Source organism: Streptomyces sp. NPDC001868, from assembly GCF_040297125.1.
In the GTDB taxonomy this organism is placed as follows: Bacteria; Actinomycetota; Actinomycetes; order Streptomycetales; family Streptomycetaceae; genus Streptomyces.
The window spans coordinates 389,195-446,865 of the sequence record NZ_JBEOYO010000001.1 but is presented as its reverse complement, the minus strand read 5'-3'; the positions used below and the strand labels follow the sequence as shown (position 1 = coordinate 446,865).

The window sequence follows — 57,671 nt, the reverse complement described above, 5'->3', positions numbered from 1 at the left end:
CACCACCGGGCCCTGTTCGCCCTGCTCTGCGCCCGGTTCGGACGTACCGCCGTCGTAGAGCGCTCCGGCTACTCGACCGGCTGGGCACCGAAGCTGAGGTCGGCCTTCCCGGACGCGAAGTTCGTGCACATGTTCCGCGACGGCCCGGACTGCGCCCTGTCCATGAGCCGTCACCCCGGATACCGCGCGATCTCCCTGCTCCGCGAGATCAAGACCCGCTCCGGTATCGACAGCTTCGCCGAGCTGACCCCCGAACACGTCCGCGCGCTGCCCCCGGACCTGGCACCCCTGCTCGACGACCGCTTCGACCCCGCCCTCGTACGTGACCGTCACATCCCCCTGCGGACCTTCGGCGCCCTGTGGTCCGAACTCGTCATCGAGGGAACGGAGTTCCTCGCCGGGCTCCCCGCCGACCGACGCGCCACCCTCGCCTACGAGGACCTCCTGGACCGCCCCGCCGAAGAGCTGACCCGCCTCGCGGAGTTCATCGGCGTGGCCCCCGAGCCGCGGTGGCTGCGTGCCGCGTCCGCCCTGCTCGACCACGGCCGGCGCGGCTCCGCCCGGAGTCTGCCCGCCGCCGAGCTCGCCGCACTGCGGGACGACTGCGCCCCGGGCACCCATGTCCTGGAGGCATAGCGTTCACTCTTGGTCGTTGCAACGCGACAGGTTGAACGTGTTGCGTTAATCGCGGCTCTGTTGCAACGAAATCCATGCGCTTACCTGCTGCTACTGCGCTCGCGTGCAATATTCATGTTGCCACTCATGTGAATGCAACGTAGCGTTTCCGTATCAAGAAACAACGCCTCGACGCCCTCGCGGGTCGAGAGGCGCGTGTTTCGCGGAGTGGGCGATCAAGGGGGTCAGGTCATGGAGTCAGTGCGCAGTCGGCAGCAGGTGGCACCCGGCGCCTTCACCGCCTTCGCCCGCTTCGTGCTCTGCGGCGGCGGTGTGGGCCTCGCCTCCAGCTTCGCCGTGGCGGCCCTCGCCTCCTGGATTCCCTGGACCTTGGCCAACGCCCTGATCACCGCGGCGTCCACGCTCCTCGCCACCGAGCTGCACGCCCGCTTCACCTTCGGCGCGGGCGGGCACGCCACCTGGCGCCAGCACGCGCAGTCGGCCGGCTCGGCGGCGGTCGCGTACCTGGTGACCTGCGCGGCGATGCTCGCCCTGCGCCACCTGGTGGCAACACCCGGCGCGACGCTCGAACAGATCGTCTATCTGTCCGCCTCCGGGCTCGCCGGTGTCGCCCGGTTCGCGGTGCTGCGCCTCGTCGTCTTCGCCCGGCAGCACACCCGGGCATCGGCCACCGCCCGCGCCACCCGTCCCGAGCACACGGCGGTCGCCCGCGCCACGGCACCCGCCGACCCGGCCGTGCTCTGCCGCGCCGCCTGACGTCGGACGACCGTCAGACGCGGGACAGCGCCGCACGGAGCTTGTTCCGTGAGTTGACGTCGAGCTTGGTGAACACCTTGTGCAGATGCCACTCGACCGTGCGCGGGCTGATGAACAGCTCGGCGCCGATCTCGGAGTTCGTCTTTCCGTCAGCGGCGAGCCGGGCGATCTGGGCCTCCTGCGCGGTGAGGGCCTCATGGGGCTCGACCGTGTGCGGCCGTACGGACTCGCCGGTGGCCAGCAGTTCGCGACGGGCGCGCTCGGCGAAGGCGGCCGCTCCGAAACCGCTGAGCATCTCGTGGGCGGTGCGCAGCTGTTCGCGTGCGTCGAGGCGCCGGCGCTCCCGACGGAGCCACTCGCCGTACACCAGATGCGTGCGGGCGAGATGGACGGCGATCCGGCTGCGCTCCAGACGTTCGATGGCCTCGCGGTACAGGTTCTCGGCGGCCGGGCCGTCGCTCAGCAGGGCTCTCGACCGGGCCAGCATGCCGAGGGCCCAGTCCGTGCCCGCGGCTTCGGCCCGTTCCTCCAGCCGGCGCAGGGCCGCCTCGGCGGCCTCGGGCGCGTCGCTGCGGGCGCCCGCCTCGACGAGCTCGACGAGGGAGAACCCGGCGCTCGCCAGATCCTCGTACTCCACGGCCCGTTCGGCGTCGGCCAGGGCCTCCTGGTAGCGGCCGAGGCCGTTGTGCAGCACCGCCAGCAGATAGTGGGCCAGACCGAGCGCCCGCCCTTCGCCCCAGGCGGCCGCGCCCCGAGCGGTGGCCTCGATCAGCTCCGCTCCCCGGGCTTCGTCGCCACGCCAGGCCACCAGCAGCAGCGAGGGGTACCCGATGGGGGAGTTGCCGGTCAGCTCCGTCATGTTGTCGGACTCGTTGATCAACGCCGAGGCGAGGTCGAACTCGCCGGCGTGCACATGGATGGCCGCGCGGTAACCGAGGGCCAGGGGAAGGAAGTTGAGCGCGCCGGTCTCCCGGGCCATCCGGACCGCCTGTGTGGTCAGGTCGTGCCATGCCCCGTCGTCCCACAGGTCGCCGGCGACCAGCCAGGTCAGCCAGAGCCAGCGCATGACGTCGTCCTCGTCGCGTTCGGCGGCCCGCCGGAACGCCCGCAGCGCGGGCTTCAACAGCGCCGCACCCTTGACATAGCCCTCGGTGAACCGCGTCGCCAGGCCGTCGAGAAGGATGTCCGCCGGCCGCGGCGGCCACTCTCCGGGCGGTGCGGCGAGAGCGGCCCCGGCCACTTCCCGCATGGCGATACGGCCATGGAAGCGACCGGCGAAGACCGCCGCACCGACCGCTTCGAGGTACGCCTCGCGCGCCTGCCCCGCGTCGACCCGTTCCAGCCGGCCGGCCGCGTCGAGCAGCAGGGGCAGCGCCTCGCCGCCGCGTCTGCGGGCGAAGACTATCTGGGCGCGGAGCCGGGCCAGCCGCGCCCGCTGGGCCTCGTCCAGCGGGCCCATCTCGGCGGCGGTGAGGAGTTCGAGCGCGGCGTCGGGCGCCCCGGCCTCGAAGGCGGCCCGCGCCGCGGCCGCCGCCCTCGTCCCGCGCCGGGCCGGGTCGGGCGTCAGTTCGGTCGCGCGTCTCAGGAACGCGGCCGCCGCCGCGATCCCGCCACGGGCCTGGGCCCGGCCGGCCGAGCGCTCCAGCTCGCCCGCCACGGCCTCGTCGGGTTCGAGCGCCGCGTGGGCGCGATGCCAGGCCCGGCGATCCGAGTCGAACACGGGATCGGTCGCCTCGGCCAGCGCACGATGCACGTCCCGGCGCTCTCCGGGGTCGGCCGCGCGATAGGCCGCCGACCGCACCAGGGGATGACGGAACCGCACCCGGGCACCGAACTCGATCAGCCCCGCCGCCTCGGCCGCCCCCGCGGCGTCCGCCCCGATGTCGAGCCGCTCGGCCACCCGCCGCAACAGCGGGATGTCGCCCACGGGCTCGGCCGCCGCCGCCAGCAGCAGCCGCTGCGTCGTGTCCGGAAGCGTCCCGATGCGCCGCAGGAAACTCTGCTCGATCTGGCTCGCCAGCGGTCGCGCGTCGGGACGCTCGAACCCGCCGGCCAGCTCCGCCGCCGACAGCCCCCGCGTCAACTCCAGCAGAGCCAGCGGGTTGCCCCGGGTCTCGGCGACGATCCGGTCCCGGACCCGCTTGTCCAGCCGTCCGGGGACCACCGAGTCCAGCAGCGCACGCGCGTCGTCGTCGCGCAGCCCCCGGACCACGAGCTCCCGCAGCCCCACCCACGGGTCGTCGGCCGCGGGGGGCGTCGACGTACGCACCGCGAACACCAGCGCCACCCGCTCCGCGAGCAGCCGGCGCGCGACGAAGGCCAGCGTCTGCGCGGAGACCCGGTCGAGCCACTGGGCGTCGTCCACCACACAGACGAGCGGCCGTTCCTCCGCCACCTCGGCCAGCAGGCTGAGCACCGCGAGCCCGACCATGAAACGGTCCGGCGCGCTCCCCGCCCGCATCCCGAACGCGATGCCGAGGGCGTCCCGCTGGGGTTCGGGCAGCCGGTCGAGCTGCCCCAGCATCGGCACGCACAGCTGATGCAGCCCGGCGAACGCCAGCTCCATCTCCGACTCGACGCCGGCGGCCCGCAGGATCCGGCAGCCCGCCGCGCTTTCCACCAGGTACTCCGCCAACGCGGACTTGCCGACCCCGGGCTCGCCGCGCAGCACCAGCACCTGGCTGCGGCCCGCCCTGACCTCGGTCACCACCTGATCGAGCGCCCCGCACTCGCCACGCCGGCCGCGCAGCCCGCGCCGAGGAGCGCTGCTCGACATCCACCACCACCGCGCCGTTCACAAGAGCCGGACCCTGATCAACTCGGGTCGTGCCCATCATGCACCCGGCCGCGCGGCCCGGACAAACAGTCGGCGGACCACCGCCACGGCCCCGCCCCGGCCGCGTGAACCGCGGGTGGCGGCACGGTGGCCGAGGGGGATCACCGGGGTCGCGGCCGGGTGTGCGGTGCCTGGAACAGGTCGATGAGGTGGGCCATGTCGCCGGCTCGCGCCGCGTCGAGGAAGGCTTCGAGCAGCCCGTCCCGCTCCGCCGGATCGACCGGGTTGTGCCCCGGCGCCGCGAGATGCCCGCGCGCCCGGTACGCGAGCTGCCGCGCGTTGCTCTCGCTCAGCCCGAGGATGTCGGCGATGTCGCGGAAGGGGTAGGCGAACGCCTCGCGGAGCACGTACACCGCGCGTTCGACGGGGGACAGCCGTTCCAGCAGGAGCCGTACCGCCAGCTCGATCGCCTCCCCGCGTTCGGCCTCCCGCGCCGGATCGACGGACGCGAGATCGTGCTCCGGGAGCCAGCCGCCGACACTGACCTCGCGACGGGCACGGGCCGAGGTCGCCTCGTTGAGCGCCACGCGGATCGTGACGGTCACGAGGAAGGCGACCCGGTCCCGTACCTGCGCCCGGTCCGTGCCCTGCCAGCGGACCCACACGTCCTGCACGACGTCCTCGGCGTCGGCGACCCGGCCCAGCATCTGGTAGGCGATCCCGAACAGCCGGGAACGGACACTCTCGAAGTCGGCCGTCTCCGGCCCGGAGCGAACGGTGGTCGTCGCGTTCCCGGTCGCCCGCGGGCCGGACGAGCCCGGCTCGGACACGACGTCGATGTTGCACAAGCGCATGACGATCTTCCCCGGTCCCGTGGTCTGGACCGCCGGGACCCGGCTCATCGTGCGCCAGGGCCCGGCTCAGTGACCAAGCCACCGTCGTCCGGAGCGGGCCCCGGGCGCACCCGTGGAAACCCTGGTGCACCCCCGGGGAAAGCGCGGCCACGCACCGTGGGCCACGTGGTGTGCGGTGCCACGTGAGACCGGCGGGGCCGCTCGCCGTGTCATGGGCGCATGCCCCCCCGGCCGGGCGGAGACACGTCCCACTCAGCGTTCTCGATCCGGTTCTCCCGACGAGGGGTCACCGCTCGAAGGTGTCCGCGAAGGTGTCCACTCCGCCCCGGTGCGCAGCCGGAAGGCGGCGACGGCGGCCTCCACGGTGGGGAAGAAGTGCCGGGGGTCGATGGTGCGGGTGAGCCCGTACCGTTCGATCTTGCGCCGGACGGGATCCTTGAGTTCGGCGAACACCAGATGGACGCCCTGGGCGTTGAGGGCCTCGTCGAGTTCCTCCAGGACGTCGGCGGCGGTGGTGTCCACGTCCGTCATGGGCTCCGCCGCGATCACGATCCAGCTCGGCCGCGGGTCGGCGTCCGCCAGCCGTCTGATCTCGTCGCGGAAGGCCTTGGCGTTGGCGAAGATGAGCGGGGCGTCGAACCGGTGGATCACCAGCCCCGGCAGGTGCGCGGCCTGCGGGTAGGAGCGCACGTCGTGGTAGCCCTCCAGGCCCTGGACCCGCCCCAGCACGGTGTTGTACGGCCACCACGCCCGCCGGAAGACATTGAGGACGGACAGGGCCACGGCGACGGCGATCCCGGGCAGCACCCCGAGCAGGGCCACGCCGGCGAACGCCGCCAGGCACAGCAGGAACTCCGTCCGGCGCTGCCGCCACAGCCGTACCGTCCCCGGGACGTCGGCCAGGGAGAGCGACGCGGTGATGACCACGGCGGCCAGGGCCGGCTGCGGGAGATCGCGGAACAGGCCCGGAGCGACCACGAGCATCAGGACGATCAGTGCCGCTCCGACGACCCCGGTGAGCTGACTTCTGGCCCCCGCGCGCTCCGCCACCGCCGTACGGGATCCGCTCGTGCTCACCGGGAAGCCCTGGAAGAGACCGGCCGCCACATTCGCGACCCCCACCCCGGCCATCTCCTGGTTGCCGCGGACCTCCTGCCCCGTACGGGCCGCGAAGGCCGACGCGTTGGAGATGGTGTCGGCCAGGGACACCAGGGCGATGCCCAGCGCGCCGCCGAACAGCGGGGCGAGGTCGGAGAGCTCGATGTCGGGGATCGTGAACGGCGGGAAACCCTCGGGCAGTTCGCCGACCAGCTTGACGCCGTGCGCGCCGAGATCGAACACGACGGCGGCGGCGATCGCCAGCACCACCATCACGAGCACGGCCGGGATCTTCGGCAGCAGGCGTTGCAGGACCAGGATCAGGACGATCCCGCCGACGCCGACCGCGGCGGCGGCCGGCACCGCCGCCCCGTCGGCCAGCCCCTCCACGAAGCCGACGCCCTCGCCGATCAGATTGTCCGCGTCGACCTTGAAGCCGAGCAGCTTGGGCAGCTGACCGATCAGAATGGTCAGGGCCAGCCCGTTGATATAGCCGATCATCGTCGGCTTGGAGATCAGATCGGCGATGAAGCCGAGCTTCGCCACCGAGGCCAGGATCATGATGGCCGCCACCATCAGCGCGAGCATCGACGCCAGCGCGACCGCCCGGTCGGGATCCCCGTCCGCCGCCACCAGCGGCAGCACCGTCGCGGCGATCATCGGCCCCAGCGAGGAATCCGGGCCCAGCACCAGGATCCGGGACGGCCCGCACACCGCGTACCCGAGGAGGCAGAGGATCGTCGTGTACAGACCGGTGATGGGCGGCAGACCGGCCAGTTCCGCGTACGCCATGCCCTGCGGCACCAGCAGCGTGGTGAGGACGACCCCCGCGACCAGGTCCTTGCCCAGCCACTCGCGCCGGTAGGACGACACCGCACGGACCCCGGGAACGGCCCGCAACCGGGCGACGAGCCCCCGGTTCTCGTGCTGGGTGGTCACCGACCGTCCTTCCGCCTTCCGTCCTCGCGCTCCAGCTCCTCCCTGGCGACGAGCAGCGCCTTGCGTGCCTCTTCGCCCACATCGGGATACTGCGGATCGATGTCCATCAGGGTGTGCGCGAGGATCGCCGCCGCGCAGACACGCGCGAACCACTTCCGGTCCGCCGGTACGACGTACCACGGCGCCCACCGTGTGCTCGTGGCCGACAGCATCTCGGAGAACGCGTGCTGGTACTCGTCCCAGTGGCGCCGCTCCCGGACGTCGGCCGCGGAGAACTTCCAGTTCTTCTCCGGCAGGTCGATCCGCTTCAGGAAGCGGGTGCGCTGCTCCTCCTTGGACAGGTTCAGGAAGATCTTCACCACCTTGAACCCGTTGTCCGTGAGATAGCGCTCCCAGTGGTTGATCTCCCGGTAGCGCCGCTCCCAGATGTCCGGCCCGCGCACGTCGTCCGGCAGCTTCCGCCGGACCAGGTTCTCGGGGTGGACCCGTACGACGAGGACCTCCTCGTAGTGCGAGCGGTTGAAGATGGCGATCTCGCCGCGCGCGGGCAGCCGCCGGGCGTAACGCCACAGGTAGTCGTGGTCGAGTTCCTCGTGGGAGGGCACCTTGAAGCTGCTGACCCGTACGCCCTGGGGATTGACGCCGCTCATCACATGGCGGACCGTCCCGTCCTTGCCACCGGCGTCGAGGGCCTGGAGGCAGAGCAGGACGCCGTACGTGTCCTGGGCGGCCAGCCGCTCCTGGTACTCGGCCAGCAGCGACACCCCGGTCCGCAGCAGCTCGCCCCCGTCGCGTTTCTTCAGGTTGCCCTTGTAGCGGGGGTCGAAGTCCCGGTCCAGGCGCACCTTCGACCCCGGTTCCACCCGGAGGGGCGCGATGAAATCGGCGATGAGTCCGGCTCGTTCGTCCGCCATCACGATCAGTCCTTCACCGGTCCGGGGTGGGCGGGTTGTGTCCCCGGGGCCGCACCGAGTGCCCTCCGGGACCGGCGTTCGACCAGGATCGGGACGTAGGTTCTGACCCGGGCCCGGTGGAACACGTCGTACGCGGCCCTGATCGTCGTCTCCACGGTGACCGGGTCGACCGAGGGATAGGCGGCACTCAGCCGCAGCGCCAAGTTCCGGAGGGCCACGAGTTCGTCCCGCGAGCCGTGTGAGGGGAGCCTTGGCACGGCCGCGGGTTCGGCGCGCTGTTCAGGTTCGGTGCGCTGTGCTGGTTCGGTGCACTGTTCTGGTGTGGTGCGCTGTGCTGGTTCGGTGGGCCGCTCCGGTCCGGTGCGTTCGTCCGGCTCGGGACGGCGCCGGGTGTCCTCGACGGGCGGGCGCGCGTCGATTCGCGGAGGCTGCTCTTCGACCCTCATGGCCGCACTGGTCCCATGTCGCACGACCTCCGGAGCGCCGAACCACGGATCCCGCCACCGCCGCGACGGACTCCCTCGCCGCCATTGTCCGCGCGCCGGGCCAAGATCGCCTCCCCCTGAGGCCACCGGCGGGAGGAAGGCCGTGGCGGGGGCGTCGGTGCCGTGGCCAGGGCCCGGGTCCGGGGTTTCGGCATTGCCCGGGTCACTTGGCCCGCCCGGGTCACCGCGTGCTCGGGCGGGCCGGTTCCACCGCGGTCCCGGACTCGTGGCCGCCGCGGGCGCCGAGGGCGAACTCGCGGGCGTAGGCGCCCGCGTCGGTGGTGGCGCGCACCCGGGCGGCGATGCGTTCCACATCGCTCCGCTCCGCGGGCGGGTGCGGGGCCCCGGCCCGCTCCCTGGTCGCCGCCGCCGTCCCGAGCAGGCGCGCGGCCCGTTCCGGGTCCCCGGCCAGGGCGTACGCGCCCGCCAGGCCTTCGAGTGCCAGGGCGGTCGCGCGGGGATCCTTGGTCGTCGCGGCAGCCGCGAGGCCGTCCTCGTGGTACGCGAGAGCGCGGTCCGCGTCGCCACGTCGTTCGGCGATGAAGCCCAGCTCGGCCAGGACCAGTGCGAGGCCCGGCGCGTCGTCGCGCCGGCGGTTCCAGGCGAGCCAGGGCCGCAGCCACTCCTCGGCGGCGTCGAGCCGGCCCTGTCGCCGGGCGCTCAGCGCGAGGCCCAGCGCGGCATACTGCTCGACCGGCTGATTGCCCTGTTCCACCGCGAGCCGCAGGGCACGCGTATGCAGATCGTCGGCCTCCTCGTAGCGCTGTCCGAGCAGGGCGATCCTGCCGAGGCCGGACAGCTTCGCCGACACCTCGGGCCACATCTCCAGGGTCTGGGCCATCCGCAGGCTCTCGCGGTGGAGCCGGGCCGCCAGGTCGTAGTCACCGTTGATCTCGGCCAGCCTGCCGAGCACATCGGTCGTCTTCAACCTGCCCCAGAGATCCCCCAGTTCGGCGAACCGGGCGCGGGCGTCCTCGGCGTCGCCGCGCAGCGCCTCCAGCTCGCCGCGTGCCAGGGCGAAGCCGGCGCGGGTGGTGAGCGCGGCGGCGGTGCCCCACGCATCGCGCAGCGCACGGAAGCGGACCAGGACGCGCTCGACCCGCCGCTCGCCGTCGACCAGCGCACCCACCGCCCACTGCGCGTGCGCCAGGAACCACTCGGCCCTGGCCGACTCCACCGTGGACCCGGCCGCGTACGTGCCCAGGACCTCGCACTCCCTGTCGTGCTCGCCCAGCAGCAGACGGATGCCCGCGTGCCACAGCGCCGCCTCCAGACGCTCCTCGGGCCCGGCCGGGCCGGGCGTGTCCATGGCCGTCGCCAGCGCCCTGCGGGCCTCGCCCAGCCGGCCGCGTACGAACCAGTACCAGGTCAGGGAGTTGACCAGGCGCAGCGCGTCCCGCGCGGCCCCCGCCCGGTCGGCCTCGCGCAAGGCGCGCTGCACATTGGTCGCCTCCAGGTCCAGGTACTGGAACCAGCGGGACTGCTCGCGCCGGTGCAGCTGCGGCCGGGCCCGCTCGGCGAGCCGGACGTAGTGGCGCAGATGCCGGGTCGCGGTCCGCGGACCCTCGGCGGACTCGGCGAGCCTGGCACGCGCGTAGACCGCGACGGACTCCAGCAGCCGGTAGCGCGGACCGCTCGGGGTTTCCGTCCGCACCGCGAAGGAGCGCTCCACGAGCACGCTCAGCGCGTCGAGGACGTCGGCGCGGGACACACCGTCACCGGAGCACACGTCCTCGGCGGCCTCCAGTCCGCAGCCCTCGCCGAAGACCGATAGTCGCCGCAGGACCGTCTGTTCCCTGGGGTCGAGCAGGCCCCAGCTCCAGTCGAGCGTGGCCTGGAGCGTCCGGTGCCGCGAAGGGGCGTCCCGGTAGCCGCTGTTGAGGAGCTTGAAGCGGTCGTCGAGCCGGTCGTGCAGTTCCCTGATGCCCAGGGACCTGACCCGGGTGGCGGCCAGCTCCAGGGCCAGCGGGATGCCGTCGAGACGCCGGCACACGTCCGCGACGAGCGGGGCGGTGGTCGCGTCGAGCACGAACCCTGGGTCCGTGGCGACGGTCCGCTCCACGAAGAGACGTACGGCGCCCGCGCCGGCCAGCGCGTCGAGTCCCGGCCGGTCCACCGGGGGCAGGGACAGCGGGGCCACCGGGTACAGCGTCTCGTCCCTGGTCCGCAGCGGCTCCTGGCTGGTCGCCAGGATGTGCAACCGCGGTGCTCTGCTCAGCAGTTGGCTGGTCAGCCGCGCGACGGCCTCCACGACGTGCTCGCAGTTGTCCAGCACGAGGAGCAGCCGCCGGGCGGCCAGCGCGGCGGCGAGGCGGTCCGTGGGGCCCTTGCGGTCGTCGTCCGAGGCGTTCTCCCGGATCGCGAGCGCCGCCATGATCTTCTCGGCCAGCGACTGCACGCTCGCGAACCGCTCCAGCCCCCCGATGTCCGCGAGTTCCACCAGCCGGACGCCGTCGGCGAACGCGCCGGCCAGATCCTCGGCCGTGGCCTGGGCGAGACGGGTCTTGCCGACGCCTCCGGGGCCGGTGAGCGTCACCAGACGGCGCCGCAGCAGCAGCGTCCGGATCGATCGCACCTCCTGGTCACGGCCCACCAGGGGCGAGGCCGACACCGTCGGTGCCGGCCGGACCGGCGGGCTCACGGCCGACGCGACGGGCGGGTCGGGCCTGGCCAGTTCCGGGTCGTGCCGCAGCACCGCGCGCTGGAGGGCCCGCAGGGCCGGGCCGGGCGTCAGCCCCAGCTCCTCGTCGAGGCGGCGGCGCAGATCGGTGAAGCAGTCGAGCGCGTCGGACGAGCGCCCCGCCTGGTACAGCGCCCGCATCAGCGCGCCCCGCAGCCCCTCACGCAACGGGTACTTCTCCACCAGCCCGGTCAGCTCACCGATCAGCGGGCTGTGCTCGCCCAACTCCAGCCGGGCCTCGGCGTGTTCCTCCACCGCCGTCAGCCGCTCCTCCTCCAGGCTCGCCGCCGACGGCCGTACACACGGCTGGTCCGCGAACTCGCCGAAGGCGGGACCACGCCACAGCGCCAACGCCTCGGTGTACATCGCCGCCCGCGCCCGGGGCTCCTCGGCGGCACGGGCCTCGGCGACCAGGGCGCGAAACCGCCCGGCGTCCAGCGCGGCGGCCGGGACGTCCAGGACATAGCCCGGCGCCCGGTGCGCCACCAGCTCACGGCCGCCCCGCTCCGCGTCCTCCAGGGCACGCCGCAGCTGGGACACCTTGGCCTGCAGCGACGCCGTGGGCCGGGCGGTGAACGTCGAGCCGCCCCACAGGTCGTCGATGAGCCGGTCCACCGGCACGAGCCGCCCGCGATGGGCGAGCAGATCGGCGAGGAGCATACGAACCTTGACTTCGGGGACCCGCACCACGCGCCCCTCGTCCGTGCACACCTCCAGTGGCCCCAGCACCCCGAACTTCATGATCTCAGCGTAACTGGCCGCCGCGCGGAGTGATCGGCGACGAAGGGGCCTGGCCAACCGGTCCGACGCCTGTCCGACGCCCGTCCGAAGCGGACCCGAAGCGGACCCGAAGCGGACCCGAAGCAGCTCCGAAGAGGCACGCGACAGGCTTCCCGAGCAACGCGGTTCGGCGCGGCGTGGCGCGGAAGCCGGCGGCGCGGCGCCGCTACCCGTACCGCTACGCGCACCGCTTGTCCCACCGCTTCGTACTGGAGGAATTGATTCATGCGTGACAACCACACATCGGTGTCGGTGTCGGTGTCGGTGATCGGCCTGGGCCTCATGGGGCAGGCACTGGCCAAGGCCTTCCTGACGGCGGGTCACACCACCACCGTGTGGAACCGCTCGGCGGACAAGGCCGACCGGCTGGTCGCCGACGGCGCCGCCCTGGCCGCCACCCCGGCCGACGCCGTGGCCGCGAGCGACCTCGTGGTCGTCTGTGTGTCGACGTACGACGTGGTGCACGACGTGATCGGCTCGCTCGGTGACGCACTGCGCGGCAAGACCGTCGTCAACCTGACCTCGGGCTCCTCCGAGCAGGCCCGGCGGACCGCCGCGTGGGCGGAGAAGCACGGCGTGCGGTACCTCGACGGAGCCATCATGATCACCCCGCCCGGAATCGGCGCCGACACCTCCGTCCTCTTCTACGCCGGCGACCGGACGGTCTTCGACACCTACGAGCCCGTGCTGAAGCCGCTCGGCGGCGGCACCACCTACCTCGGCACCGACCACGGCAAGCCCGCCCTGTTCGACGTGTCGCTGCTCGGCCTGATGTGGGGCGCCCTGAACAGCTTCCTGCACGGTGTCGCCGTCGTGGAGACCGGCGGTGTCAAGGCGGGGGACTTCCTGCCCTGGGCGCACATGTGGCTCGACGCCATCAAGATGTTCACGGCCGACTACGCCGCGCAGATCGACGCGGGCGACGAGAGGTTCCCCGCCGACGACGCCACCCTGGAGACGCACCTCGGCGCGCTCAGGCACCTCGTCGAGGAGAGCGAGGCGCTCGGCGTCGACACCGAACTGCCCAGGTACTCCGAGGCGTTGATGGAGAGCGTCATCGCCCGGGGCTACGGCGGGAACAGCTACGCGAGCGTCGTCAAGGCATTCCGCCGCCCGGCCCGGTGACCGGGTTCGGATGACCCTCTGACACAGGGCCGGTTCCGACGCTCCCGTCGGAACCGGCCCTTCGAGTTCCGTCGGTCCGGGTTCCGTCGGTTCGGGTTCCGTCAGTCCGAGTCGAGTGCCGCCGACGCCGTCGCCCGTGCGTCGGCGGCCCGTTGGTCCGCGACGATGCCCGGCAGTTGCTCGTGGATCGCGTCGATCAGATCGCAGACTGGACGCTGGTATATCCGGTGCTGCTCACCGCCAAGCCCGCCTCGGGCACCGCCCGAGCCGTGGACCTGGCCGCGCTCGACCGGCTGCCGGGCCCGCCCAGGATCTCCCGGGCCGATGTCGCCGCGTTCCTGCTCGAAGCGGCCGTGAACGGCTCCTGGTCCCGGCGCACGGCGGTCCTCACCGCCGGCTGACCGGCCCATTCCCCCTCACCGTCCCTCGCGCTGTCCCTCGCTGTCCCTCGTGGAGGTCATCGCCGTCACCGGCCCCGAGGCCCTGGCGGGTTACCTGAGGGCACGCGCCATCTCTGACACGCACACACGCACACCCGTACCCCCGTCCACGGCACGCGGGTGCACAGCGCGCACGTACAAGTGAGGAAGCACATGAGGAACCACCGGACGAACCGCCGCCGGACCACGATCGTGGCCGCCGCCACCGCCACGGCCGCCGCCACCGTCGCCCTGGGAACGCCCGCCGTCGCGACGACGGCCTGGCCGACGAACTCACGACCGTGGTCACGCTCGTCAACAACGCGCGCGCCAGGGCCGGTTGCGGCGCTGTGACGGTGAACGAGAAGCTCACCAAGGCCGCCCAGGACCACAGCAGGGACATGGCCGACCACCGGAAGGACACAGGACTTCGGCACGGCCCGCAGCTGACCGTGCCGTCCGGCCCCACCCGCGACCCGTCCCTTCCGCCGTCAGTCCGTGAGGGTGGTCGGGATACGGAGCCTCACCTCGTAGCCGCCGTCGCGGGTGGGGCCGGACTCGAACGTTCCATGGAGAAGCTCGGTGCGTTCCCGAAGCCCGACGAGTCCCTGACGGGACCCGGGCAGGGGCAGGGACGGGCGGGTGGCACGCGTGTTCGTCACCGTCACCCCGAAGGCGTCGTCGGCATGCCACAGCCGCACGGTCGCGCGGGCGCCCGGCGCGTGCTTACGGGCGTTGGTGAGGGCTTCCTGGACGGTGCGGTAGAGCGCGCGCTGCGCGGGCGTGCCGATGTCCTGCGGGAGATCCCCGGTCAGCTCGGTGTCGATACCGCTCGTCGTGACCAGCTTGTGGAGGTCGGCGAGCGTGGGCTGGGGGGTGAGTTCGGTGGCCCGGCCGCCGGAGGCGCGGAGCAGGGTGACCATGTGCCGCAGCTCGTCGAGCGTGTCGACGCTCAGGGTGCGGATGGTGCGGGCGCCCTCTCTGAAGTCCGGGTCCCTGGCGGCGACCTGGAGGGCGCCGGCCTGCACGGCGATCAGACTGACCTGATGGGAGACGACGTCATGCATCTCCCGGGCGAGCTGCGCGCGTTCACGGGCGAGGGCGGCCTGCGAGTGCAGCAGCCGCTCGTGTTCCCGCGCCTCCTCGATCTCGACCAGCCGACTCGCCAAGTCCCGCCTCGCCTGCACCAGTTGGCCCAGCAGGACGGGTGCGGCGGCGGTGGCGAGCGTGTAGAAGAAATAGACCACGGTCCAGGTGCGGTCGTGCGGGGACAGGTCGGCCGGCGGCCAGGGGGCGGCGGAGGCCGCCGCGAACAGCACGGCGCACACGATGAGCAGCCGGCGGTCGCGGGACCGTTCGGACAGGGTGAACAGCGCCGCGAACGGGGCGAAGACGATGTCCAGCATCAGGCTGGCGGGAAGGGTGAGCAGGAACACCGGGAGCGGGAAACGCCGCCGTGCGACGAGCGCCGTACAGGCCAGCGCGGCCATCGCCTGGGAGAGGGGGCCGTCGCGGTCCAGGCTGATCAGGACGTCCGCGACCGCGACCGCGACGACCACGGCGTCGATGACCGGCTCGGGGATCCGCTCCCACCAGGCTCTCGCCGCGGTCATCGCCCGGACCCCGGGCGCTGCGACCCGCCGTCGAGCAGCCCGGCCCGCCGCGCGAGCAGCGCGGCCTGGACCCTGCTGCCGACCCGCAGCTTGGTGAGGATCGCGCTCACATGATCCTTGACGGTGCCCGCGCTGAGATGGATGCGGCTGCCGATGTCGGCGTTGGACAGCCCCTCCGCGACCAGGGCGAGCACCTCGCGCTCGCGGTCGGTGAGCCGCCCCACGCGAGCGGCCTCCTCGTCGACGGTCGTCGCGGCACCGGGGTGGCTCTGCCAGACGGCCCGGGACGCCTTCGGTGACATCACCACCCCGCCTGCCGCCAACGTCCGTACCAACGGGGCCAGTTGCTCGGGCTCGGTGTCCTTGAGCAGAAAGCCGGCCGCGCCGGAACGCAGCGCGGTCAGGACGTACTCGTCGGCGTCGAACGTGGTCAGCATCGCCACCACCGGCGGTTCGGGCAGCGCCCGCACCTCCCGCAGCACGGTGAGACCGTCGACGTCCGGCATCCGGATGTCGAGCAGCACGATGTCGGGAGCCTCACGCTTCACCATGTCGACGGCCTCGGCGCCCGTCGCGGTCGCGACGACCTCGATGTCGTCGGCCGTACTCAGGATCAGCCTGAACCCGGAGCGCACCAACGCCTCGTCGTCCACCACCATGACCCGGATCACTCGCGCCCCGCCTCGCCGTCGCCGCCCGTACGGCTCCGGCCGCACGTCGATGTCGATTGTCACCGCTCCGACCGTAGATCGGGACAAGCCGTGCGAGGCGGGGTGGCGGAACGTTCCCGCCGGTCGGGGGGAGGGTTCCAGCCGGGCGGGGGGAGCCTCGCGACGGTCCCGTCCGGTGCCGACCGGGCCGACGGGCCTCCGCGCCTCTCGCGCGGCGCCGGCGACCCGCCCGTCCTCGGTGGGACGTCTGATCGGCGTGCACGCCCCCGCAGCCCCCCGCGCGGCGGCGTGCGGGGCCGTCCCGTCCGCGCTCACCCGCGCGGATGGATTCCTGCGTCCGGTGAGGGCAACGCCGCCCCATTTGACCGCCCATATGTGCGAACGGCGGAAAAGCTGTCGCACATGCTCACACCTCATGCGCGACCGTCACGACGGTACGGCGGACGCCGCCGCGTGTTCTCGCCGACGGCCCGGGCCGGGACCGTCGCGGCGACCGTCCTGGCACTCGTTCTGACCTTCCCCGGCACCGCGGTCGCCGCCCCGGGCGACCTTGATCCCGCCTTCGGCGGCGACGGCAGGGTGCTCACCGGTATCGCCGACGACGATCGCGCGGGCGACGTGGCGGTGCAGCCCGACGGAAAGATCGTCTCCGTCGGCTCCTCCGCCGACTACTCGGTGACGGAGAGCCATTTCGCACTGACCCGCCACCACGCCGACGGCACCCCGGACACCACCTTCGGCGGCGACGGCACGGTGACCACCCCCATCAACAACATGGACCCCGACCTCCAGTGGAGCGAGGCCAACGCCCTGGCGCTGCAACCCGACGGCAAGATCGTCGTGGTGGGCACCAGCTGGCGGGGATGGGAGAACTGCTGCTGGTTCACGGTGGCCCGCTACACCGCCGACGGCACCCTGGACCCGGAGTTCGGCGGCGGCGACGGCAGGGTGTTCACCGACTTCGGGGGCCCGGACGAGGCCCGGGACGTGGCGGTGCAGCCCGACGGCAGGATCGTCGCCGCCGGCAGCTCCGGCGGCCGGGTCGCGCTGGCCCGGTACAACGCCGACGGCTCCCCGGACACGAGCTTCGGCGGCGGCGACGGCCAGGTGAGCGACGACCCGGCGCCGGGGCTGCCGGAGGAGGGCGGCGACGGGCGCGCCCTGGCGCTCCAGCCCGACGGCAGGATCGTCGTCGGGGGTCAGGTCGGCGCGACCCGCTTCGACTTCGTCGTCCTCCGCTACCAGGCCAACGGCACCCTGGACACCAGCTTCGGCGGCGACGGCATCGAACGCACCGACTTCGGCGCGTACGAGTCCGTGGAGGGACTCGCGGTACAGCCCGACGGCAGGATCGTCGCCGCCGGCGGCAGCAGCGGCAGGTTCGCCCTGGCCCGCTACCTCCCCAGCGGCACCCTCGACACGGGCTTCGACGGCGACGGCAGGGTGCTCACCCCCGGCGGTGAAGCCGCGGACGTTGTTCTCCAGCCGGGCGACGGCCGGATCGTGGTCGCCGGAAGCAACGGCCCCGGCGGCGATTTCGCCGTCCTGCGCCACAACCCGGGCGGCGGTCAGGACACCGGCTTCGGCACCGCGGGCGTCGCGACCGCGGACTTCGGCGGCGGCGACGCGGCCCGTGGCGTGGCCCTCCAGCCCGACGGCGGGATCGTCGCCGCCGGCGGGGGCGGACCGGACAACGACTTCGCCCTGGCCCGCTTCGAGGGCGGCGGCCCGCCGCCACCGACCGGCGTGGACCTGACGGTGACGAAGTCCGGCCCCACCACGGTCAGCATCGGTGACCGGCCCACCTACACGGTGTCGGTGACCAACAACAGCACCACGACCCCCGCCACCGGTGTCTCCCTGTCCGACACGCTCAGCGGCGTCGCCGTCTCCGTCGTCTCCGCGACCACCGGCTCGGGCACCTGCACCACCACCGCCACCGGCGCGAACTGCTCCCTGGGCACCCTCGCCCCCGGAGCCACGGCCACGGTGACGGTCGCGGCCGAGCCCCGCGCCACCGGCACCCTCACCGACCGGGCCACGGTCGGTGCCACCCAGACCGACCCGAACCCCGGTGACAACACCGCCACGGCGACCACCGCGGTCAACAACGCCCGCGGCTGCACCCGCGTCGGCACCAGCGGCAACGACTCCCTCACCGGCACCTTCGGCAACGACGTGATCTGCGCCCTCGGCGGCGACGACACCGTCAACGCGGGCTCCGGCAATGACACCGTCCACGGCGGCCACGGCAACGACCGCCTCGACGGCGCCTCCGGCAACGACACCCTCACCGCGGGCCCCGGCAACGACACCCTGATCGGCAACAGCGGCACCGACAACCTCAACACCGTCGACAACATCCCCGGCAACGACACCGCCAACGGCGGCCTCAACACAGACACCTGCACCACAGACCCGGGCGACACCCGAATCAGCTGCCCCTGACCCACCGCCCCCACCCACCGAACCGGGCCCCGCACACCGACACGCGGGGCCCGCACCTTCGAGACGGGTAGACAAGCCCGTGTGATCCCAGCAGCGAGAGTCTTCTTCGAAGAAGTCAGTTCTGCCTGTGCCGCGACGGCCGACGCCCTGGGTCTGACCGGCCCGCACGAGACCGAGCGAGTCATGCCGGTGGCCGCCTACAAGGGTGACGGTGTCTCATACCGGGTCCGGCTCGATGACACGGAAGGCAGCGTGGAGTGCGGAGTCATGGTCGAGACGGACACCGGCATGCTCACCACGGACATCGAGACACTGGCCCTCGCCGTCCGCGCCGTCGACCGGCGCGGAGCTGTCTCGTACAGCGCCCGCAACGTGGAGCAACTGCGGAAGTCCTTGCTGGGCCAAGCCGAGTACGTCCGTCTCGTGCACCCCTTCCTCACCGGCGGTGACCCGGAGGGTGTTCTGCGGCGGGCCGGTGCCCGTGAGTGGCGCAAGGACGACGGGTCATGACGGGGGCGGCTCAGCGAAGCGGCTCAGCAAAACCGATGGACATCCGGCGCCGCACCGCTCTAACCTCCCCACGTTCCAGGTCCCTACGTCCCGACGGGGTGCATTTGATGACGGTTCAGGCAATGTCGGTCGGCTGCGGCCGATCGTCCTTCGTGAACGCCATGACCGCATCGAATCCAAGGAATCCCACCTGTGGACCTTCCACGTTTCATCACCATCCAAGAGAGCAGTCACCGCATCCACAACCCGATCACCGGTGACAAGCTCGCCACGCTGGGCCGGGCGCTGAACCTGGCGCCCGGGACGCGGGTGCTCGATCTCGCGTGCGGGTCAGGTGAGTTGCTGATCACCTGGGCCCGTGACCACGGCATCACCGGGACCGGCGTGGACATCAGTACGGTGTTCACCGCGAGGGCCCGCGCCCGCGCCGCCGAACTCGGGGTGGCCGATCGGGTCGACTTCGTCCACGGCGATGCCGCCGGCCATGTCAGCGAGGAGCCGGTCGATGTCGCCGCGTGCGTCGGCGCCACCTGGATCGGCGGCGGTGTGGCCGGCACGGTCGAACTGCTCGGCCGCAGCCTCCGTCCCGGCGGACTGATGCTGATCGGCGAGCCGTTCTGGCGTCGGGAACCACCGAACCAGGAGACCCTCGAAGCCTGTCATGCCGACACCAGGGACGAGTACGGGCTGCTCCCCGAGCTGATCGAGCGGTTCGCCGGCCTCGGCTACGACCTCGTGGAAATGGTGCTGGCCGACCAGGACAGCTGGGACCGGTACCGCGCGGCTCAGTGGTTCAACCTCCGCCACTGGCTGGACCGGAACCCCGATGACGAACTGGCCGCGCGGGTGCGGACCGAACTCGCCACGGCACCCGCCCGCTACGCACGCTACGAGCGCGAGTACCTCGGCTGGGGAGTCTTCGCCCTGATGGGCCGCTGACGGCCCCTCGGCACGGGTCCGGGCGGCGGTACGTCGCCCGGACCCGTACCGCCCGTCGTCCGGCGCGTCGCCGCCCCGCTACTCGCCGATGTGGCGCTCGATCCAGTCGGCGGCGGTACGGCGGAAGAGCCTGCGGCTGTCGGCGCGCAGGAAGTCGTGGCCCTCGTCGCGCAGCATCAGCAGTTCGGCCTCCAGCCCGCGCTCACGGGCCGCGCGCACGAACTGCTCGGATTCGCCGAGCGGCACATTGGTGTCGTGTTCGCCGTGGACCGCGAGGAGCGGCACCCGCAGTGCGTCGACGCGGGTCATCGGGGAGAGGGCGTGCAGCAGTTCACGGTCGTGTTCCGGGTGCCCGTACTTGTGCGCGGCCGATTCCGCGATCCACGGCTCGGTGCCGGCGTAGAAGGTCGCGAAGTCCGACATGCCGCAGGCCGCGACGCCGGTACGGAAGAGGTCCGGGTGCCGGACGAGCGAGGCCATCACCAGATAGCCCCCGTACGAGCGGCCCATGACCGCCAGCCGCCGCGGATCGGCGAGACCGGTCACGACGACATGGGCCGCGCAGTCGGCGACGTCCTCGATCGCTGCGAACCGTCCCGTGCCCAGGTCGGCGTCGACGAACGACCGGCCGTGGCCCGAGGAGCCGCGTACGTCCGGCGCGAAGACATCGACATTGCGGCCCAGCACCTCGTGATAGAGCGGGTTGAACACCGGACGCTCCTGCTCCTCCGGCCCGCCGTGCAGATGGATCACGCACGGCGCGGGTTCCCCGGCCCCCCGGCCCGGCGCCCGGTAGTACCAGCCGCCCAGCGGCAGCCCGTCGCGCGCCGTCAGCCGCAGCGGTACGGGACGTACGGGTGGCCGGCCGGGCGGGACGGCGTCCTCGTCGCGGGACGACCACCGGGTCCGACGACCGGTGCCCTCCGCGAACCACCACACACCGGGGCGGCGTTGCGAGCCGGACAGCGCCAGCACCAGCCCCGCCCGGCCGCCGACCCACGGGATACGGGTGACGACCTCGTGCGGCAGCGCGACCACCCGCGCCGGGCCCACCCGAGCGTCCCCGTCGGCCGCCGCCGTGACGGCGGTGACCTCCAGCTCACTGGCCCCGCGCACGTTCCAGGCCAGGGCCGCCGTACGCCCGTCATGGCCGAGCGCCAGCAGTTCCAGTCCGCAGTCCTCGCGCTCGGCGGCGACGGTCAGCCCCAGCCGCTCCCCTCCGGGACCGAGGCGGACGGCGTACAGCGCGGCGAACTCGCGTGCCGCGTCGCTGCGCAGCCACAGCGTCGTACCGTCCGGGGAGAACCGGCCGATCCACGGATCGCCGTCGGCGACCCGCAGCGCGAAGGTGGTCCGCAGGTCGGTGGTGCGTACGACGAGCGCTTCGCGGCGCCCGCGTGGCCCCCGGCGCAGCAGTGCCAGCCGTCCGTCCCGGCTGATGTCGCACACGCGCAGCGTGGCGGCCCCGCGTTCGACGGCGAGCAGGGCGGGCGCCGCGATGCCCAGGGGGTCGACGAGATAGGCGGCCAGTCCTCCGCCGGCCGTCCTCTCCGGGACGGCCTCGCCGGTTTCGCCGAGGTGCGTACCAGGGACCCGCGCGTCACGGATCGGTTCGTCGTCCGTGCGAACGGATCGAGCGCGGGCCCGGCCCGTCCCGCCGTCATCCCCCGCCTCGCCCTCACTCCCTACTGAGTCTTCCGCACCCTTCGACCCTTCCGCCCCCTCCGCGCTCTCCCCGACCTCCGCGTCCTCCACACCCCCCGGGACCCGGGTGGCGGGACCCGCGTCCCCGTAGTGCGGCCCGCCCAGCAGCACGGCGCGGCCGTCGCGCGAGGCCCAGCCCGCCGGGCGGCGGGCCGTGTACGAGCGGGGGTCCGCGAGGCCCGGTTCCGCATGGGCGGGCCCCTCCTCGGTCTCGGCCCCGCCGGGCGCCGGAACCGGCGACGGGACCGGCTCGGCGACGGTGACGGCGACGGCCGACCCGTCGTGCTGCCAGCAGCCCAGATACGCGGAGCTGCCGGGCTCGGCACCGGCGAGGACACGGCGCCCGGTCCCGTCCGGGCGTACGCACAGCACCCTGGTGTGTTCGCCGCCGCCGGGGGCGGTGGTGTAGGCGATCCAGCGGCCGTCGGGCGACCAGGCCACCTCCTTGACCGGGTGGGGATCGGAGTCCAGCAGATGGACCTCGTGTCCGCCGACCGGTCCGGTCCACAGCTGTGGGACCCCGCCCCGGTCGCAGATGAACGCGACGAACCGGCCGCTCGGATCCACCGACGGATACCAGCAGCCATGGGCCCGCAGCGGCTGCGGTGTGTCCGGCGGCCCGGCGGTGTCGGGCAGCGGGACCGGCGCCGGAGCCCTGGAGGCCGAGGCCAAGGCCGAGGCCCCGGACACCGGCGCCGGACCGATGGCCGAACCCGCCGGCCCGTCGGCCGCCTCGACCGTCACCGACGAGCCGGCGCCGTGCTCCTCGGACCGCCACGGCACCCCGTCGACCCCGTCGACTCCGACGACGCCGTCCTCGTCGGCAGGGGCATGGAAGACGGAGCCCGCGAGCGGGGGCGGCGCCGTCGCCGGGTGCGGGGGAGGGGTCTCCCGCGCCCCGGTCAGCTGATTCCGTGCGTTTGCAGCCATATCTCCAGCAAAGCTACTTGCCACAGCTCGTTCGCCCCACGCCTGGTGCGGTGCTCGTCCGGTGCCGACAGCAGCCGGGTGACGTACGCGTCCCGGAAGACGCCGCGTGCCCTGGCCTCGGGCGCCGACAGGGCCTCACGGACCCGCCCCAGCACGGGACCCGCCATGTGCGTGACGGCGGGGACCGGGAAGTAGCCCTTCGGCCGGTCGACGACCTCGGCGGGCAGGACCCGGCGGCCCGCCGCCTTGAGGACACCCTTGCCGCCGTCGGCGAGCTTCAGCTCCGGCGGACAGGCGGCGGCCAGCTCCACGACCTCGTGGTCGAGGAACGGGACGCGGGCCTCCAGCCCCCAGTCCATGGTCATGTTGTCGACGCGCTTGACCGGGTCGTCGACGAGCATCACATGGGTGTCGAGCCGCAGCGCCGCGTCGAGCGCGGTCTCGGCACCCGGGTGCGCCATGTGCTCCCGTACGAAGCGCCCGGACACGTCGTGCTCGGGCAGCAGATGGGGCTGCACGATCCCGGTGAGGTCGGTGTGCGGCCGGTCGAAGTACGTCTCGGCGTACGCCTCGGGAGCCCGCTCCCTCGGGACGGCGGCCATGTCCGGGTACCAGTGGTAGCCGGCGAACACCTCGTCGGCGCCCTGACCGCTCTGGACGACCTTCACCTCCTTCGCGACCTGCTCCGCCAGCAGATGGAAGGCCACCACGTCATGGCTGATCATCGGCTCGCTCATCGCCTCGATCGCCGCGTCCAGCGCCGTCGACACCCGGTCCGAGGGCACCATCAGCTGGTGGTGCTCCGTGCCGAAGTGCCGGGAGACCAGATCGGAGTAGTGGAACTCGTCGCCCTCCTGGCCGCCCTCGGACTCGAAGCCCACGCTGAACGTCGCGAGATCCCGCTGCCCCTCGTCGGCCAGCAGCGCCACGATCAAGCTGGAGTCGAGACCGCCCGACAGCAGTACGCCCACGGGCACGTCGGCGACCATGCGCCGGCGTACAGCGGTGCGCAGCGCGTCCAGGACCGCCTCCGCCCAGTCGTCCGCGCCCAGCCGCGCGTCCTCGGGCCGACGGGTGTACGACGGCTGCCAGTAGCGGATGTCGTGGTGGCGGCCGTCCGGCTCCACGACGCGCACGGTGGCCGCGGGCAGCCTGCGTACCCCGGTGAGGATGGTGCGGGGCGCGGCCACGGTGGCGTGCCAGCTCAGGTACTGGTGCAGCGCGACCGGGTCGAGCGAGGTGTCGATGCCGCCGCCCGCCAGCAGGGCCGGCAGCGAGGAGGCGAAGCGCAGCCGCCCCGGTGCCTGCGCCAGATACAGGGGCTTGATGCCCAGCCGGTCGCGGGCCAGGACGAGGCGTCCGGTGGTCTGCTCGGCGATGGCGAAGGCGAACATGCCGTAGAAGTGGTCGACGCAGGCGGTGCCCCACTGCTGGTAGGCCTTGAGCACGACCTCGGTGTCGGAGCCGGAGAAGAAGCGGTGCCCGAGACCGCGCAGCTCCTCACGCAGCTCCTTGTAGTTGTAGATGCACCCGTTGAAGACACCGGCGATCCGCCCCGAGGGGTCGGCCATGGGCTGGGCTCCGCACTCGGACAGGTCGATGATCTTCAGCCGGCGGTGGCCCAGCGCGACGGAGCCCTGCGACCACAGGCCTCTGCCGTCCGGTCCCCGGGGAGCGAGCCGGTCGGTCATGCGCTCGACGGCCGCCAGGTCGGGCCGTCCGCCGTCGCACCTGATCTCTCCGCTGAGACCGCACATCAGGCCGCACCCCCTCGCAGAGGGCGGCTGCCGGCCGTGCTCGGAGGCGGAGCCGTGAGCGGGCACGGGTCGGTCGGACGCGTATCCGCGCCGGTATTGCTGCCGGTATTGCTGTCGGTATTGCTGCTGGGCATGAGAGCCACTCTCCTCGTCCACAGGTGCACCGGCATCACGGGTGGACGGCGACTGGTCCGTCCGGGTTCCCCGCGTCGTGCCGCCCCGGCGCGGGCGACGGCCGGTGCCTGCCCTTCCGCCGCCCGCGCGCGGGTGTCAGCCGCCGACGGATTCCACCGAGTACGGTGCCGAAGCCCCCGGAGATGCGGCACCGGACGCCGCGACGGGCCGGCGTACGGCCCCGGGAGCGGACCCGCGCCGGGGGCCCTGCCGGTGGCCGCCACGGGTCTCGGCGACCACCGTCTCGACGCAGGCGGCCAGGCCCTCCTCCCCGGCGATTCCGCGCAGGCGGCCGGCCACGCTGCCCCTGGCCAGTGCTTCTTCCAGGAGGACGCGTACGGTGTCCCAGTCGCCGAGGGCCTCCAGCGCCGGGCGCAGCCGGCGGAGCATGTCGCGCAGGACGGCGGGGGCGGGCGCGGCGAGCCGGGTGACCGGATCGACCAGGGTGCCCTCCAGACCGGCCTGCGCCGCCCTCCAGGCCGCGGGCCGGAACCATTCGTGCCGGCCGTCGCAGACCTGGCCCCGCTCCAGCCGGACCCGCTCGTCCTCGACCAGGGCGCGGAACAGCCCGGTGACGAGAACGACCGTCTCGATGCGCGGACAGGCGTCGCAGACGCGCAGCTCCAGGGTCCGCTGGTGATCGCACGGCCGGACGTCGTAGTAGACCATCTTCGAGTCCTTGATCACGCCGGAGCGGATCAGACCCTCGACGGCGGCGTCGTACTCGGCGGCCCCCGCGAAGCAGCCGACCGGCCCGGCGGTGGGCCAGCGCTGCCACAGCATCGTGCGCCAGCTCGCGTAACCCGTGTCCGCGCCGAGCCAGAACGGCGAGCTGGCGGACAGGGCCAGCAGCGGGGGCAGCCACGGCGAGACGGCGCACATGAGCCGTACGGCCGTGTCCCGGTCGGGTACGTCGACATGGACCTGCGCGCTGCACACGAGGTGCTCGTCGGAGACCCGCCGGTACTCCTCGGCCATGGACCGGTAACGGCGATCGGGGGTGGTGTCACCCGGCGTCAGCCGCGCGAACGGCACGGTCCCGGCCGCGACTACGGCCAGCCCGAGCCCGGAGGCCGCGGCGCTCAGTCGCCGCCGGGCCCCGGACAGATCGGCGTGCAGGGACTCCAGCGAGGCGTGCACCGAGCTGTTCCACTCCACCGCCGAGCGCTGCAGCTCGGGCTTGAACTCGGATCCGCGCAGCCGGCCGAGGACCGCACCGGCTCCTGGGACCAGCCGCCCGCTCTCCGCGTCCAGCACATGGAACTCTTCCTCTACGCCAACACGAACGGTCACGGCCTCTCCCTCATCCGTACCCGAGTCGCCCGCCGGGCCGGAGACCGGCCGACGAGTGGTGCGCACTGCGAGTTCCCCGCAAATCGGGAAGTAAGCCACATTTTGTTCCGGGTGAGGTGATCGGCATCGCGGCGGGCGTCAACGAAGCCGATCTCCGTGGGACACGTGGCCGGACACGCCGCGTGGTCCGCCTCGGCCGTCGTCCGCGGATCTTGGGGTTTCCTGCTGGTGTCGGACAGGCGGCGTGCGGGCCCGATGTCCGAGGAACAAGTGGTACGAGACACACACGCAGCGTGAGTGGGGAGACAGATGCGCGTTCCGATGACGATCGCCGATTTCCTGGACCGGGCCGAACAGGGGTTCGCCGACAGTCCCGGCGTGATCGACGAGCCGAGCCAGCCGGCGGCTCCCGTCCCGCCGTCGACGTACGGGCGGCTGGGCGAGCGGGTGCGGGCCTGGCAGGCGGGGCTGGACGCGCTGGGCGTGGGTGAGGGCGAGCGCGTGGCGGTGGTCAGCCACAACTCGGCACGGCTGCTCGAACTGCTGTTCGCGGTGCCGATGAGCGGGCGGATCTGTGTACCGGTCAACTTCCGGCTGAAGACGGACGAGATCGAGTACGTGGTACGGCAGAGCGGCGCCTCGGTGCTGCTGGTCGATCCCGACGTGGGCGACACGGTCGCCGGCGTCGAGGCGGCCCACCGGTTCACGCTGGGGGAGCAGACGGAGACCGAGCTGATGCGGTTCGGGGTCGAGCCACGGCCCTGGTCGAAACCGGACGAGGACGCCACCGCGACGATCAACTACACGTCGGGAACGACGGCCCGTCCCAAGGGAGTTCAGCTCACGCACCGCAACATCTGGGTGAACGGCCTGACCTTCGGACTGCACACGCGGGCCTGGGAGCGGGACGTGTATCTGCACACGTTGCCGATGTTCCACTGCAACGGCTGGGGGATGCCGTTCGTGATGGCCGGGCTCGGCGCCAAGCAGGTCGTGCTGCGCAAGGCGGACGGGGCCGAGATCCTGCGCCGGGTGGACGAACACGGCGTGACGCTGATGTGCGGCGCGCCGACGGTGTGGAACGCGGTCCTCGACGCGGCGGCGGGCTGGGAAGGCCCGGTACCGGGGCGCGACCGGGTACGGATCGTGTGCGCGGGAGCGCCGCCGCCGAGCCGGACGATCCAGCGGGTGGAGGAGGAACTGGGCTGGGAGTTCACCCAGATCTACGGTCTGACGGAGACCTCCCCGCTCCTGACGTTCAACCGCGCGCGGCCCGAGGACGCCGCTCTGCCGGGCGAGGAGCGGGCGCGGAAGCTGTCGCGGGCGGGTCTGCCGGCGCTCGGGGTGAAGCTCGAAGTGGCGGACTCCGGTGAGGTGTTGGCCCGCTCGAACGTGGTCCTCGACGGCTACTGGGAGAAGCCCGAGGAGACGGCGGCCGTACTGGAGGACGGTTGGTTCCACACGGGCGACGGCGGGACCGTCGACCCCCGGGACGGACATCTGACGATCTCGGACCGGAAGAAGGACGTCATCATCACCGGTGGCGAGAACGTGTCGTCGATCGAGGTGGAGGACACGATCTTCAGCCACCCCGGGGTCGCCGAGGTCGCCGTCATCGGGGTGCCGGACACCAAGTGGGGCGAGACCATCAAGGCGCTGATCGTCCGGGCCGGGGGAGCTGCGGTGAGCGAGGCCGAGATCATCGCGCACTGCAAGGAGCGGATGGCGGGCTACAAGGCCCCGACGAGCGTGGAGTTCCGGGACGCCATTCCGAGGACGGCGACCGGAAAGATCCAGAAGTTCAAACTGCGGGAGCCGTACTGGGCCGGGCACGGCCGGGACGTCAACTGAGCGGCGCCCGACCCGACCACCGGCCCGGGGTGACGCCCCGGTCGGCGGTCGCCCCGGCGGCGCGAGGCATGTCCGGGAAGCGGGCCGGGGCCGCCTCGGATTGACGGATTCACCTCCACCCGGGCAGGGCAGTGACCGGGTAATGTCATGAGCACGACCACCCATGAGTACGACTACCCCTTTCCCCCACAAGGAGGTCGATCATGCACGTCCGTACGTTGGCCGGTGGCCTGGCCGCCGCGCTGCTCGTGTCGCTGTCCCTGACGGGCGGTCAGGCCGTGGCCGCCCCTGCCGCCGCCCGTTCCGCCGACTCTCCCGCGGCGGCCGACTCCCCTCTGGCCGCCCGGGTCTTCACCTACGACGCCGCCGGCGCCGCGGAGTTCAGGAGCGCGGTCGACCGGGGCGCGGCGATCTGGAACGAGAGCGTCGACGCCGTCGAACTACGGCCGGCCGCGGCGGGACAACGCGCGAACATCCGGGTCCTCGCGGACAACGGCTGGCCACGCGCCCTGCCCACCACCCTGGGCAACGGGACCGTCTACATGGGGCGCCAGGCCGTCGACCAGGGTTACAACACGATCCGCATCGCCGCCCATGAACTCGGGCACATCCTGGGCCTGCCCGATCGCAAGCCCGGCCCGTGCTCCAGCCTGATGTCCGGCTCCAGCGCGGGCACCGCCTGCACGAACCCGTATCCGAACGCGGCGGAGAAGTCGGAGGTCGAGGGGAACTTCGGCGGCGAACTCGCCGACCGGGCCCCGAGGGCGCGTGCCGAGGTGATCGTGGACTGATCCCCAGCCCGCCGAACGCCCGCCCGCATCCCCGAGGCGGGCGGGCGTGCGGCGGGCGAGCGCCGGACCCCCTCCTGCTCCTGCTGGCGGCGGGGCCTCGGCCGACCCGGTGCTCTCACCTGAAGAACAGCGGGTGTTGAGCGACCCAGTCACCCAGGACGAGCACCCTCACGTCGCAGATGGCGGTGGTCCGCACCGCGTTCGGGGCGGCGGTGGTCCACGAGGGCTTCCAGAAGGTGGACTCCTCGTACCTCCCCCGGTAGGAGGCGAGGGCGTGCAGCACGGGTGCCGGGATGACGGGCGTGAAGCCATCGCGGGTCTCGTGCAGGCCGAGCGGACGCAGGACCTTCCGTCGGAGCAGGACGTCCGGCCGGGTCCCGGTGAGGGCGACGCGCAGGATCACCGATGTGAGATCCGTGTCCGCCCGGGCCCGTTCGACGATCCGCAGGACATCGCGTGCCGGTCCGCGCTCGGGCGGCCGGGAACCGGTGCAGGGCCGACGATGGCCGCCGCCGCCGTCGCCCGCCGGCCTGCCGGTGGCCGTGACCGGTGCGCCGAGGGCGATGAGGGTGACGAGTACGGTGACGGCGGCGAGCCGCGACCGTGGGGAACGGGCTGATCTCATGGCCGGAGTATCGGCCGGTCCCACCCTGCCGGCGGCCCGGCCGCCACCGACCCGCACGAACATCACCCGTCAGGATCGTGCGGGACACGGGCACGCGTCCCCTGGCATCGTCGACGAGCGGGCCGGCTGAGGGACGTCTTCGACTGACAGGTGAACACGGGCCTGTTCGCGATCGACGGCGGCTATCCGCATCGTACGAAGAATCCGATCGACGCGATCTTCGTGACTCGTCCGGTGACAACCTGACCGACGCGCTCCACGAACCGGGGGAGCGGGTCCTCGTGCTCAGCCCACTCGCGGAGCACGATGCCCACCTGGTGATTGTGCTCGGCGTGCCAGATCACCTCACCGGTGACGAGCTGTCCCACCGTGGGCAGTTCCAGACGTCTGGGCATCCTGTCGACCCGGGCCAGACCAACGGCGTCGGGGTGGCCGTCGACGGAGAGGAAGACACCGAAAGGCTGTCTGCCGATGACCTCGCCGGCGACCGGGGTCCCGACAGGCAGTGAACGCACCGTTTCGGCCCAGACCGCGTCGCCACCGGCCGCTTGCCGCCTGCCGTTATCGGAAGGCCAGGAGTACTCATTCATACGCTGATCATGCGTCACCCCGACCCGAGGGACGCGGTCCGAGTCGCCGCCTCGGCCGCGGCGAGTCCGAACACGAGGGCCGACGCGATGCCGCCGGCGTAGGCGCGGTGCCACAGCCCACCGGTGTCCGAGCCGGCCGCGAGGAGCCCGGGCACGGGATGTCCGTCCTCGCCCAGGACGCGGGCACGGTCGTCGATGCGGACCCCGTGGAACGGGAAGGTGATGGCAGGCACCGCCTCGACCACGTAGTAGGGCGGCCGGTCGAGAGGTGCCCGGTCCAGGAGCCGGCCCGGCACCGGCTCCTCGCCGGCCGCCGCCACGGCGTTGAACTCCTCGACGGCCGCACGGACCGCCGGCCCGTCGTAACCCCACTCCTCGGGCAGGCAGTCGAGTTCGTCGAGGCTCTCCGCGAAGCCGACCCGGCCGCCCCGTCTCGCCGCCAGCGCGAACTTGTCGACGGCGACCGCGCCCTTCACGTACGACCCCACCACCCAGTCGCGGAAGACCCGGGAGTCGGCGACGAGAAGCCCTCGGCTCTCGGGCTGGTCCAGCAGCGCCATCGTCGTCAGGTGATCGCCGAGCGTCTCGTCGGCGAACCGCTCGCCGCGCAGATTGAACAGGAGGGCGTGCTCGCTGTAGTAGAGCGACAGGTCGACGAAGTCCGACGGGTCCGCGAACGGGATGCCGCTCGGGATGAGATGCCCGTAGAAACCGGCTCCTTCGGGTCCGGTCGCCGCCCCCGCGGAGGCCGCCAGGCGGTAACCGGCCCCGCGGCTGTGGGGGTTGGAGCGCAGTTCCATGCGATCGGCGTGGGGATGGACGAACTTCTTGCGGAGCTCGATGTCCCCCTGGAAGCCCCCTGTCGCCAGCAGCGTCGAAGCGGCGCGCACGGCGCGTCGCGATCCGGTTCCGGTTCCCGTTCCCGTGACGAGCTCCGCCCCGGTCACGGCACCGTTCTCCAGCCGGAGCCGCTCGGTGCCGGTGGCCGTCAGGATCTCGCCGCCCGCCTCGACGACGATACGACGGCATGTGTCGAGGTAGTGGTTCGTGTCGAACTGGTGCCCCCGGCCGAACCCGAGGACGGGCTGAGCGTCCTTGACGTCGACCCCCGTGTTCCTGATCCATGCGACGCCGTCCGCGAAGCGGTCCACGAGGGCGCGTTTGAGCGAGGTGTCGCCGCGCGGGTTGTGCCGCTCCATGGCCTCGTGACTCGGGGCGGTCCAGGCGTAACCGGCGTAGCGCGCGGACCCCCCGGCCTCGTCACCGATCTCGACGACCACGACGGACAACCCGGCACGTACGGCTCTCGCACCCGCGGTCAGCCCTGCCATCCCCGCTCCGATGACGAGCAGATCGACGTGCTGTGGATCCGGCATCCGCACTCAGTCCCTCGCCCGACTCGACCTGAGCTGACTTCATCATGCCAAGTGCAGGCCCTACGGTGCATGGCTTCAACCATGGCAAGCGACATGAAGTGAATTCATTTCTATCATGTGCGGCGGCCGATGGCGATGTACGTGTTGCCGAAGAAACGGAGGCCGGTCATGGCCTGTGCGGTCGCTTCGATCTGTTTGAACGCCGTGTCCCAGCGGGCGATGTCGTCCGGGGTGACGAGGCCCTCGGCGAGCAGGGAGTCGCGGGCGGCCCAGGCGGGGCCGCGCATGCCGGGCGGGGGAGTCATGACGTTGATGTGGCCCTCGTAGGCGATGACGTCGAGGCCGGCCGCGGTGAGGAGTTCGTCGAGCCGGGTGCCTACGCCGAGGTCGTTGCCCAGGCGGCGGTGCAGTTCGCGGTAGCGCTCGAACATCTCGTCGTACGCGGCGGGGGCGCCCCGGAGCCGGAAGCCGGTCGCGTCGACGTCGACGAGGTACACCGTGCCGCCGCCGGGCCTGGCCAGCTCGGCGAGGTGGTCCACGATCGCCTGCTCCCGGCCGCCGTTGTGGGCGAGGACATGGCGGAGCATCACCACGTCGAACGTGCCCTCGGCCAGAGCGGTGGCGTCGGCGGAGCCGGTGGCGGTGTGCACGGGGACGCCGGAGCGTTCGGCGAGCGCGGCGGCGACGGCCAGCGCGTCGCCGTCGCGGTCCACCGCCCATACGGCGCCGTCGGGAGCGGCGATGTCCGCCAGCCGTACCGAGATCGCGCCCGGCCCGCACCCCACGTCCGCGATCCGCGCCCCGGGTGCGACCCCGGCGGCCGTCCACAGCTCGCGTTCACGACGCTCGGCGATGTCGGCCATGAGCCGGTAACGCGCGATCTCCGAGTCGTCGAGGGTCAGTGAGTAGTCGGCCACTGGGGTTCCTCCCATGGTTCATCGGATTCACTTGATTCATCTGATTTATTAGGCTCGGGGCGCGCGGTCGACCGGGGGCGCGTCGGGTCTGCGCCCGGGGAACTCGACGAAGGAAGCGTCCTGTTGTGACGGATCGTACGGATGGTCACGAGGAAGAGGTTCTCGCCCGGATCGCCGAGGGGCTCGTCTACACCGAGTCGGAAGCGGCCTTCCAGGCCCCTCTGCGCCGCACCGACGAGATCTTCGAGTACAACCGGACACCGCCGAGCGAGACGGAGAAGCGCCGGTCGCTGCTCGTCGCGATCTTCGGCTCCGTCGGTGAACGTACGGTCCTGCTGCCGCCGTTCCACGCCGGGTTCGGCAGCAACGTCCACATCGGCGACGACTTCTTCGGGAACGTGAACCTGACGTTCGTCGACGACGTGGAGATCCGTATCGGCCACGGGGTCATGATCGCTCCCAGCGTCACCCTGACCACGACGGGACACCCGGTGCATCCCTCGCGACGCACCGACTTCGCGCGCTTCTCCGAACCGATCGTGATCGAGGACAAGGTGTGGATCGGCAGCAACGCGGTGCTCCTGCCCGGCGTCCGGATCGGATACGGGTCCGTCATCGGCGCCGGCAGCGTCGTCAGCCGCAGCATTCCGCCGATGAGCGTCGCCCTCGGAGTGCCTTGCCGGGTGGTCCGTCCCATCACGGACGAGGACCTCACCGCGCGTACTGCCGGACACCAGGGGGCCGGGGAACCGAAGTCGCCGTAGTGGCCGTGGTCGCCGTGGTCTTCCCGGCCCGTGGTCTTCCCGGCCCGTGGTCGTCCCGGCCGGCGTCGTCGTCGGGCACCCGGTCGGCCTTCACCTGGCGGAATACGCCGTTGATCCGTTCGTCGTCCGCCGCATAGGTTCGCCGCATGACGAACGTACGGATCGGTGTGATGCACGACCGCGACTGGGCCCCCGAGGGGTTGCCCGAGTTCGCGCGGCGGGCCGAGGCGCTCGGCGTGGACGATCTGTGGGTGGTGGAGGACCTCGGCTGGAACGGCGGTGTGTCGGCGGCGGCCGTGGCCCTGGGCGCGACGGACCGGCTGCGGGTGGGCATCGGCATCACCCCGGCCCCGCTGCGCAGCCCGGCGCTGCTGGCGATGGAACTGGCCACGCTGGGCCGGGTGTTCCCGGGCAGGCTGGTGGCCGGCATCGGACACGGTGTGCGGGAGTGGATGGCCCAGGTCGGTGTCGCGCCCCGGTCCCCGCTGGCTCTGCTGGAGGAGACGATCACCTCCGTGCGCGCACTGCTGCGCGGTGAGCACGTCGAGGTGACGGGGCGTGAAGTACGCCTGGACGGAGTGAAGTTGGTGCATCCGCCGGCCGAGGTGCCGCCGGTCGTCGCGGGTGTGGTGCGCCCCCGCTCCCTCGAACTGTCCGGCCGGGTAGCCGACGGCACGCTGATCGCCGAGGGCCATGGGCCGCGCGACCTGGAACACATCCGGGAGCTGACCGCGAAGGGCGGTGCCACCGCCGACCACACCCTGACCGTCTTCGCCTTCGCGTGCGTCGGCGACGACACCGACGAGGTGGCTCGCACCCTTCACCCCCACACCGAGGGCCACGGTGCCTGGCTGGGCCGCCCCCAGGAGGACGTCTTCACCGTGTCCGGCGACGCCGCCCGGGCCGCCGACGGCATCCGCGCACTCGCGGCGGCCGGCGCGGACACGGTCGTCCTGCGCTTCGTGGGCGAGGATCCGCTGGGGCAGCTGGAGGCCGTGCTCGGAGCCTGGCAGGCACCGACGGCCTGAGGCAGAGAGCCGGAGCGGCGGGTTGTTTTCACTCCGCCAGGCCGGGGACCCGGTGCGCATGGTGCACATCGGATACACGATGATGACCGAGCAGGCCGGTCCCCGTGAGCTCGTCGACCATCTGGTCCGGGCCGAGGGCGCGGGCTTCGACTTCTCGGTCACGTCCGACCACTACTTCCCGTGGCTGCGCTCGCAGGGCCACTCTCCGTACGCGTGGAGCGTGCTGGGCGCGGCCGCCCAGGCGACCTCGCGCATTCCGCTGATGACATACGTGACCTGCCCGACGTTCCGCTATCACCCCGCGGTGGTGGCGCAGAAGGCGGCGACGATGCAGTTGCTGTCGGAGGGACGGTTCCGGCTGGGGCTCGGCTCGGGGGAGAACCTCAACGAACACGTGGTGGGCGGCGGCTGGCCGTCCGTGAACGTACGCCACGAGAAGCTCCAGGAGGCGGTGGAGATCATCCGGGCGCTCTTCGAGGGCGGCCATGTCAACCACCATGGCAAGCACTTCGACGTGGAGTCCGCCCGGCTGTGGGACCTGCCGGACGAGCCGCCGCCGCTCGGCATCGCCGTCTCCGGCGAGCAGTCGTGCGCCCTCGCGGGCAGGCTCGCCGACCTGGTCATCGCCACGGAGCCCGAGCCCGGGCTGCTCCAGGCCTTCGACCGGCACGGCGGCACGGGCAAGCCGCGCGTGGGCCAGCTGCCGGTCTGCTACGACCCCGACCGCGACACGGCCGTCCGGCGCGCGCACGACCAGTTCCGCTGGTTCGGCGGCGGCTGGAAGGTCAACTCCGAGCTGCCGCACCCGGATTCGTTCGCATCGGCCACGCAGTTCGTGACGCCCGACGACGTCGCCGCGTCCATCCCGTGCGGCGACGACCCGGAGGCCTTCGTCGAGGCCGTACGCCCGTACGCGGAGGCCGGGTTCACCGAGATCGCCCTGGTGCAGATCGGGGGCGAGTCGCAGCCCGCGTATCTGGACTGGTCGGAGAAGACGCTGCTGCCCGCGCTGCGGGATGCCTTCGCCTGACGTCACGCTCCGCCCCGCCGCCCCCGCCCCACGTGCCCGCCCCGGCCCTCTGGCGTCGCCCCGTTAGCTCTTCTCGGAGCCGGGCGGCCTGGGCGGCTCGGGCGGGATCTCCGTGTCCTTCTCGTTCTCGCCCTCGGCCTTGGTGGCGGGGCGCAGGGCCTTGGGGCTGAACTTGAAGCGCTCCAGGGTGCGCGTCAGCTGCTGGAACGCGGACGTCGTCGGCGTCCCGGACGGCTGCCGCGTGGCGGGAGCGGCCTCGGCGGACTCGCGGTAGGCGGCGAGCGCCTCGTGGGCGCGCTCGGTCGCCTCCCGGTACAGGTCCCGGGACTGTGTCATGGCCTCCAGCGCCTCGGCGTAGGCCGCCACCCGCTTCCGCTCCCGGACGAGCTCCTCCTCGAGAGTGAGGAGGTGCCAGTCGTCCCGCAGCGCGGTGAGGGCCTCCTCGGCCCCGTCCGGCAGCGGACGCGGCAGCGCGGCGAACCGGGTCACCGCCGCGACGAGGTCGGTCGGCTCCGAACCGTCCAGGAACACCGTGCGTACGGCGAAGTCGTCGGCGTCGTAGCCGGACGGGGCCGGGGAGCCGGGCAGCACCACCGCACCGCCGCGTGGCACCTCCACGTCGAACTCGCGCAGCGCCCAGTTCACGACCCGCAGCTGATGCGGCGAGGCCCGGTGTTCCACGACACGGTGGCGCAGGCTCGGCGACAGCCATCGCGCGAGGGGCATCCGGCCGCGCTCGTCCGTGGTCATGGCCTCATGGACGACGACGCGGACGCACCAGCCACTGCGCCCGGAGTCCCTGAGCAGGCGCCGTACGTCCTTGTCGTCCTCGGGCAGACCGGTGATCCTGCTCAGCGACAGGCCCGTGGCGGCGTCGTGGTCCCAGTCGCCGTACTCCGGCCAGAACCGGGTGACGGGGGAGGGCCACGCCGGATCCCACGGCTCCTCCGCCTCCGCGATCAGGGTCCACTCCCGGCCGCCGCCCAGGTCGGGGGCGAGGCTCAGCCGGGCGCGTACGGTCACCTCGTCGGCAACCCGCCATCGGGCCTCGAAGACGCGCTCCGGGGAGTCGCCGCCGGCGTCGGGGGCGGGCACCTCCAGGAAGTCGTCGATGACCTGGCTGTCCTTGAGCTGCCGCAGAGTGCGGCGGAGGACGCCTTCCGCGTCGTGTCCGATGTGGCGGCCGCGAGCCGGCCACACCGTGGGGGGAGTCGTGGGACGGGCTGTGGAGGAGGTCGGCATGAGTCCATCAGGAAGCAGGGGCATTGCGCCTGCCAGTATCCTCGCCACGGCCCGGCGGAGGTCACCCGGGGTACCGCCGGTATCCACGGCCACCGCGCGGCCCTTCCAGCCGTACCTGCCACTGCTCGCCCTTTCGGCCAGGGCGGGACACGCGTCCGAAGACAACGTGCCCGCCCCGGCTTCCCCGTCGCACCGTCACCCGGACGGAGTGCACTCCGTCCGCGCCCTCCCCTTCACCTGACTGAGGGGGCAGCCACCCAGCCCGAGGAGGGCTCGGCGGCTCAGCGGCTCAGCGCTTGAGTGTGAAGGTGAAGTCGTCGGAGAGTTTGCCGTTCAGGCGGACCGATGAGACGAGGCTTCCTTCCGTGATCAGTCTCTCGACCTCGGCCCGGGAAAGACCGCATCCTTCGGCGATCAGTCGCACCGGCCGGACCGGGATCCGTGCCGTGAAGTGGACCGAGATGTCGATCACCTCGCGGTCCAGGTGGTCGGATCCGCCGGTGTCGAGGCGCCAGGCGTCGTCCCAGTCGAGGGCGATGCGATTGCGGCGCCGCACGACGGGGTCCTGGAGCAACTCGGCTGCCAGGCCGGGGTCGTTGTCATGCATTCGGTCCAGCAGGTCGGGTCGTACGGAGCGCACGTTCATCCGCTCCAGGACCGTGAGCTTCGTGGTCTCCCCGCACGAGGTGCAGAGCGCGAGGAGCCAGGCGTCGATGAGTTTGTGGTTCGCGTTGACACGAAACTTGCCGCTCGTCCGGAAGTGTTCGGACGCGCAGGTGTGGCAACGGCGGCGAACGAGCGGCAGGCAGGTGGGCATGACCACCCAGTTGTCGAGCACAGGGATACACCGGTTTCAGTGAGAAGTCCGCAGCAAAAAGCAGCGCGGCGCACAGGCGCGACGCGCGACAGATCAGCACTCGGGAGGTCTCACACGGTGTACAACGGCACGTCCTTCACCAGACGACTCGGTCCGGACGCACGGTAGTGGCGCACGCCGGCGCTGATCCACTGCTTTTTCTCCTGGCCTCCGGCATAGACCGTGGCCTCGGGACGCTGAAGCGGATGACCGGGTGTGGACCACCAGGTGTGGGCCGCCGGTGTTGAGTAGACGCACACGTTGTTCGATCGGGAGCGAGTCGGCCCGCACGAGGGGCCGGCCGGCCCAGGGGAAAGGAACCGTTCATGGATGAGCAGGGCGAGCACTTCGACGTCGTCGTACTCGGCGCGGGCCCCGGCGGGTACGTCGCCGCCATCAGGGCCGCCCAGCTGGGCAAAAGTGTCGCGGTCGTCGAGGAGAAGTACTGGGGCGGGGTGTGCCTCAACGTCGGCTGTATCCCCACCAAGGCCCTGCTGCGCAACGCCGAACTCGCGCACATCTTCACGCGCGAGGCGAAGACCTTCGGTATCAAGGCCGACGGTGAGGTCTCCTTCGACTACGGGGAGGCCTTCCGCCGTAGTCGGAAGGTCGCGGACGGCCGGGTCAAGGGCGTCCACTACCTGATGAAGAAGAACAAGATCACGGAGATCAGCGGCCGCGGCACGTTCCTCGACCCGCACACACTCCAGGTGGCCGACTACGACGGCAACACCCGCACGATCGGCTTCGACCACTGCATCATCGCCGCCGGGGCGAGCCCCAAGCTGCTGCCCGGCACGCGCCGTACGTCGCGCGTGGTGACGTTCGAGGAGCAGATCCTGGCCGAGGACCTGCCGCGGTCCATCGTGATCGCGGGCGCCGGCGCGATCGGCATCGAGTTCGCGTACGTCCTCAGCAACTACGGTGTGAAGGTCACGATCGTCGAGTTCCTGGACCGCCTGGCCCCGCTGGAGGATGTCGAGGTCTCCGCCGAACTGGCCAAGCAGTACCGGAAGTTGGGCATCGACGTCCTCACCTCGACCCGTGTCGAGTCGATCGACGAGTCCGGTCCGCAGGTGCGGGTCACGGTCACCGGAAAGGACGGCGCCCAGCGGGTCCTGGAGACCGACAAGGTGCTGCAGGCGATCGGCTTCGCCCCGAACGTCACCGGGTACGGCCTGGAGAACACGGGTGTGCGTGTCACCGAGCGCGGCGCCATCGACGTCGACGGCCACTGCCGCACTTCCGTGCCGCACATCTACGCCATCGGTGACGTCACCGCGAAGCTGATGCTCGCGCACGCCGCCGAGGCCATGGGCGTGATCGCCGCCGAGACCCTCGCCGACGCCGAGACCATGGAACTCGACTATGTGATGATCCCGCGGTCCACCTTCTGCCAGCCCCAGATCGCCAGCTTCGGCTACACCGAGGCTCAGGCGAGGGAGAAGGGGTTCGATGTCCAGGTCGCCAAGTTCCCGTTCACCGCGAACGCCAAGGCCCACGGTCTGGGCGACTCGACCGGCTTCGTGAAGCTGATCAGCGACGCCAAGTACGGCGAACTCCTCGGAGCCCACCTCATCGGCCCGGACGTCACCGAACTCCTCCCCGAACTGACCCTGGCCCAGCAGTGGGACCTCACGGTCCACGAGGTCGCCCGCAACGTCCACGCCCACCCCACCCTGGGCGAGGCGGTCAAGGAGGCCGTCCACGGTCTCGCCGGCCACATGATCAATATGTAGGTGCCGATACGTGGTTCAGGAGGCGGCGGTGAGTGCACCGCCGTCCTCTCACCACGGAGGGTGGCCGCTAGGGGTGGTTCCACACGAGTGTGTAGCGCCAGAACAGCCGGCGTCGAAGTCGTGCGCCGGGCAGGACGGTTCCGGTGGCGCGGACGATGTCGTCGTAGGTCATGTCCGCTGCGCGCGTAGGGGCCGTCATGGAGACGGGGCGGGGCGAGCGGCGGCCTCTGTTCTTCAGCCAGCCCATGGCGGCGTTGGCGGGGACGGCGACGGCACCGAGGAGGTGGTCCACGGGGGTGCGGGCGCGGTGGAGGCCGACGACCACCAGGGTTCCTCCCGGAGCCAGGTGGCGCCGGAAGCAGGTGAGTGCCTGGGCGAAGGGCAGATGGTGGATCGTGGCGACGCATGTGATGACGTCGTAGGGGCCTTCGGGGAACTCAACCATGGCATCGGCGACATGGAAGGTCACGGGAAGCGTGGAGGGAGTCAGTTCCCGGGCCCGGGCGGTGATCCCCGGATCGGAATCGACTCCCTCCACGGAGGCGGCACGTCCGGCCAGGAGCCTCGCGAGGTCGCCGCTGCCGGAGCCGATGTCCAGAGCGGCCCCGAAGTGTTCCGGCAACCGCCGAAGGATCCAGCGGTGGTAGTGGGAGTTGTGGTCCCACGGATAGGCGGCGTTGAACCGCTCGAGAGCCCGCAGGATGCGCGGCGAGAGGATGCTCATCGCCCCAGTTCATCAACATCCCGCCCTGGGCGGGCGGTCGCCGTGGTCTTCCGTAGTCCGTTGCGTGATTCCACGGATGGGGAGCCGTGCCGCACGCGACATACCGTATTCCGATGCGATTGGCGACCTTCAACGTGCTGCACGGCCGGACGCTTCAGGAGGGCAGGCCCCTCCCTGTCCCGTCCTCGGATGCCGGGCTTGCGCTGGCAGAAGCCGTCGCGTCGCTGAACGCTGATGTCCTGGCGTTGCAGGAGCTCGACCGTCTCCAGGAGCGGTCGGGTCACCTGGACCAGGCCCGCGGAGCGACCGAAGCGGCGGGGGCACGGGAGTGGCGGTATGCGTCGGCGGTCCATGGCAGGGCGGTGCCGGGCAAGGGGTGGGTTCTCGACCCGGCCGAGGCGGGGCTGCGGGTGCACGGCCCGCAGGACCCGGCGGCCCAGGGGGACATCCCCTCACACGGCATCGCGTTGCTCTCCAGGCTGCCCGTACGGGAGTGGAGGGCCAGACGGTTCGCGCCGGCTCCCTTCGGCCTGCCGCTACGGGTGGCCGGAAGACCCGGACTCACCCTGGTCCGCGACCAGCCACGCCCTGCCCTTGCCGCCGTGACGGCGGGGGAGCGGGGGCTGTTGACGGTGGTGGCGGTGCACCTCTCGTTCGTCCCGGGGTGCTACGAACTCCTCTGTGGGGGCAGCTCGCGCAGGGCACTGACGGCCTCCAGTACGGGCGTGAGTTGGGAGCGGAGGGTGCCGGCGTGGGGCTGGAGCGAGCCGTCGAAGGCCGCGGAGCCGATGGTGAAGGCGTCGGCTCCGGCCGCCGCGACGGCCCGGATCTGCTCGGTGCCGGTGATGGAACCGGCGACGACCAGACGGCCGGTGGTCGCGGAGCGGGCGGCCCGGATCAGGTCCAGCGGGTCGGCGTCGGTGGCGCGGTAGGCCAGCAGGTCGACCCCGGCGCAGCCTTCGGCCTCGGCACGCCGGCAGTCCGCGGCGATGCGTTCCGGGCCACCGCCCAGGCGGGTGGGGTGGCCGATCGGCCGGCCGACGAACGGCAGGTAGCCGGTGCGGGTGCCGTGCAGCAGGCCGAGGACCGCCTTGGTCCAGGTGCCGCCCATGATCCAGTCGACACCGAGGTCGACGGCGGCGCGCACGGAGTCGAGGGCCTGTTCGCGGTCGGTGCCGACGACTTCCAGGTAGGTGGTGGCGCCGGAGTTCCTCAGCCGGGTGTGGAGCCGGGTGAGGGTGTCGCGGTCGACGCCGACATCCTTGAAACCGATGTGGGTGATGCCGAGACCCTCGACGGCGTCGACGACATCCAGACAGTCGGTGACGGTGCGGTCGTCGCGGGTGAGCATGAAGATGAAGTCCACGGTCCTTCGGCTTTCTGAACGCATGTGGATGGAGGGGAGTACGGGAGTACGGGAGTACGGATGAGGGGGCGTGGCGGAGTCAGGGCCGGCCGGGTGTCGACAGGTCATCGGCGTGGCGCAGTGCTGTGAGCAGGCTGGTGTGGTCGGCCGTGCCCCGGCCGGCGATGTCGAAGGCCGTACCGTGGTCGACGCTGGTGCGGACGAACGGCAGGCCGAGGGTGATGTTGACGCCGTGTTCGATGCCGAGGTACTTGACGGGGATCAGGCCCTGATCGTGGTACTGGGCGATCACGGCGTCGAAGTGTCCGGCGCGCGCTCGCATGAAGACGGTGTCGGCCGGCCAGGGGCCGCTGGCCCGGATGCCCTCACGCTGGGCCTGCTCGACGGCCGGGGCGATGACGTCGAGGTCCTCGCGGCCGAACAGTCCGTTCTCACCGGCGTGCGGGTTGAGCCCGGCGACCGCGAGGCGCGGGGCGGTCAGGCCGCCGCGTGTGAGCGTGCGGTGGGTGAGGCGGATGACGTCGAGTTCGCGCTCGGTGGTGATCGCGTCGAGCGCGGTGCGCAGGGACTGGTGGACGGTGACCAGGACGGTACGCAGTTCGTCGTTGGCCATCATCATGGCGTAGTCGGTGGTGCCCGACAGGTCCGCGAGGATCTCGGTGTGACCGGGATACGGGACGCCGGCGAGGCGCAGGGCCTCCTTGTTGATCGGGGCGGTCACCACGGCCCGTACGTCGTTGTCGAGGGCGAGCTGTACGGCCCGGCGTACATAGGCGTACGAGGCGGCGCCGGCGCGGGCGTCCAGGACGCCCCAAGGGAGGTCGTCGGGAAGAGCGCTCTGGGCCAGGACGTCCACCGTGCCCGGGATGTGGGCGGCCCGGTCGAGGGAGCCGATGGTACGGATGGTCAGCCCCGTACCGGCGACGAGGTCGGCGCGGGCGAGGACGCCGGCGTCACCGATGACGACGACCGGAACCGTACGGCGCGGGTCCGCGCAGGCCTTGAGAGTGATCTCCGGGCCGATGCCGGAGGGGTCACCCATCGTGATGGCGATCGGGGTCACGGGTTCGCTCCTCGGCGGTTGTTTCCACGGTCGTTGTCTCCACGGTCGTTGTCTCTACGGCCGTTCTCTGCTGGGCTGTTCTCTGCTGGGCCGTTCTCTCCTCGGTCGAGGGGGTGTCCGGCGAGGTGGCACAGACGCAGGAGTGTGCCGTCGTCGCCGAAGCCCCCGGCCTTGACCAGCACGGGCAGCGGGTGGCCGCCGAGCAGCGTGCCGCGGGCGACACCGGGTTCGGGTTCGTCGATCAGGGTGATGCCGGTGGCACCGAGGGCCTGGAACACCGTCGCGGCGGTCTCCCCGCCGGTGATCACGAGGGCGTCGACGGTGTGCTCGTCGGCCAGCACTCGGACCGTGGCCGCCAGGGACGCGGCGAGAGCCTGGGCGGTGGCGGCGTCGTGGCGCTCGTCGGGGGTCCGCAGGGTGAGCACCTCGGTGTTCAGGCGACGCACCGCGGCGAGCGCCTCTCCCGGATCCTCGGTGACACAGGTCCCGTCGGCGTCCGCCCGCGAGTGAAGGACGGCCAACTGACGGCGGCTGGCGGGGTTGGCACTGCCGACGACCACGAGAGGACGCCGGGCCGGTTCCAGTTCCTGTTCTGATTCCGGTTCTGCTTCCGGAGTCGGCGTGGGCGGGGCGACCCGCAGCGCGCAGCGGCGGGCGAGGGCCGCGGCAAGCCCTGGGGAGCCGACCCACAGCACCTGGTCGAGACGGGGCACGGCCCGTACGAACCGGTCGAGTTCCTCGTCCGTCGAGGCCGAGCAGACGATCAGCCGGCCGTCGGCGATCGGACGGGGCAACCCGTCGGCCCGGTCCGGCTCGACCAGTACCGCCTCCGGGAGCAGTACCGCCAGGTCCGCGCAGGTGACCGGGTGAACGGGGTCATGCGCGAAGTCGCTCTGGTCCACCGGCACGCCGTGCACGTACTGGACCCCGCCCGCCGTCACCCGCCCCTGCGCAGGAAAGGCGGGCGCGACGACCACCGCCCGCCGTCCCGACCCGGCCCACGCGGCCCGGATCTCGGCGGCGAGGTGACCTCGAAGGGTGGAGTCCACCGTCTTCAGCACCACGTCGCAGCCCATGAACATGGACGCCGCCTGCCGTGTACGGTCTGCGGCTTCCGCCTCCTCCAGGAGTCGGGTACCGAGGTCGACGGCGGTCACGCCCGGGGTCCGCAGGTCCGCCACGGCCGGTTCACTGAAGAGGATCCGGGCCTCGTGGCCGGTCCGGCGAAACGGGGCCGCGCCGTCCCCGGCGCTGGTGAGGTCGTCCGCCAGAACGGCGACGCTCGGTAGGGGATTGCTCAGCGGGGGCATGACCCGCCTCTCGGATTCGTGGGCTTCGGTGACGCGATCAATACTGGTGCCGCCAAAACCGCAGGACAAACGATTCGTTCTCACAGCCGGCGTGAGTAAAGTTCACACATGCGCTGGCCCGACCTGCCCCCGCTCAACACCCTCCTGCCCTTCGAAGCCACCGTCCGCCACGCGAGCATGACCGCCGCAGCCCAGGAACTCCATGTCACCCACGGCGCGGTCAGCCGCCAGATCCAGAACCTCGAACGAGCCCTCGGCGTAACCCTCTTCGAGCGCGGCACCCGCACCCTGCGCCCCACCCCCGAGGCACGGCAGCTCGCGGCGGCGGTCCGGGACGCCCTCGACCAGATCGACACCGCCGCCCGGCTGATCTCACGGCGCCCGGTCACCGGGCCGCTCACCCTCTCGTGCGAGCCGACTCTCCTGATGCGCTGGCTCATCCCTCGCCTGCCCGACCTGAAGGCACACGCCCCGGACCTCGATCTCCATCTGTCCGCGGGCGGCGGCCCCCTCCACCTCGAACGCGACAACCTCGACCTCGCGATCCGTCGGGACGACTTCCCCTTCCCGCCGGATCTGAGCCGCGCCTACCTGTTCGCCGAACGGATCGGGCCGGTCTGCCGCCCCGACCTCGCACCCGGCGTCACCAGCCCCGACGGCATCGCCGCGGACGTGCTCCTCCACACCGCCACCAGACGCGGAGCATGGGACGACTGGCGGCGTGTCACCGGAATGACGGCCGCAGGCGACTCGGAGCAGACCTTCGAGCACTTCTATCTGACCCTGAAGGCCGCGGCGGCCGGTGTCGGCACCACCATCGGCCCCTACGCCCTCGTCCACGACGACCTCGTACAAGGACAACTCGCCGCGCCCCACGGCTTCGTCCCCGACGGCACCGGCTACCACCTCCTCAGCCGCCGGCCACCCGAGGAGGACTCACGGATCGCCCTCCTGCTCTCCTGGCTGCGCGGGCAGGCAGCACAGCTCGAAGGCACCCATGGCCGACGGGATCAATAGGGAACCCCATTCAGATCACGACCGCCATGACCACGAAGAACACCCCGATCGCGGCGAAGCACGCGCCACAGACATAGTGCTCCATCGGCGCGGTGCGCGGCAGGCGCGGATTACGCGGGTCGTGGTGAATGGTGAGTGAGGAACCCACGGGGTGTTCCACAAGGGGTTCCGTCTCGGTGATCACTTCTTTCCCGTCGCGGTCGGTGAACCGTATTCTCGTGCGGTAGACGGCGACCGGAAGATCCCCTCCGCCGAGAATGGTTCCCGCGTACCTCAAGGACTCGACGACCGCCTCCGCGGATACCGTGCGGCGGGCCGGCCACCTGCCGCGCAGGACGAAGCCGAGAGCCGCGACCAAGGGGATGGCCCCAGCGACACCCCGTAGACGTCCCCCGTGTTCTTGTCGTCCTTGTCGGGAACTCCAGGATTCTCTCGGTGGATTCCGTTGAAGACGTAGGTCCTGATCTCGCTTTCCGCGACTCCGAGATCGGGATTCGCCTGTCTCTGGATGCGTGCGAGTGCCGCCGAGATCTTTTTGTTGTCCTTCTCCGTGATTCCGACGGTGCAGTCGGAGGCTCCCTGCTCGAATCCCTCCAGCGCTGCGGACCAGGACTCCTGGGTGGAGGAATCCGGAATGGGCCCGTACTTCTCGGCCTGCCTCGTGTGGGTCAGCGTTCGTCGGCAGACAGGCTCCAGGCGGCTCGGTGGTTCCCCCTCCAGCTTGGATTCGTTACGTACGTAGATCCGTTACGTGGATGCCTCCCAGGTCGCGTCGACCGGTTGACGTCACCTCTGCCTCTCCATCCCTCCCTGATGAGTTCGGGACAGGATCCATATCGCGATATAGCGTTAGTCTGGTGCTCGCGCCGCCACCCGCGTCGCGCGGAGTCGTTCGACAGACCAGGACGGATGTATGTCGGGAGAGAATTCGCCCACCGGGAAGCGCTCCGACACCGGCTCGGCGCCCGAGCTGCGAGCCTCGCACGCCGACCGGGACCGGGTGGTGGATGTGCTGCGCATCGCGGCGGGGGACGGCCTGCTGACCTCGGACGAGTTGGACGAGCGCCTGGAAGTCGCCCTGTCGGCGCGGACTCTGGGCGAACTGACCGTGCTCACCGCCGACTTGCCGCCCGCGTCGGCGGCCACCGTCGGCGGGGCCGGAGTCGAGGCCAAGGACCTGGTGCGGATCGAACAGGCCTTCAGCGGCCCGGTCGAGCGCGTGGGGCGCTGGGTGGTGCCACGGAGGCTGGAGCTCGCGGTGGCGTACTGCGAGGTGACGCTCGACTTCACCGACGCGGTGATCACGCACGACACCTTGCGGATCGACGTGGGGATGACGGGGAAGACCCTGAAGCTGATCACGAGGCCGGGCGTCGTGGTCGACACGGACGGTCTGCAGCTCGTACACAGCAGGGCCAAGTACCGTCAGGCCCCGGCGAGTCCCGATACGCCGGTCGCCCTGCGCGTGGAGCTGGTCGGCCAGAAGGCCTTCGGCCGGGTGGTGGTGCGGCCCCGCCGCCGGACGTTCGTCCAGTGGCTGCTGCGCAGGCCCCCGGCCCTTCCCGCGGACGCTCGACTCCGTTGACACCACGGCGGCCGGCTGAGGCTGCCCGCCGGGCCCGGCTCCAGGGCCGGGCCCGCGAAGGGATCCGTGACCGGTGTGACCGGTGTGACCGGTGCGGTCCGGGGTGCATCCCGTTAATCGTCGGCCTCGCCGGAAAGGGCTTGATGATGGAATCCGGCCATGCGCTGGCGCGATCTATTCGTGTAATTTCTCGGGTTACGTCAACTGGGTAATTAGAGAGCGGTTGCGGGAAGTCAATTCCCGGAAGCGGGCTTTTTACTTTACCTACGCTATGTGTTGGACGTACGGGATCTCTCACCGAGCGTGGTCGCGTGGGCCGACGCTCCGCCGGTGGCATAAGCCTCGATGTGGTCGAAACCGCCCATCTCGAAGGGGGCGTAGTGGGCCATAAGGTTGGCCGGGTTTCGCCGCGCGGAACGGAATGAAACATTCAGGTGCCTTATGGCGATGGTGTGTAATTACCGTCTCAGTACCAACGCTTGAACTTCTTTGGCCAATACGCATAGCCTGCATGTCGATATCGGCGCCGCTGACCACGGAGCGCCGGAACCGTGCCTGACGCACTCTCAGGCGCTGAACTTATTCATGGGGGATTGCGTGTACGACGTCATTGTTGTGGGTGCCCGCTGCGCCGGATCGCCTGTCGCCATGCTCCTGGCGCGGCTCGGACACCGGGTCCTCGTGGTGGACCGGTCCTCCTTTCCCAGCGACACCGTCTCGACGCACTACATCCATCAGGCCGGGCTGCTGAAGCTCCAGGAGTGGGGACTGCTGGACGAGATCGTGGCGGCGAAGACGCCCGCGCTCCGCAAGATGCACTACTCCTACCGGGGCATCGAGCTCAACGGCTTCGCCGACCCCGTCGACGGCATCGACGCCGTGTACTGCCCGCGCCGCACCGTGCTCGACGAGATCCTGGTCAACGCCGCCCGCCGGGCCGGCGCCGAGGTGCTGGAGGGCTTCACCGTCTCCGACGTGATCGCCTCCGACGGCCAGGTGACGGGCATCCGCGGACGCGAGGGCGACGGGCCGGAGCGGGAGTTCCGGGCCTCGCTGGTCATCGGCGCGGACGGATTCCACTCCACGGTCGCGAAGAAGGTCGGCGCACCCCTGTACAACGTGCGCCCCGCCGCCGGCTTCATCTACTACTCGTACTACAGCGGCCTCGACTGGGGCCTGCACCACAGGACGGGCCTCAACGAGCGCTGGTTCGGCAGCTGGCCCACGAACGACGGCCTCAACATGCTGGCCATCATCTGTACCCGCAACCAGCTGAAGGACTTCCGCCAGGACGTGGAGGGCCGCTTCCAGGCCGTCTTCGACGACGTCGACCCGGTGATGGGCGCCCAGCTGCGCGAGAGCGGGCGGCGCGAGGAGGACTTCCGTCCCATGCGCTACCCCGACAACTACTACCGCCGCGCCCACGGCCCGGGCTGGGCCCTCGTCGGCGACGCCGGCTACCACAAGGACCCCTACACCGGATGGGGCATCACCGACGCCTTCCTCCACGGTGAGCTGCTCGCCGAACGCGTCCACCAGGGGCTGTCCGGAGAACGGCCGATGGACGAGGCGCTGGCCGAGTACAACAAGGTGCGTGACGAGGAGAGCGCCGGCGTCTACGACTTCACCACCACGCTCGGCGAACTCACCGAACTCCCGCCGTTCTTCAAGGCGACGATGAGCGCGATGAGCGCCGACCAGGGGTGGACCAACAAGATGCTCGGCCTGATCGGCGGCGTCGTCCCGGACTACGAGATCTACGCGCCGGACGCCCTGGAACGTCTCTACGACGACGCGGGCGTACCGCAGGAGGAGCGGGTCTACGACCCGACCGCGTGACCTCCCGGTACCGGGGCCCCGGGAGGGCCCCGGTACCGGCGAAGCGACCTCAGCGATCGCAGTGACCGGCGTGCGCCGGACAGCCGAAGCGCCCCGGGCGCCAGGCGCCGTGACCGCACGCCGCGCCGACTCGCGTCCCGGGCATCACCTGCGTACGGCACGCACCACGTGGCGACGGGCGTCCCCGCGCACGCGGCGGCCGGCCCGGAGGCGCGACGGCTCCCTGCGCACACTCCCCTCGCCCGGGCCCGGGGCCCGGCACTCCGCCACCGCCTTCCACGCACCTCACCCGAGGGAGCCCAGCAGATGACGCGCGCGTCCAGCATGTTCGACCTCATCAGCGAGCAGACCGAGCAGCGGCCCTACTTCGAGTCCGGCGGCATCGGCCGGTCGCACGAGTTCTACACCGGCGAGGAGCAGTTCCGGCGGGAGATGTCCCGTATCTACGGCCGGCACTGGCTCCCGGTGGACCATGTCTCCCGCCTCAAGGAGAAGGGCGCCTACAGCACCCTGAACATCGGCAGCGGTTCCGTCCTGCTCCTCCACGGCGACGACGGCATCCAGGCGTACCACAACTACTGCCGGCACCGGGGCTACAAGCTCGTCGAGGAGGCCAGCGGCAAGCGGCAGAGCCTCGTATGCCTCTACCACTGCTGGGTGTACGACCGGAACGGCAAGCTGAAGAGCCTCAACGGCACCTACTTCGACCACTTCTTCGAGAAGGAGAAGAACGGTCTGCTGCCCATCCGCACCGAGATCCGCCACGGCGTCGTCTTCGTCACCTTCTCCGACGACGCCCCCGACCTCGACAAGGCCCTCGGGGAGTTCGGGGAGTTCGCGCGCGTCTACGAACTCGCCGACCTGGAGTGCGTCCAGGCCAAGGACTACCCGGTCGCCTCCAACTGGAAGCTCGTCGCGCACAACGTCAACGAGAGTCTGCACTTCCCGACCGCGCACAAGGACCTGCACCGCATCACCGACTTCGACGACGCGGGCACCTACGACCTCGAAGGCGACATCGTCGGGGCCTGGCAGTCCATCCGCGGCGGCTTCAACTCCGTGTCCATGACGGGCCACAGCCGGCGCACACCCATGCCGCTCGTGCCCGACGCCGACCGGCAGCGGATCAACTGGATCACCATCCTGCCCAACCTGCTGTTCGGGTTCACCGCCGACTACGTGATGATGCAGTGGGTCTGGCCCGAGAGCCCCGGCACCTGCTTCGTACGGCACTTCTGGCTGTTCCACCCCTCCGAGACGGCCAAGAGCGACTTCTCCCACGAAGCCGTGTTCGCCCTGTGGGACAAGGCGAACTACGAGGACTGGGAGATGTGCGAGCGCACCCACCGCGGTCTGTCCAACCCGCTGTGGACCCCCGGTCAGCTCTCCCTCGACGAAGAGGTCGTCTCCCAGATCGACGGCTGGGTCGCCGCCCGCACCGCCGACCCGGCACAGGACACGGACGACACCGACCCCGCACGCGCCGCCGAGTCCGCCGCTGCGGAGGCGTGAGCATGACGACCAACTGCTACATCATCGGGGGAACCCGGGTCCTCACCCAGTGCGCGGCGCGACTGCTCGACGCGGGCGTACGCATCGAGGGAATCCTCAGCGACGACCCGGCCGCCGTGGCCTGGGCCGGCGAACACACCGTGCCCGTGCTCGACCCGCACGGCGACCTGACGGCGACGCTCTCCGAGCGGAAGTTCGACTACCTGTTCAGCATGGTCAACTTCCGCATCCTGACCGCGGACGTCCTGGCCCTGCCCGAGATCGCCGCCGTCAACTTCCACGACGGCCCCCTGCCCCGCTACTCCGGCAGCAACGTCCCGGCCTGGGCCCTGTACGAGGGCGCGACCCGGCACGCGGCGACCTGGCACCGGATGACGGAGGCCGTGGACGCCGGCGGCGTCCTGCTGGAGCGCTGGTTCCCGGTCCGCGACCACTCCACCGCGCTCTCCCTGACGTACGAGACCGCCGAGACCGGCATCGAGCTGTTCAGGGACCTCGTCCCGCACATCGTGGCGGGCACCCTGCCCGACGGCGTCGACACCGGCGACCGCGAACGGCGCTTCTACCGGCGGTCCGCCCGTATGGCCTCGGGCGGGCTCATCCACGCCGGCACCTCCGCCGCCGAGGCCGCCCGTATCTCCAAGGCCCTGGACTACGGAAGTTTCCCCAACCCGCTCGGCATCCCCACGCTCGTCACCGAACAGGGCGCCGTCCTCACCCGGCAGATCAGGCTCATCCCCCGGGACGAGCCCCGCACCGACACCACCGTGCTGTCGGTGACCACATCGGCGCTGACCCTCGCCGCCCCGGACGCCGACCTCGTCCTCAGCGACTTCACCGCCGTCGACGGCAGCGCCCTCAGCGGCCAGGCCGCCGCACAGCGGCTCGGCGCGATCGAGGGCTCACCCCTGCCGCCCGTCGGCGAGGAACGGCTCGCCGCCATCGCCGCCGCCCAGAAGCCGCTACGGGCCCACGAACCGTGGTGGAGCGCCCGGCTGCGGGAGCTGCGCCCGGCACGGCTGCCCGTCGACGACTTCAGCGCCGGCGCGGCGCACTACGGCCGCTACGAGATGGCGTTCGTCCCCGGTTCCCGCGACGAGGCGCTCGCCGTCGTCCACGCCTTCCTCGGCGTCGTGGCCGAGCGCGCCGACGAGCCGGCCTTCGACTTCGCCTGGTCGCCGTCGGACGCCCGCGCACGGGCCGGGGAGACCCATGGCATCGCCGCGGCGCGCTTCCCCGTACGGTTCGACGGCGACAGCGCCGACGCCCTGCGCGACAAGCTCGACGAGGCCGCCGCCCGGCACGGCTACGCCGCCGACCTGGAGGTCCGGCTCGGCCTCGCGGGGCGCCCCCTGGGCTCCGGGGAGCCGACGTTCACCGATGTCATGGTCCTCGAACGCGGCGCGGGGGAGGAGGCGTCGGCCGAACCGCACACCGAGATCGCCCTCCTGTGCCTGCGAAACGGCCCGCCGACGGTCTTCGTCCGTGACACCGCGATGGGCCGCGACGAGGCACTGGAGTTCACCGAGCGCGTCGAGGACCTCGCCCTGGCCGCCCTGTTCCACGGCGAGGAGACACAGCCCGCGCCCCGCCTCGACGCCAACCGGCCCGACGCCGACGAGGCCACGGGGGCGGACGGGACGACAGGGGTGACCGGGACGACGGGGACGACGACGGAAACCGATACGGCGGAGACGCCGGCACCCGGCAGCGCGACCCTGCTCGACCTGTTCGCCGCCGCGGTCGCCGAACGGCCCACGGCCACCGCCGTCCGCAGCGGCACCCGCACCCTCGACTACGCCGCCCTGGACGCCTGGGCCGACGCGATCGCCGCCCGTCTGCACGACCAGGGCATCGAGTCCGGATCGGTGGTCGGTGTCCTCGTCGAACGGGGCGTCCACCTGATTCCCGCCCTCCTCGGCATCCTCCGCTCCGGCGCCGCCTTCCTTCCGCTCGACCTGGCCTACCCCTCGGATCGCCTGCGCGGATACACCGAGGTCGCGCGGTGCGACCTGATCCTCACCGACCCCACCACCGACGCCCTCGGCGCCTCACTGGGCACCGCGCTGCGCGTACCGGAGGCGGACGGGTCGGCACCGGCCGTACCGCCGCGCGTCGAGGCGGACGACCTCGCCTACCTCCTGTTCACCAGCGGATCCACGGGCACCCCCAAGGGCGTGGAGATCGAGCACCGGGCCCTCGCCAACTTCCTCACCGGCATCGGGGAGCGGCTCGGCTCCTCGGCCGAGGACGCCGTACTCGCCCACACGACGGTGGCCTTCGACATCTCCCTGCTGGAACTCCTCCTCCCGCTGACCGTCGGCGCCACGGTCGTCCTCGCCTCCCGCGAGACGGCCCGCGACCCGCGGCGCCTGGCCGAACTGACCGACCAGGTGACCGTCGCCCAGGCCACGCCGAGCATGTGGCGGCTCCTGCTGGCGACCGGGTGGACCCCGCCGGCGGGTCTCACCGTCCTCTCGGGCGGCGAAGCACTGCCACGGAGCGTCGCCGAGGGCCTGCATGCCCCGGCCCGCGCCCTGTGGAACCTGTACGGCCCCACCGAGGCCACCATCTGGGCCTCCGCCCACCGCGTCACCTCCGTGGGCGACTTCGTCCCGCTCGGCGAACCGCTGGCGAACCAGCGACTGCACGTTCTGGACGAGCGGTTGGAGCCGTGCGCGCCCGGAACGACGGGCTCGCTGTGGATCTCCGGCGCCGGACTCGCCCGCGGCTACGCCCACCGGCCCGACCTCACGGCGGACGCCTTCACCGTCCATCCCGTCACCGGGGTGCGCCTCTACCGGACCGGTGACGAGGTACGGCTCCACGCGGACGGCGCCGTCGAATGGCTCGGCCGCGCCGACGCCCAGGTCAAGGTGCGGGGCAACCGTATCGAGCCCGCCGAGATCGAGCAGGTGCTGGAACGGTTCGCCGGGATCACGGCGGCCGTCGTCGTCGCCGCCCGCTTCGAGGGCCGGGGCGAACCGCGTCTGACCGCCTATCTGGTCGGCGACGGAGTGCCGACGAAGGCCCGGCTGGACGAATTCGTCGGCGCCACGCTGCCCGAGTACATGGTGCCGGACGCGTACGTACGGCTCGACGCGCTGCCCCTGACCGACAACGGCAAGGTGGCGCGGGCCCGGCTGCCCCTGCCGACCCGCGACACGGTCCTGCGCGCCGACGCGGCCCTCACCGGGGCGGTGCCCGAGGTCGCCGCTCCGGCACCTGAGGTCGCTGCCCCGGCTGTCGCTGCCGCGACCGCCGGCCTGACCACGGAGGCGCTGACCGGGCTCATCGCACGCGTCTTCGCCGACACCGTGGGACAGCCCGCCTTCGCCTCGGACGCCAACTTCTTCGACCTCGGCGGCGATTCGGCCAACGTCACCGTCGCCGCCGTACGTCTCAGCCGTGAGCTGGGCGCGGAGGTCACCCCTCCGTCGGTCTTCGCGACCGGCACCCCGGCCAAGCTGGCCCGGCTGCTGGCCGCTGATGGCCTGGTGCGGATCGCCGAGCCGGAGTCGCAGCCGCAGCCGCAGCCGGAGTCGGAGCTGAAGCCGGCGCCGCAGGCGCGGCTGGAGCCGGATCCGCAGTCGCGGCTGGAGGCGCACGCTTCCGTCCCGGCCGCCGTGCGCGGGCGGGAGGCGACGGCGGCGGAGGCGGCGGAAGCGAGGCCTTCGACGGCCGTGGCGGGGCCCGCAACCCCCGGACCCGTACACCCCGGGCCCGTACACCCCGGACCCGCGCGGGAGGACGTTCACGCCGGTGCGCTGGCCGTGGTCGGCATGGCGTGCCGGTTCCCGGGCGCTGCCACGCCGGACGAGTTCTGGCGCAACCTGGCCGACGGCGTCTCCAGTGTCGGGGACGCGCCGGCGGGCAGGCGGGGCTGGGCCCATCTGTGGAGCGAGGACGAGGCCGACGAGGCGCCGATGGGCTGGGTCGACGGAGTCGAGTACTTCGACCCCGCGCGCTTCGGTCTCACCGACCGCGAGGCCCGGCGCCTGGACCCCCTGCAGCGCGTCCTGCTGAGCGTGACCGCCGAGGCGCTGGAGAGCGGCGGCCACGACCATGTGTCGCTCGGCGCCGACACCGGCGTCTTCATCGGCACGATCGCGAGCGACTTCCCGGAACTGGTGGCACGGAGCATCGGCCACGGTGACCCGCACGTCGCCACGGGCACCGCGATCTCCATGGTCGCCAACCGGCTGTCGCACGTCTTCGACTGGTCGGGACCGAGCTTCGCCGTCGACACGGCGTGCTCGTCGTCCCTCGTCGCCCTGCACCAGGCCGCCATGCACCTGCGGTCGGGTGACATCGACGCCGCCGTCGTGGGCGCGGCCAACCTGGTCCTGACACCGGACAAGACACGCTCCTTCGCACGCAACGGCATGCTGTCCCCCCAGGGCGTGTGCCGGGCCTTCGACGAGGTGGCCGACGGCTACGTCCGCGGAGAGGGCTGCGGTGTCGTCGTACTGAAGCGGCTCGCGGACGCCCGGCGCGACGGGGACCCGGTCCTCGCCGTGATCCGGGGCACCGCCGTCAACCACACCGGCGGCAGCGCAGGGTTCCTCACCGCGCCCAGCAGGCCCGCCCAGGCGGCCGTACTGCGCAAGGCACTGGCCGCAGCCGGCGTCACCCCCGGCGACATCGGCTACATCGAGGCGCACGGCACCGGTACCCAGCTCGGTGACCTCATCGAACTCGAAGCGCTGCACGCGGTGCTCGGCGAGGAGGCCACGCATCCGGTCGCCGTGGGCTCGGTGAAGACGAACATCGGCCATCTGGAGCCGGCCGCCGGTATCGCCGGACTCATCAAGACGGTCCTCGCCCTCCAGGCCGGCACCATCCCGCCGTCCCTCAACCTCACCACCCCGAACAAGGCGTTCGACTTCGCGGCCTCGCCGCTGTTCGTCGCCGACCGGCCGCTGTCCTGGGACGGGCCGAGGATCGCGGGCGTCAGCAGTTTCGGCTTCGGCGGCGCCAACGCCCATGTGGTGGTCGAGGCCGCGCCCCCCGTCACGGACGCCACGCGGGACGCGGCGGACCATGACCGGCTGCCCCGGCTGCTGACCCTGTCGGCGGCGTCGGACGTGGCGCTGCGCACCCTGGCGCACCGCCTCGTGCTGATGCTGCGCTCCCCGTACTGCCCGTCCCTCACCTCGCTGAGCGAGGCGAGCCGTAGGCGTCCGGCGGCGGCTCATCGTCTCGCCTGCGTCGTCGACAGCCTCGAACAACTCGACGACAAGCTGCGGCTGTTCCTGGCCGGTGTGGACGAAGTCCGCTCCCTCCACCCGGGAGTGGCCGACGGCACCGGGCCGCATACGGAGAAGGCCACGGTCCGGGACCGGGCGGGCCGGGAGGAACTCGGCGAGGCGGCACGGCGGTTCGCCGCCGGTGCGGACCTCTCCACCGGGCCCGGCCGGGCGGGCGTACGCTTCCCGACCGCGCCGCACGACGAGAAGTACCTCTGGCTGGAGCCCACCGGGCAGCCGCAGCCACGGCCACAGTCACAGCCGACGGCGACGGCCCAGGAGTCGGGCGAGGCCGCCGCGAGCGGGCGTACGACCGACTCGTGGGCGCGGCTCCCCGAGGCCGCCGAACACGTGGTCCTGGGCAGGCCGACCCTGCCCGGTGCCGCCTACCCCGGCAAGGTGGCCGAGTTCGTCGGCAGTGAACGGTTCGGCCTGCGCGATGTGACGTTCCGCAAGGCCGTCGAGACGCCCGCGACCCTGTCCGCCGAACGGGACGGAGCACGGGTCACGTTCCGCGACGGCGACGGCGCCCTCGTCTGCACCGCCGAACTGACCCCGCCGGAACAGCCGGTACTTCCCGTCCCGCCGTCCGGCGACGGCTTCACCGACGTCTTCTCCGATGCCTTCACCGACGGCTTCACCACCGTCGAACTCGACGCGCTCTACCGCGCGTTCGAACGCGACGGACTCGCCTACGGCTCCGCCTACCGGACCGTCGCCGCCCTCTCCACCGCACCCGGCCGGGCGACGGGCGTGCTCCGCGCCGAAGCCGCACCCGAGGGCGTGGTCGACGCGCGGCTCCTCGACGGCGCCTTCCAGGTCGCTCTCACCGCGTGCGGGGCGCGGGGCCTGTATGTGCCGTTCACCGTCGAACGGCTCACAGTCCTCGGCCGTATCCCGGCCACGGCCCGTGTGCACGCCCGGCGCGACCGGGAGACCGGGCCCGACTCCGGTCTGCTGACCGCCAGTCTGGTGATCCTCGACGGCGACGAACCGGTGCTCGAAGCCCGTGGCATCACCTGGAAGCGGCTGTCGAGCACGCCGTCGGCCGGGACCCCGCGACCCGTCACGGCCCAAGGCGTCGGCGTCGGCGCCGGTTCCGGTTTCGGTCGGCCCATGGCCCCGGCCGTCGAGAGCAACGGTCACCGCCCGGTGCCCCCGCGTCCCGGACGGGGCGACGGTCTCGACGCCACCCTGGCCCGTTGGGTGGCCGACGCCCTGGAGACCGGCATCGACGACCTCGAACCGGACCGCCCGTTGCAGGAGCAGGGGCTCGACTCCGTGCTCGCCGTCGCGCTGGCCCAGGACATCCGCGCCAAGCTGGGCGTCGACATCCCCGTCACCCTCGTCCTCGAAACCGGCTCGGTCGATCGGCTCGCCGCCGAACTCCGCGAGGAGTACGGCGTCACCACCGTCCCCGGCGACACCGCGTCCACGGCCCTCCCCGGCGACACCGTGGCCACCACCGGGCCGCAGGACACCCCGTACACCGTGCACGCGGGCGACACCACATACGCCACGCACGCCACGTACACCGCCGCGCCGGACGAGGCCCCGCACGTGGCTGCCCGGGACGAGCAACCCGCCCCCGTGGCCGCGCCGTTCGCCGTTCCCGCGACGCCGGCCACCGGCACGGCCGACCCGGACCGGCACGACATCGCCGTCATCGGTGTCGACGGTGTCTTCCCGAACGCCGCCGACACCGAGGAACTGTGGCGGGTGCTGCTCGACGGTGACGACTGCCTCAGCGAAGTACCCGCCTCCCGCTGGGACATCGACGCCTACTACGGCACCGACGGCACCCCCGGCACCGTGTACCTCAGGCGGGCCGGCTTCGTCGACGGGCTGACCGACTTCGACCCCGGCTTCTTCCGGCTGTCACCCGCCGAGGCCCAGTGGATCGACCCGCAGCAGCGACATCTGATCCAGTCGGCCTGGCGCGCCCTGGAGGACGCCGGGCTCGCGGGGAAGCCGGACCGCTCCACGGGCGTGTTCGTGGGCGCCAGCTACCAGCACTACCGCGACGTGGTCGTCGACGACGTCGTCCAGACCGCGGCCGGCCTCGGCAACCACAACGCGATCCTCGCCAACCGGCTCAGCTACTTCCTCGACCTGCACGGCCCCAGCATGACGGTGGACACGCTCTGCTCGTCGTCCCTGGTGGCCCTGCACACGGCGGTGCGCAGCATCCGGGGCGGGGAGTGCGAGCAGGCGATCGTGGCCGGTGTCCACCTGGGGATGTCGCCCCAGTACTTCCAGCTCGGCTCACGCCTCAGGTCGTTCTCGCCCACCGGCAGGTCACGTGCCTTCGACGCCGGCGCCGACGGGTTCGTGCCGGGCGAGGGGGTCGTGTCGGTCGTGGTGAAGCCCCTGGCGGCCGCGCTGCGCGACGGGGACCGGGTGCGCGGGGTGATCCGGGGGACCGCCGTCAACCACGGCGGCCGGACGAGCGGACTGACGGTTCCCAGCGGTGGGGGACAGCAGGAGGTCGTGGCCGCGGCCCTGGCGGACGCCGGGGTGTCACCGGAGTCGATCGGTCTGGTCGAGGCCCACGGCACGGGCACCGGACTGGGCGATCCGATCGAGGTGGAGGGGCTGACCCGCGCGTGGCGCCGCTTCACGGCACGGTCGCAGTTCTGCGCACTGGGCTCCCTGAAGAGCAACATCGGCCACCTGGAACCCGCGGCGGGCCTCGCGGGACTGGTGAAGGTCCTGCTGGCGCTGGAGCACGGGGTCGTCCCGCCGACGGTGAACGTGACACGGCCGAACGACCACATCCGCTTCGAGGGCACCCCGTTCTACCTCGCCGACCGACCCGTGGAGTGGCCGCGTACGGGCGGACCGCGCCGCGCGGCGGTGAGCGCCTTCGGCATGGGCGGCGTCAACGCCCACGTCATCGTCGAAGAGGCACCGGACACGCCCGCCCACGCGGAGCTGGCCCAGGACAGCCATCTCGTACGGGTCACCGGCGCCGACGAGACCGCCGTGCGCGCCCTCGCCGGTGTCTACGCCGACCAGGTGGCCCGCACGGCGGAGGACCGGCTGGGTCATCTCGCCTTCACGGCCAACACCGGCCGCGCCGCCCAGCGCCACCGCGTCGCCGTACAGGGGGCCACGCCCCGGGAACTGGCCGACCGTCTCACCGAGGTCGCGGCCGGCCGTACCCCCGTCGTCCGGGACACCGGCAAGCCCGCCACCACGGCGTTCCTCTTCACCGGCCAGGGCTCCCAGTACGCCGCCATGGGCCGTGACCTGTACAGCACGGAACCGCACTTCCGCGACGCGCTGCACGAGTGCGCCGACCTCCTGGCGCCCTGCACCGACGTCCCGCTGCTCGACCTGCTGTGGGGTGACGCCCGGCATCTGCTGGACCGGACCCGGTACGCGCAACCCGCCATCGTCAGCGTCGAGGTGGCCCTGGTCCGGTACCTGGAAGCGGCCGGGGTGCGCCCCGACGCCGTCGCCGGGCACAGCCTCGGTGAGCTGACCGCCGCCTGGTCCGCCGACGTGCTCTCCCTGCCCGACCTGCTCCGTCTCACCGCCCTGCGCGGACGGCTCATGGAGGACCAGCCCTCGACCGGCGCCATGGCCGTAGTCCACACCGACACCGACACCCTCACCGCCGCGCTGAGGGCCCACCCCGGCCTGGAGATCGGCGCCTACAACGCGCCCCAGGTCCACACCGTCACCGGCCCC

General features: G+C 71.9%; 40 protein-coding genes and 2 pseudogenes (2 of these 42 running past the window's edge). 20 read left to right on the top strand and 22 right to left on the bottom strand.

What is annotated here, in order from left to right; genetic code table 11:
• Nucleotides 1-636, top strand: partial view of a sulfotransferase gene (locus ABT147_RS01990; RefSeq protein WP_351401684.1) — the 3' portion only. Its footprint begins 387 nt before the window's first position; only the last 636 of its 1,023 coding nucleotides appear in the window; its start codon lies beyond the left edge, outside the window; its stop codon occupies nucleotides 634-636.
• A gap of 231 nt (nucleotides 637-867) precedes the next feature.
• Nucleotides 868-1,392 carry a GtrA domain-containing protein gene (locus ABT147_RS01985; protein WP_351401683.1) on the top strand — a complete coding sequence of 175 codons (525 nt, stop codon included), beginning with the start codon at nucleotides 868-870 and terminating at the stop codon, nucleotides 1,390-1,392.
• A 13-nt stretch (nucleotides 1,393-1,405) separates the two neighbouring features.
• On the opposite strand, the gene ABT147_RS01980 is transcribed toward ABT147_RS01985, so the two are convergent.
• From ABT147_RS01980 to ABT147_RS01955, 6 genes are all read right to left on the bottom strand, one after another.
• Nucleotides 1,406-4,168, bottom strand: a complete 2,763-nt coding sequence (locus ABT147_RS01980) for a helix-turn-helix transcriptional regulator (RefSeq protein WP_351401681.1) — start codon at nucleotides 4,166-4,168, stop codon at nucleotides 1,406-1,408.
• Nucleotides 4,169-4,329: 161 nt separating this feature from the next.
• Nucleotides 4,330-5,022, bottom strand: coding sequence for a sigma-70 family RNA polymerase sigma factor (locus tag ABT147_RS01975; RefSeq protein WP_351401679.1), 693 nt, complete (start codon nucleotides 5,020-5,022; stop codon nucleotides 4,330-4,332).
• Nucleotides 5,023-5,274: 252 nt separating this feature from the next.
• Entirely contained in the window at nucleotides 5,275-7,059 is a 1,785-nt protein-coding gene (locus tag ABT147_RS01970) for a SulP family inorganic anion transporter (RefSeq protein ID WP_351401677.1), read from the bottom strand.
• Nucleotides 7,056-7,973, bottom strand: coding sequence for a polyphosphate kinase 2 family protein (locus tag ABT147_RS01965; protein ID WP_351401675.1), 918 nt, complete (start codon nucleotides 7,971-7,973; stop codon nucleotides 7,056-7,058). The genes ABT147_RS01970 and ABT147_RS01965 overlap by 4 nt, the downstream gene beginning before the upstream one ends.
• Nucleotides 7,974-7,978: 5 nt before the next feature.
• The gene (locus ABT147_RS01960) at nucleotides 7,979-8,419 is read right to left on the bottom strand and encodes a three-helix bundle dimerization domain-containing protein (RefSeq protein ID WP_351401672.1); all 441 of its coding nucleotides are present in this window, start codon (nucleotides 8,417-8,419) and stop codon (nucleotides 7,979-7,981) included.
• A gap of 220 nt (nucleotides 8,420-8,639) precedes the next feature.
• Nucleotides 8,640-11,879: an AfsR/SARP family transcriptional regulator gene (locus ABT147_RS01955; protein WP_351401670.1), complete on the bottom strand. Its 3,240-nt coding sequence runs from the start codon at nucleotides 11,877-11,879 to the stop codon at nucleotides 8,640-8,642.
• Between the two features lie 264 nt (nucleotides 11,880-12,143).
• Here ABT147_RS01955 and ABT147_RS01950 point away from each other — a divergent pair, with 264 nt between their 5' ends.
• From ABT147_RS01950 to ABT147_RS47275, 3 genes and pseudogenes are all read left to right on the top strand, one after another.
• Nucleotides 12,144-13,043 carry an NAD(P)-dependent oxidoreductase gene (locus ABT147_RS01950; protein WP_351401668.1) on the top strand — a complete coding sequence of 300 codons (900 nt, stop codon included), beginning with the start codon at nucleotides 12,144-12,146 and terminating at the stop codon, nucleotides 13,041-13,043.
• A 182-nt stretch (nucleotides 13,044-13,225) separates the two neighbouring features.
• Nucleotides 13,226-13,444, top strand: a complete 219-nt coding sequence (locus tag ABT147_RS01945) for an NAD(P)-dependent oxidoreductase (protein ID WP_351401666.1) — start codon at nucleotides 13,226-13,228, stop codon at nucleotides 13,442-13,444.
• A 320-nt stretch (nucleotides 13,445-13,764) separates the two neighbouring features.
• A pseudogene (locus tag ABT147_RS47275) lies at nucleotides 13,765-13,866 on the top strand (CAP domain-containing protein); the annotation flags it as partial.
• A gap of 87 nt (nucleotides 13,867-13,953) precedes the next feature.
• Here ABT147_RS47275 and ABT147_RS01935 read toward each other — a convergent pair.
• Together ABT147_RS01935 and ABT147_RS01930 are read right to left on the bottom strand one after the other, a co-directional pair.
• Nucleotides 13,954-15,075, bottom strand: coding sequence for a sensor histidine kinase (locus ABT147_RS01935; protein ID WP_351401665.1), 1,122 nt, complete (start codon nucleotides 15,073-15,075; stop codon nucleotides 13,954-13,956).
• Nucleotides 15,072-15,734: a response regulator gene (locus ABT147_RS01930; RefSeq protein WP_351401951.1), complete on the bottom strand. Its 663-nt coding sequence runs from the start codon at nucleotides 15,732-15,734 to the stop codon at nucleotides 15,072-15,074. The genes ABT147_RS01935 and ABT147_RS01930 overlap by 4 nt, the downstream gene beginning before the upstream one ends.
• 465 nt (nucleotides 15,735-16,199) lie before the next feature.
• Between ABT147_RS01930 and ABT147_RS01925 the strand changes: the two genes are divergently transcribed.
• From ABT147_RS01925 to ABT147_RS01915, 3 genes are all read left to right on the top strand, one after another.
• Nucleotides 16,200-18,194 carry a calcium-binding protein gene (locus ABT147_RS01925; protein WP_351401663.1) on the top strand — a complete coding sequence of 665 codons (1,995 nt, stop codon included), beginning with the start codon at nucleotides 16,200-16,202 and terminating at the stop codon, nucleotides 18,192-18,194.
• A gap of 81 nt (nucleotides 18,195-18,275) precedes the next feature.
• A complete protein-coding gene (locus ABT147_RS01920; protein WP_351401661.1) occupies nucleotides 18,276-18,704 on the top strand; it encodes a hypothetical protein in 429 nt (142 codons plus the stop codon).
• Between the two features lie 192 nt (nucleotides 18,705-18,896).
• The gene (locus ABT147_RS01915; protein WP_351401659.1) at nucleotides 18,897-19,643 is read left to right on the top strand and encodes an SAM-dependent methyltransferase; all 747 of its coding nucleotides are present in this window, start codon (nucleotides 18,897-18,899) and stop codon (nucleotides 19,641-19,643) included.
• 78 nt (nucleotides 19,644-19,721) lie between these two features.
• Here ABT147_RS01915 and ABT147_RS01910 read toward each other — a convergent pair whose 3' ends face one another.
• The 3 genes from ABT147_RS01910 to ABT147_RS01900 all read right to left on the bottom strand — a co-directional run bounded on the left by ABT147_RS01910 (nucleotide 19,722) and on the right by ABT147_RS01900 (nucleotide 25,501).
• A complete protein-coding gene (locus ABT147_RS01910; protein WP_351401657.1) occupies nucleotides 19,722-22,277 on the bottom strand; it encodes a S9 family peptidase in 2,556 nt (851 codons plus the stop codon).
• Nucleotides 22,250-24,034, bottom strand: a complete 1,785-nt coding sequence (locus ABT147_RS01905) for an N-acetylglutaminylglutamine amidotransferase (protein ID WP_351401655.1) — start codon at nucleotides 24,032-24,034, stop codon at nucleotides 22,250-22,252. The genes ABT147_RS01910 and ABT147_RS01905 overlap by 28 nt, the downstream gene beginning before the upstream one ends.
• 270 nt (nucleotides 24,035-24,304) lie before the next feature.
• Nucleotides 24,305-25,501, bottom strand: coding sequence for a carboxylate-amine ligase (locus ABT147_RS01900; RefSeq protein WP_351401653.1), 1,197 nt, complete (start codon nucleotides 25,499-25,501; stop codon nucleotides 24,305-24,307).
• Between the two features lie 309 nt (nucleotides 25,502-25,810).
• On the opposite strand from ABT147_RS01900, the gene ABT147_RS01895 reads away from it, so the two are divergent.
• Nucleotides 25,811-27,352, top strand: coding sequence for an AMP-binding protein (locus ABT147_RS01895; protein WP_351401651.1), 1,542 nt, complete (start codon nucleotides 25,811-25,813; stop codon nucleotides 27,350-27,352).
• A 203-nt stretch (nucleotides 27,353-27,555) separates the two neighbouring features.
• Nucleotides 27,556-28,143: a snapalysin family zinc-dependent metalloprotease gene (locus ABT147_RS01890; protein ID WP_351401649.1), complete on the top strand. Its 588-nt coding sequence runs from the start codon at nucleotides 27,556-27,558 to the stop codon at nucleotides 28,141-28,143.
• 115 nt (nucleotides 28,144-28,258) lie between these two features.
• Here the strand turns inward: ABT147_RS01890 and ABT147_RS01885 are convergent, their stop codons facing one another.
• The 4 genes from ABT147_RS01885 to ABT147_RS01870 form a co-directional block, all read right to left on the bottom strand.
• Nucleotides 28,259-28,768: a hypothetical protein gene (locus ABT147_RS01885; RefSeq protein WP_351401647.1), complete on the bottom strand. Its 510-nt coding sequence runs from the start codon at nucleotides 28,766-28,768 to the stop codon at nucleotides 28,259-28,261.
• Between the two features lie 182 nt (nucleotides 28,769-28,950).
• A complete protein-coding gene (locus ABT147_RS01880; protein ID WP_351401645.1) occupies nucleotides 28,951-29,283 on the bottom strand; it encodes a hypothetical protein in 333 nt (110 codons plus the stop codon).
• An 89-nt stretch (nucleotides 29,284-29,372) separates the two neighbouring features.
• Nucleotides 29,373-30,734 carry an FAD-dependent oxidoreductase gene (locus ABT147_RS01875; protein ID WP_351401642.1) on the bottom strand — a complete coding sequence of 454 codons (1,362 nt, stop codon included), beginning with the start codon at nucleotides 30,732-30,734 and terminating at the stop codon, nucleotides 29,373-29,375.
• A 113-nt stretch (nucleotides 30,735-30,847) separates the two neighbouring features.
• On the bottom strand, nucleotides 30,848-31,651 hold the full coding sequence (locus ABT147_RS01870; RefSeq protein ID WP_351401641.1) for a methyltransferase domain-containing protein: 804 nt from the start codon (nucleotides 31,649-31,651) through the stop codon (nucleotides 30,848-30,850).
• A gap of 125 nt (nucleotides 31,652-31,776) precedes the next feature.
• Here ABT147_RS01870 and ABT147_RS01865 point away from each other — a divergent pair, with 125 nt between their 5' ends.
• From ABT147_RS01865 to ABT147_RS01855, 3 genes are all read left to right on the top strand, one after another.
• Nucleotides 31,777-32,415, top strand: a complete 639-nt coding sequence (locus ABT147_RS01865; protein ID WP_351401638.1) for a sugar O-acetyltransferase — start codon at nucleotides 31,777-31,779, stop codon at nucleotides 32,413-32,415.
• 146 nt (nucleotides 32,416-32,561) lie between these two features.
• Nucleotides 32,562-33,443 carry an LLM class flavin-dependent oxidoreductase gene (locus ABT147_RS01860; protein WP_351401637.1) on the top strand — a complete coding sequence of 294 codons (882 nt, stop codon included), beginning with the start codon at nucleotides 32,562-32,564 and terminating at the stop codon, nucleotides 33,441-33,443.
• A gap of 58 nt (nucleotides 33,444-33,501) precedes the next feature.
• Nucleotides 33,502-34,473, top strand: coding sequence for an LLM class F420-dependent oxidoreductase (locus ABT147_RS01855; RefSeq protein WP_351401635.1), 972 nt, complete (start codon nucleotides 33,502-33,504; stop codon nucleotides 34,471-34,473).
• 63 nt (nucleotides 34,474-34,536) lie between these two features.
• On the opposite strand, the gene ABT147_RS01850 is transcribed toward ABT147_RS01855, so the two are convergent.
• Nucleotides 34,537-35,715 carry a hypothetical protein gene (locus ABT147_RS01850; RefSeq protein ID WP_351401633.1) on the bottom strand — a complete coding sequence of 393 codons (1,179 nt, stop codon included), beginning with the start codon at nucleotides 35,713-35,715 and terminating at the stop codon, nucleotides 34,537-34,539.
• Between the two features lie 289 nt (nucleotides 35,716-36,004).
• Nucleotides 36,005-36,553 (bottom strand): DUF1062 domain-containing protein, encoded by a 549-nt coding sequence (locus tag ABT147_RS01845; RefSeq protein WP_351401631.1) that lies wholly within the window; start codon nucleotides 36,551-36,553, stop codon nucleotides 36,005-36,007.
• Between the two features lie 344 nt (nucleotides 36,554-36,897).
• Between ABT147_RS01845 and lpdA the strand changes: the two genes are divergently transcribed.
• Complete coding sequence (lpdA, locus tag ABT147_RS01840; RefSeq protein WP_351401629.1) at nucleotides 36,898-38,310, top strand: dihydrolipoyl dehydrogenase; 1,413 nt, start codon at nucleotides 36,898-36,900, stop codon at nucleotides 38,308-38,310.
• A gap of 67 nt (nucleotides 38,311-38,377) precedes the next feature.
• Here lpdA and ABT147_RS01835 read toward each other — a convergent pair whose 3' ends face one another.
• Nucleotides 38,378-39,034 carry a class I SAM-dependent methyltransferase gene (locus tag ABT147_RS01835; RefSeq protein ID WP_351401626.1) on the bottom strand — a complete coding sequence of 219 codons (657 nt, stop codon included), beginning with the start codon at nucleotides 39,032-39,034 and terminating at the stop codon, nucleotides 38,378-38,380.
• Nucleotides 39,035-39,147: 113 nt separating this feature from the next.
• Between ABT147_RS01835 and ABT147_RS01830 the strand changes: the two are divergent.
• Nucleotides 39,148-39,603: pseudogene (locus ABT147_RS01830) on the top strand (endonuclease/exonuclease/phosphatase family protein); the annotation flags it as partial.
• A gap of 98 nt (nucleotides 39,604-39,701) precedes the next feature.
• On the opposite strand, the gene ABT147_RS01825 reads toward ABT147_RS01830, so the two are convergent.
• From ABT147_RS01825 to ABT147_RS01815, 3 genes are all read right to left on the bottom strand, one after another.
• Nucleotides 39,702-40,400: a vWA domain-containing protein gene (locus ABT147_RS01825; protein WP_351401624.1), complete on the bottom strand. Its 699-nt coding sequence runs from the start codon at nucleotides 40,398-40,400 to the stop codon at nucleotides 39,702-39,704.
• 79 nt (nucleotides 40,401-40,479) lie between these two features.
• Nucleotides 40,480-41,463 carry a 4-hydroxythreonine-4-phosphate dehydrogenase PdxA gene (gene pdxA, locus ABT147_RS01820; protein ID WP_351401622.1) on the bottom strand — a complete coding sequence of 328 codons (984 nt, stop codon included), beginning with the start codon at nucleotides 41,461-41,463 and terminating at the stop codon, nucleotides 40,480-40,482.
• Nucleotides 41,460-42,773: a four-carbon acid sugar kinase family protein gene (locus ABT147_RS01815; RefSeq protein ID WP_351401620.1), complete on the bottom strand. Its 1,314-nt coding sequence runs from the start codon at nucleotides 42,771-42,773 to the stop codon at nucleotides 41,460-41,462. The genes pdxA and ABT147_RS01815 overlap by 4 nt, the downstream gene beginning before the upstream one ends.
• A 108-nt stretch (nucleotides 42,774-42,881) precedes the next feature.
• On the opposite strand from ABT147_RS01815, the gene ABT147_RS01810 reads away from it, so the two are divergent.
• The gene (locus tag ABT147_RS01810; protein WP_351401618.1) at nucleotides 42,882-43,790 is read left to right on the top strand and encodes a LysR substrate-binding domain-containing protein; all 909 of its coding nucleotides are present in this window, start codon (nucleotides 42,882-42,884) and stop codon (nucleotides 43,788-43,790) included.
• Nucleotides 43,791-43,800: 10 nt separating this feature from the next.
• Here the strand turns inward: ABT147_RS01810 and ABT147_RS47270 are convergent, their stop codons facing one another.
• Entirely contained in the window at nucleotides 43,801-44,148 is a 348-nt protein-coding gene (locus tag ABT147_RS47270; RefSeq protein WP_502983013.1) for a DUF3592 domain-containing protein, read from the bottom strand.
• Between the two features lie 555 nt (nucleotides 44,149-44,703).
• On the opposite strand from ABT147_RS47270, the gene ABT147_RS01800 reads away from it, so the two are divergent.
• From ABT147_RS01800 to ABT147_RS01785, 4 genes are all read left to right on the top strand, one after another.
• Nucleotides 44,704-45,375: a DUF1707 SHOCT-like domain-containing protein gene (locus ABT147_RS01800; RefSeq protein WP_351401615.1), complete on the top strand. Its 672-nt coding sequence runs from the start codon at nucleotides 44,704-44,706 to the stop codon at nucleotides 45,373-45,375.
• Between the two features lie 585 nt (nucleotides 45,376-45,960).
• Nucleotides 45,961-47,214, top strand: a complete 1,254-nt coding sequence (locus ABT147_RS01795) for an NAD(P)/FAD-dependent oxidoreductase (protein ID WP_351401613.1) — start codon at nucleotides 45,961-45,963, stop codon at nucleotides 47,212-47,214.
• Nucleotides 47,215-47,520: 306 nt separating this feature from the next.
• Nucleotides 47,521-48,726 (top strand): aromatic ring-hydroxylating oxygenase subunit alpha, encoded by a 1,206-nt coding sequence (locus ABT147_RS01790; protein ID WP_351401611.1) that lies wholly within the window; start codon nucleotides 47,521-47,523, stop codon nucleotides 48,724-48,726.
• A gap of 2 nt (nucleotides 48,727-48,728) precedes the next feature.
• On the top strand, nucleotides 48,729-57,671 hold the 5' portion of the coding sequence (locus ABT147_RS01785) for an amino acid adenylation domain-containing protein (RefSeq protein ID WP_351401609.1). The gene runs 621 nt beyond the window's last position; 8,943 of the gene's 9,564 nt are visible here — the first part of the coding sequence; it begins with the start codon at nucleotides 48,729-48,731; the stop codon falls past the right edge of the window.

Coding starts and splice junctions, on each gene's coding strand:
- ABT147_RS01910 (WP_351401657.1), bottom strand. CDS start 22,277: ATGGCTGCAAACGCACGGAATCAGCTGACCGGGGCGCGGGAGACCCCT.
- ABT147_RS01980 (WP_351401681.1), bottom strand. CDS start 4,168: ATGTCGAGCAGCGCTCCTCGGCGCGGGCTGCGCGGCCGGCGTGGCGAG.
- ABT147_RS01810 (WP_351401618.1), top strand. CDS start 42,882: ATGCGCTGGCCCGACCTGCCCCCGCTCAACACCCTCCTGCCCTTCGAA.
- ABT147_RS01850 (WP_351401633.1), bottom strand. CDS start 35,715: ATGCCGACCTCCTCCACAGCCCGTCCCACGACTCCCCCCACGGTGTGG.
- ABT147_RS01950 (WP_351401668.1), top strand. CDS start 12,144: ATGCGTGACAACCACACATCGGTGTCGGTGTCGGTGTCGGTGATCGGC.
- ABT147_RS01930 (WP_351401951.1), bottom strand. CDS start 15,734: ATGGTGGTGGACGACGAGGCGTTGGTGCGCTCCGGGTTCAGGCTGATC.
- ABT147_RS01960 (WP_351401672.1), bottom strand. CDS start 8,419: ATGAGGGTCGAAGAGCAGCCTCCGCGAATCGACGCGCGCCCGCCCGTC.
- ABT147_RS01935 (WP_351401665.1), bottom strand. CDS start 15,075: ATGACCGCGGCGAGAGCCTGGTGGGAGCGGATCCCCGAGCCGGTCATC.
- ABT147_RS01860 (WP_351401637.1), top strand. CDS start 32,562: ATGACGAACGTACGGATCGGTGTGATGCACGACCGCGACTGGGCCCCC.
- ABT147_RS01975 (WP_351401679.1), bottom strand. CDS start 5,022: ATGCGCTTGTGCAACATCGACGTCGTGTCCGAGCCGGGCTCGTCCGGC.
- ABT147_RS01855 (WP_351401635.1), top strand. CDS start 33,502: ATGGTGCACATCGGATACACGATGATGACCGAGCAGGCCGGTCCCCGT.
- ABT147_RS01800 (WP_351401615.1), top strand. CDS start 44,704: ATGTCGGGAGAGAATTCGCCCACCGGGAAGCGCTCCGACACCGGCTCG.
- ABT147_RS01890 (WP_351401649.1), top strand. CDS start 27,556: ATGCACGTCCGTACGTTGGCCGGTGGCCTGGCCGCCGCGCTGCTCGTG.
- ABT147_RS01795 (WP_351401613.1), top strand. CDS start 45,961: ATGGGGGATTGCGTGTACGACGTCATTGTTGTGGGTGCCCGCTGCGCC.
- ABT147_RS01985 (WP_351401683.1), top strand. CDS start 868: ATGGAGTCAGTGCGCAGTCGGCAGCAGGTGGCACCCGGCGCCTTCACC.
- ABT147_RS01835 (WP_351401626.1), bottom strand. CDS start 39,034: ATGAGCATCCTCTCGCCGCGCATCCTGCGGGCTCTCGAGCGGTTCAAC.
- ABT147_RS01790 (WP_351401611.1), top strand. CDS start 47,521: ATGACGCGCGCGTCCAGCATGTTCGACCTCATCAGCGAGCAGACCGAG.
- ABT147_RS01875 (WP_351401642.1), bottom strand. CDS start 30,734: ATGCCGGATCCACAGCACGTCGATCTGCTCGTCATCGGAGCGGGGATG.
- lpdA (WP_351401629.1), top strand. CDS start 36,898: ATGGATGAGCAGGGCGAGCACTTCGACGTCGTCGTACTCGGCGCGGGC.
- ABT147_RS01895 (WP_351401651.1), top strand. CDS start 25,811: ATGCGCGTTCCGATGACGATCGCCGATTTCCTGGACCGGGCCGAACAG.
- ABT147_RS01955 (WP_351401670.1), bottom strand. CDS start 11,879: ATGAAGTTCGGGGTGCTGGGGCCACTGGAGGTGTGCACGGACGAGGGG.
- ABT147_RS01965 (WP_351401675.1), bottom strand. CDS start 7,973: ATGGCGGACGAACGAGCCGGACTCATCGCCGATTTCATCGCGCCCCTC.
- ABT147_RS01815 (WP_351401620.1), bottom strand. CDS start 42,773: ATGCCCCCGCTGAGCAATCCCCTACCGAGCGTCGCCGTTCTGGCGGAC.
- ABT147_RS01905 (WP_351401655.1), bottom strand. CDS start 24,034: ATGTGCGGTCTCAGCGGAGAGATCAGGTGCGACGGCGGACGGCCCGAC.
- ABT147_RS01885 (WP_351401647.1), bottom strand. CDS start 28,768: ATGAGATCAGCCCGTTCCCCACGGTCGCGGCTCGCCGCCGTCACCGTA.